We start from the raw sequence: 48,286 nt of genomic DNA on the forward strand, positions 1-48,286 counted from the left end.
ATGCTGCAATCGCATTTGCCAACTCCTCATTTGAAATAAAAATCTTTATACCTAGGACAATAAAGCTACCACTACTATTCATATTTGGTTCTGAATAATAAAACTCTGTACCCAGTCCTTTTTGTTTCAATATCTCCATTGAGATTTGACGTTGGCGAAATCTAGCGTATTTCTTTTGAATGTTTAATGCCTCGTTGCGGACTACTTTCTTACAAAAACTGTCAAACGCGTGTCGAATGTGGGTTTCCCCTGAGTCGCCCATAAATTTTCCTCCTCAAAGAATTCATTCAACTCGTTTTACTTCTATCCCTTTCCATTATTACTACAATTTGGGAGTGAGCATTTTTCGAAAAAACTAAATTTTTTTCAAAAATAAAAAAGGCATACAGACAGAAATTGTCTATACGCCTCACAAACAGTTAAAGCTAATATCTTATCTTGCTTTTCATAAATTTGTTATATATATAAGACGCAAATTTCAAGTAGAACTTAGCCACTTATTGAAATTCACTAGTTATTCTATTTAAAACACTATCTAGCATCGCTTGAAAATGAGCTCGGGCATGGCACTGCGCATAGTAGATTGGGCAGAAGTACTGAGATTAACTCCAAAGAACTGTCCAAAGACCATCATGCCAAGGAGGCTCATCATCAAGCTCATGCGGCAGTGAGCGCAAGTTTCGACATCTCTTCAAGTAAACACTCACGGGGAGAGTGGCGTAGCCTAATATTTTTCTTGGTAACGTGTTCATTCAGTCTTGGACACGCCGTATCAATGATAGGGATACATGTTCCATACGTGTTCCCTTCGGGATAAAGCGCCGAAGCATTCCCGTTTATCCGCCATATCTGGTCGTTTCTCGATCAGATCGCCAAAAATTTTTTTGTTTCGTCTGTTTCGCGATTTGTTGGTTTTCCGCCGAATCTTGAGATGCTGGTCAATATTTTTTGTTTCCATTAAGCCAAGATCAATATAGTTGTACAGCGTTGTCGTGCAAGGAATCTCTTCATGGGGAAATAAGTTCAGTTTTTTTGCACGTCCCACATGGACATCGGGTGAATACTTTTCTTTCTTCATCTGATGATCAGCATACGCCATGAAGTCTGGGACTGAAACCCATTTTGGTTGTTTGCGACAGTTTACTTGAGCTCTTTCATAAGAATCCTGACCAGCATCGGCGGAATAAACGAAGGGCTCATAGCCATAGGTTTTTCCTTTTTGCACTTGACGTTTAATTTGACGGACCGTACCGTTTTTTACTTCAGTATGAATTGTTTGAGGAGCCGGTCGAGTAATTTTGCGATTGCACGATTGGATAGCGGTCGGTCACATTATTTCCAAGCTTCAATTTTTTTCATTCCTGATACTTAAGGTGTTTGCCTTTGCGTAAATATGTGAAATCCTCAGGACAATTCATCCTTTATTGATTGTGTGGGAACTTCAATAATACATGAAATTGGGTAATGATGTTTTTTATTTTATGAAGTGGCTAAGTTTATTATAAAATCTACCTTTTTAATAATTCTTCTCGATATTCTTCAATTAAAAAAATATCTCTGAATCCTTAACCAATCATAAATATCACATGTCGATGAACTACTCGAAATAAATCATTTGCAGTTACTTTCGACCATTTTTGGCTTTCTCCCATTGGACGGCTCGGATAGAATTTTCCTTTACAACGCAACGGAATGAGTTTTTCATTGTGACACCCTTCGCAAACGAGTAAACGATACCTTTTTCGAAGATCTCCACAATCACGGAATTTTTTTACTTCCTTCTTAATAATTGGACGAATTCGTCGCCCATACCGTTCTAAAAAACGATGCCAATTTTGATGTTCATCAAAAAAAATGGCTTGAAGAAGATTCTTTTTCATTGGCTTCTTTTACCGAGAAATCAGACAAATGAAAAGGGATAAGAACCTTGTCGCATAGGCTTTCTTATCCTTTCAAAAAGATATACTTCCTTTAATGTTAACAAAAAAAGAAGAACCGAAGTCCTTCTTAATTATAAGGAAATTGCTAAACAACACTAGTTGACAAAGAGCCATTTGATTTTGCACAACTCATCAGTCCTTATTGACAAAGAAAAGAGATCTTTCCAATTAGATTGATTAAGCTCTTCTTTTGTATTTCAACAAGTAAATCGCACCTGCAGTAACGATCAACAGTAACCCAATCATCGAAATGAACCAGTCAGAAGTTTCTCCGGTTTGTGGAAATCGACCTGAACTACTTGGTTTATTGTCAGATCCTGATTTGTTGCCACCAGGGCCAGGTTTCTTCTCTTTTGTTGGTAATAGTGTATTTCTTGCAACAAAAGTAGTGGTTTTTCCGATCTTTTGAATATTGGAAACATAACCTTTCACTTGTAATTCTTCAATGGTGTAGTTGATTTCTTTCCCGTTATTATAAACATCCAAGTCTTCAAAGCTTCCTTGCCAGTTTGATTTGGCACTCAATTTCAATGTCTTACCTGTTTCTTTGCCATCTGCCAGAAGTTTGAAAGTAATGCTGTCTGGGCGAACTCCCGTTTTATCATCATCATCTTTCCAAACTTTCGTGACATTGACATTTTCTTTACCAGGTGTATGACTATTGGTAATATCAAAGCCTTTGATAGAAGAAGAGTAATCCTCTACCTTATCTTCGGCAACACTATATTGGATTTTTTCTCCATTTTCAAATTTTGGCATGTTCTTGAATTCATATTTCCAGTCATTGTCTGCAGTGACCTTAACTGTCTTCACAACTTCTGTACCTTTCAACAAATGAACAGTGATGACATCTGGACGTTTACCATCTTGATTATCATTGTCATCCCAAATCTTCGTGCCAGAAATATCAACTGTTACTGGGGTGTGGCTGTTAGTAATAACAAAACCTTTGCTAGCATCACCACTGATCACTGATTCATAACCTTCAACAGCTAATTCTTGCACTTCATAAGTGACTTTCTTACCTGCTTTGTATTCATCAAGATCAGCAAAGCTTGCTTGCCAATGATTCGCTGCATTCAATGTTTTCACTTGATCAGTTACTACACCATCAGCAACTAAGACAACTTTAATTTGATCTGGACGGACTCCATCTTGATTATCAGCATCATCCCAGGCTTTGACCACATTGACACTGGTCTTTCCAGGTGTATGCGTATTGGTCACATCAAATTCTTCAACTTCAGATGAATATTCTGGTACAGAAACTTCTTGAATCGTATACCTGATTTCATTACCAGATTTATATTTATCCAAACCAGTGAATTCATAGGTCCAATTGGTTTCTGCGGTCACTTCTTTACTATCTACTTCTTTACCATCTGCTAACAAACGAACTGTGATCGCCTTTGGGCGTTTGCCATCTTGATTATCATTGTCTTCCCAAGTCTTCGTGCCAGAAATATCAACTGTTGCTGGGGTGTGGCTGTTAGTCAATGTATAACCGTCTTTGGCATTTCCAGTAACTTCTACTTTGTAGCCATTTGTTTCGCCAACTTCTTTGACCGTATAGTCAATCGTTTGACCCTTATCTTTCAAGTCAAGATCTTTCCAAGTCGTGGTCCATTCGTTGGCTGCATTCAATTCGACTTCTTCGCCGACCTTTTTATCCCCCGCATAAAGTTGAACTTTAATACTTTCTGGGCGAACACCGTCTTGGTTATCTTTGTCATCCCAAGCTTTCTTGACACTCACTTCAGTTTTTTTTGGTGCATAGCTGTTGGTGATCTTAAAGCCGCCTGTCATCGTTCCAGTAACATCGCTCTTATAATTTTTGTCTGGATCGACTTCTTTAACTGTGTATTTGATTTCTTCTTTGCTGCTTGCATCAGTTTTTCTTAGTTTTTTAAATGATGCTTTCCAATCATTTTCGGTATTTAATTCTACGGTTTTTCCACTAGCTTTGCCATCAGCGTGAAGTTCCACAGTCACTTTAACTGGACGGATACCATCTTGGTTATCCTTGTCATTCCAAACTTTTTCGATTGGAATATCGACAAATTGAGTAGCTTCGTTTTCTACATCAGCAATGGCATCTTTCAGTTTAATTTGACCATCTTTGTTGACTACTTCAAAATCAATGGTTTTATCCGATTTTTCATAGCCATCTGGTGCAGAAAGTTCAACTAGTTGATATTCCCCTACCGGAAGTCCTTTGACGGTTACTTTCCCATTTTCATCTGACGTTAAAGCTGTTTTGGTATCCGCTGAAATTTCGCCGCGTTCGGCCCACTTCACGGTCTTATCCGCTTTGAGTCCGTTATAATAGCGACTATCTTCATTCTTGATCGCAAAGACAGCACCGGCTAAAGCTTTTCCTTTTATATCTACTTTATTAAAGGAGATTTCTGGAACAGCATTTTCAACCTTTAGAGTCGCGACTTCTTGTCCTTCTTTATCTGCTTCTAATTTAATTTTTTTGCCATTTTTCAGCTCATCACTGATCGTATATCCAGCAGGAGCTTTTGTTTCAACCAGCAAATAATTCGTTGCACGCAAGTTCCCAAATTTCAATTCGCCCTTTTTATTTGTTACACCCGAACGAACGATTTGTTGCTTCTTACCATCCTTGTCTACCGACCAAAGTTCTAATTCGGCACCTTTTAAAGGAGTCTTATTATCATCAGCGTCGACTTTGACAATATTGACAGAGGATTTTGATCCTTCTCCGGTTCCGATAGAAACAACAACTTTCGTACTTTCTTCTGTGTTGCCCTCTACTTCTTTTTGTCCGTCACCTTTGATCGAGATCTTATTGGTCAAGGTATTTTCGCCGTTATTTTCTGGCATGATCAAGGCTTTGTATTCCATGATATAAGCTTTATCAATCGTCCCGTTCATCTTAATGGTAGCCACTTGTTGGCCAATCTCATTATTTGTTTCAATATCTACAGTATAATCTTTGCCTTTTCCCAATACCACACTGGCATCTTTGGTGATATTGCCAGCTTGATCGACTTTCGTTCCATAAATTGCAAAGGAATCTTCCGCCAACACTTGGTTGATCGAAGGAGTGTCGGTAATCACTACATTACTCATGGTTGATTGCGATGGATTGATGGTCACTGCCCAAGTTACATAATTGGCATTGTTTGGATCTTGTTTCCCAGACTTATCAGCAAAGACATTGCCGTGTTTCACGTTGACTGTTGCGGTAACGTCTTTTTGATAGGTAGCCCCGTTTTTATAGGTCGCTGTATTTTTATATTGTGACTGATCGATTACCTTTCCTTCTAAAGATGTTTCAAAAACGAGATCGTAGGCTTTATTGCCATCCGGTAATTTTGCCGTGACTGTTTTTGATGCGGAATCGTAAGCAATATCTGCATTTGTCACTTCAGCACCACGACTAACATTTCCGTTGGCAATGATCTTCACTTCATACAATTTTGCCGACCCGTCCACATAGTCCTGATTACCGATAATCGGATCAGTGATCATTGCACCTTTCAAAGCATCTTGAGTATAGTTGACTTTTGTCGTCCAAGTAATGTGCTTATTTTGTGCATTATAAGCCCCACCCTTAGTTGCATCGGCCTTATATTCATTTTTGATGTTTGGTTTATGTTCTGTCGTATTGGTATGGTTATCGCCACTGTGATCTTGCCAATGGGAGCTAGCACCGTTGCTTAAATCCCCTTCACGACGAGCAAAATCAGTCGTATAAGTTAAAACATAGGTCTTATCCGTGTCTTTTTTCAAATCACCCAAAAATTCCACTTTGAATTTTTGACCGTCCATTGTTACTTTGTAATCAATATCTTTGACTAAAGTTTTACCCCCTTGTTCCTTTAAAACAATGGAGTCTGGGTCTAAAGTGAGATTTTTAGAAAGGGTATCTTCCAGGTACCAGTTAGCCATTTCGTATTTGAATTTGTTGATGGTGATCGTCCAATTGATCTTCCGCTTGTCATAATCAATATTGGCTTCTTTGACTAAGCCATCTGTATTAATTGTACCTTCGCTGCCAGTTTCATAACCAGTATCGGTTTTTACGGAATTAGTTAATTTCGCTTCATCGCCTTTTACATCATCATCGATTATTTTATTGAATTTCGTCTTATAATCGATATTGACTGCTTCATCGATTCCGTTGGTAAAGTTGACTTTCATTGATTGACCATCAAAAATCACCGTATAATCTTTGCCTTTTTCCAAGGTCTTTCCAGAAACTGTTTTGACCACAATGGAATCTTGAATGAATTCTAGATTTTTATTGCCTAAAGTATCTGTTACATGTGAGTTGGCAGGCAAGTTTTTATTGCCATAGTTGTATTTGATTTGCCATTTATAGACAGTTCCGTAATTGTCATCGTCTGTTTTGCCAAAAGTCTTGTCGATCAACTTACCATAGGTCATCGTCGTTTCGGCTTTAGCACTTTGTTCGTCAGTGTTATCATCCTTTAATGTGGCCGTATTATTAAATTTAACATCGCCGCCTGCTGCTGGAATAGCAGAATCTTTCACCGTTGTTTCATAAACGAGTTGGAAAGAATCATTGGTTTTGGCATAGTCGTTGATAAATTTGATGACATTTCCATCTTTGGTATAATCTTTTCCTTCGATTAGAGGATGGTCTTTATCAACACTTACGACCTTACCGTTTTTATCAACGGTTTGACGATACACCTTAACTCCTGTTAAATTTAGGCCCTCAGGCATCGGATCTGTGACCGTTGCATTATTTAAGGTTTCCAAATTCGTATTGATGGAAACTTCCCAAGTGACTTTACTTTCTTTGACATTATTGGTTGCTGCCTTGCTGATGGATTGACCACCTTCAGGCTTGACAACGACATTAAACTCTTTGTCGCCCCCGTCAACTGGGAAAATGATGGTTGTACTTCCTGCATTCTCATCAGTATCCAAATATTGCATATAGGAGATTGTTCCTTTGATGTCGTGTTCGGATTCCACTTTATCATTAAACGTTAAACGCAGGGTACCGTCGTCTTTGATTTCATAAGTGCCATAATCACCAAGACTTCCGGAAACATTAGAGAATTGAATTCCTTCCGGTAATTTTGTTTCATAATAATCACCGGCATGCAGGCCATTTTCATCGCCTGTTAAAAGATATTCAGGAATGGTCCAGTTATAAAGCAATTCGATCATGGCATCTGGATTGATGACTTGCCCCTCTTCAACAGATTTATCATCGATCTTTAAATCAACACCGGTAATAAGGCTATCCCCATCATGGAGTAAATCATTGATCTTGCGAGGTTCTGCTTGTGCAGAAGCTTTCTTCCCTTCAGGAGCTACAGTGGAATCTGCCGTTTCACTTTCAGTTGTGGTTCTCACTTCACTCGTTGAACTTTCTGAGGTAGTGCTTGTCTGGTCAGACTCTCCATTGTCTCCAGCAGTTATTTCTTTTGTTGTCGTTGCTTTCGTTTCACTTTCGCGTACTTGACCAGGAACTAAAATTTCCTGAGTTCCGTTGACACCAGTCACAGTGAAAGTTTGATCATCTTTACCTACTTTAGTAACACTTAGTTTCAAAGTAAAGGCTCGATTAGTCGTTGCGGCTGTTTTTACTTCTATTTTATTATCTATTGTAGTAACTGTAACTCCTTCTATTTTTTCTGTATCTTTTTCTATTTGTACCGGTAAGTTGGTGTTGAAGACATAAGTTTGCTCAGTATCTGTTGTATTATGCAACAATAACATAACATTAATTTTTGCTGAATCTTCCTCGTTATCAATCAGCTTCACCTCCTGTATATCAGCACTATTCTTATCTTCCCGGGTATCGATTGTTTCTGCAACCGATATGACTGGTGAAAATACTGATTGTAATAGCAATACAATTAACATAATCACAGGCATTACTCTTTTCAACCCTTCAAACTGATCAATCTTTTTCCTATTCATCTTAACCCCTCCATCGTTGAATTTGCTCTACTTTGTTATAATTATAAACAATAAGAACCTATATAACAATACATTGAATTAAAATTGGATAAACAGAATTTTGCAGTAGTAGGTGCCGATCCAAGGATAGTAAACCATGTTGCTGAAAGGTTTGGCCGAGAAGGTTATATATTTCGAATAAAATGAATAATACAGCTCTGAACAATTACTAATGGAAAGATAGTTTTTGTCCCTTCTTCGAGGTCAGAAACCCTGTCCATCGAAATGAAAAAGACATCTTCAACACCACGTACTTCCAGTTCAGCAAATACTTGTATCCAGAGATTTTTAGATTCTAATTGATTTAATCATAACACTAAAATTTCCTGATTTTCCTTGAAATCATATCCAAAGATAGTGTATACAGCATATTCTTTGGCTTCATAATTTTCTCGCAAAGTAACATACCATACAATCAACGAATGCTAGTGTTACCGAATTTTACATAGTCCATCTTTTTCCCTCCAGTAGTATTAATTTAACAAAACATTTCGTTTCTTATTAATGCAGCTTGAAAAGTACTTCAAAATAAAAGGCGTATCGATTTTTCCTTAATCAAGGATATCAGTAGAAGCCGCAATAGCTGCTTGCGCTTCGAATTGTTTGATTCGCTCATCTAAGACTTTGATTGTGTCAGTTAAAGCTTAAAGCTTGTGAGCCTATAACCAAGCGCATTGGTGCAGGATTTACATCAGCACTTTCAATGATACGGGTAGCCATTTTTTCGGGATCACCAGCAGCCAAGCCATTGTCTGGATTTAACATCGTTAAAAAGGCATACGCGGGATTTCCATTATATTCGGACATCAAATTTGCTACTTGAGCACTGCCATAGCGAAATTGCGTTCGTGCGCCACTAGGTTCCACGATCGTCATAACAATGGTGATAGGTTTCCACCTTGCGGCGTACCTTCCTCCGAAGGATGAACCAAGCCATTTTCCATAATTCCACTCATGAGATAACGACGTATCAAGCACAAGACCTGTTTATCTTGAACTTTCTTTTCGATAAGGTACATCAGTTTATCGTGATTAACGGTGTCAAAATAAGCTTTCATATCAATGTCTACAACGTATCTGTAACCTTGCTCGTAATACGACTTGGCCTGTATGATTGCCATCTGCGCACTACGTTTTGGACGAAACCCAAAACTATTCTCGGAGAACTCAGTTTCAAATATTGGTTGTAAGACTTGATTGATTGCTTGTTGAAGCATACGGTCGATGACCGTGGGAATCCCCAATTTCCGCTTACCACCATTTGGTTTGGGTATTTCTACCCGCCGTACTGGTGAGGGTTTATATGAACCCTCGCGAAGTTGATTCAGGAGTTCCTCACGATTCTCCTTCAAGTAGGGAAGCAGTTGGTCGTACGTCATACCGTCCACTCCCGCTGCTCCCTTATTTCTGACCACTTGAAGGTAAGCTCGATTGAGATTATCCCTTGACAGGATTCTCTCAAACAGAGTTGATACACCATCTTGGTCTGTTTGTTCACCGCAAGAAGTGCTACGCACTTCGTCATATCTTTCGTGTTCCACACTATCCTTTTGACGATAGTCAGATCGTTCTGTTTTCTGCGATTGTCGCACTTCTCACACCTCCTAAGTTTCTCAAGATTATTATTGTTCAGTCCTTCGTAGCCTGTCAGATGGCTACTACTATGACCTCGGCTGACTTCTTACGATTCATCCTGATGTCACCATTAAGATTGTGCTGGCTCGTTATCATTCAACTTACACGACACCCTCGTAAGACCTCCCCCGGTAAGAGCAATAACTTTCCTCCCATATAACTGCTGGATTTACTGTATAGGTTTCAGGCAGTATTAGACTTCGCCTTGTCTTGCAGACTTATCCGACCTAATTCTGCCTTATATCCAGTTTCTGTTCGTCAGTTCAGGAGTTTGCGTCCGGCTTCCTTCAGCTACAACCTCGCGATTGCCACCTTGCCTTTCACTAACAGTTCCTACTGCCAAGCCTGTAACGGACTTTCACCGCCAAGTTATTGCCCATGCAGGGCGCACCAAAAAACAGGGCCTTTCATCACGAAAGACCCTGTTTAGTATTATCTTGAATATTTTTCTTTAACATTCTAGCAAATTCTTTTACATAATAGTTGGTACCTTCTTTTTTCCAAAACGCACAGTATTTTCGGATAATCGGTTTACCAGCTTTTTGAACAGGAATTCTAGTCGTCGCTGAAAGTGGTGATGGTTGAGAACCAATTTTTTCAAGTGGTAAAAATCCACGATTACTAGCAACCATCAGACGAGCTTCTTCCAGATTTCCAGCATAAATGAACTGATTTGAAAATCCTAAGGTATCCTTATAAAAAGCTTCTTCATGCTCCAATTGATCTTTCGAAGTTATCAAGATACAAGGAATTTCTGAAAGATCTTCTACATTTATTACTTCTTGTTTACTTAAAGGATTACGCCGCAAAATCTCAATAAACGTTGTTGGCTGAATGAGTTCAAGATTGACATAGTCTTTTGAAAAAGCCCTTCTTTGATTACTCAAAACCAAATGAACTGTTTGTTGGAGCAACTCTTGATAAAGTTCCTCATGTGTCCCATGGATCAAATCAATCACTACTTCAGGATAACTCTCTGAAAATTCGGTAATCGCTTGATGTAAAACAGGTCCTCCATAAACTTGTAAATAGCCAATTCTAAGATGAGCATCATCGCTTCCAATTCTTTGGGTTTCCAAAATAATTCGATCAATTCGACTCAATATTTGCCGGCTCTCTTGATAGAAATATTCCCCAGATGAAGTTAAACGAAACTTTCGATGCTGTCTAATAAATAATTCAGTGCCCAATTCTGTTTCTAATGATTGAATTTGTTGAGAGATTGCAGATTGTGAGATAAATTCCTGTTCAGCTGCTTCTGTAAAGCTATTATTCTCAACCACCGAAACAAAATAACGCATTTGTCGTAATAACATTGTTTCACCTCCCTAGGGAAAGATTTAAGTAGTATCTGTGCAATAGATAATTATTTTTTTATTAGATAAAATTCTACTGTTGATAAAATTTTAAAAAAACTGTTGTTTCATATTTCAAGGACTTTATCGAAATTGTTAATACAACTACTTCTTTATTATGCCTCAACTACGACATATTGTACAAGTTTACAATAATTGGTTACCTATATACTTTTTGAACTCATCTTAGAACGTTATTCGCAATTGGTAATCTTCCAGTTTTCTCCTTTAGATAACAATAAGTTATATTGAAAATCATGAGTCACCTTTTCAACATCATCGAGATATTTCACTATGACTTTTACTCGAACCGAATCCTTTGTTTCAAAATAAATAGGATTAGTTATTTCTACAAATTGAAGATTTGTATTAATCGGTTGAATCACATTATTTTCAACATAATACTCAAGTTCTTTTTCCGATGCTGTTGGATAAAGCTTGAAAAATGTCTCTAAAAATTCAGTGATCTCTTCTGTGGTTTTGGCATCAATTTCCGAATCACTTTCTACTTGTTTTGCCTCATATTTTGCCTTATCAGGTTTTGCAACCATTGTCGGCAAACTAGTTACAATATGATTCCCTTTTTCATCTTCAAAAATTGTCACTCGATATGCAGAGGAAATTGATTGTGTCTTTTTCCCTTCTGTAATCTTTTGCTCCACTAAAAACGAAACAACAAATTCTACTGAATTCTTTTCAACATCTAGAATTTTTACAGATTTAACTTCAGAACTAGTGGGAATATCCGCTCGAACCATATCTTGACTCAAAGCGAGACCTTCTTCTGTAAGGTACTGTCCAAGAGTATTCATTCTCTTTTCAACTACTTCCTTGTTATTCTTCCACGAAAAGTATTCTTTCGCAAAATCCTCCGTAAAACTTTCAACCCCAGAAGTATTCACCACCTTCTCTTTCACTACCACTTTTTCATGAGTCGTATGCTGATCAATGGCGGTGAAATTTTTGTAGATGCCAAAAGCAAGACTACAAGACAATAAAAGCCAAAGGGCAAGCACCATTTTTCGATGCTTGCCCACTGAAATGACTCGTTCTTTCTTCTTTTTTGGGATCTTTTCCTTTTGGTTTCGTTCAATTTTTATCTTCATGTTCATTCCTCTTTTCTCTTATTTGTAGCGGCCAGCTCCGATAAGATGCTGCTGCCAATAGCTTTCTGTTAGATCTGTCCAGCCCACTGGATTTCCTGCATGAAACATGCGATTCTCTCCTGCATAAATCCCCACATGAGTCACATAAGTACCGGCATCATAGGTTGAATGAAAGAAAATCAAATCACCTGGTTTGGCATCTTTTAAATCAATATGAGTCATGGCATCATATTGATCCTGAGCCACCCGAGGAAGTTTCAAACCAACTTTGGCATAACACCATTGGGTCAAGCCACTACAATCAAAACCCGTTTCGGGACTTGAGCCACCAAATACATAGGCCGTTCCTTCATACTTAAACGCCTCGTCAAAAATTCCTTGGACTGTTTTATCATCAAACTGTGTGGTGATCAGATATTGTTTCACCAATAAGCAATAAAACATATTGCCATAGTTATACCGCCACCCACCATTCTCCTTGATTGCGATGGGATTAGGATAATCGACTTTTTGACCACCTGATTTTTCCTTTGAAAAAGATTCTGCTAAAGCAAAACTGTGCTTCTTTCCGTTTTCCGAGACATAATCCAAATACCCGCCACCATAGTTATAGGCCTGAATAATGCTATCTTGATCACAACCTAGTTCTTTGGAACGCTTAACCAAAGACGCAAAATAGAGGCATCCTTGTTTGATGGATGCCTCGGTATTTAACGAATTCGGTGGTAAGCCGGCTGACTCCGAACTTTGCATAACGTCTTCCATTGTGCCACCAGATTCCACTTGAATAATCGCCAAAAGAATCGGAACATACTCTGTTATATCCGATTCTTTGGCATACTTTTCCACCATTGCCCGGTGTTTCAAAACTTCTTCTGCGACACTACTACCTCCAGGAGAAGTTCCAGTACTCCCACTTCCTTCACTGTCTTCCCCAAAAAACAAACCCACACACATCAAAATTCCCATAAATGAGATGGTCAGGAAGGTTAATGAAATGACACCCAATTTTTTCAAGTTCATTTTTTCTCACCTGACCTTGGTTTTGAACGAGGGTTCATTCTTTTTTGTATTTTTTGATTGGTCCGCTTTGGAAGAGTAGACCTCTGTTTCACTTGTTGAAAAGAATTTTTCTTTCCTGAGGATTGGTTTATTCCTTTTGAAATGATTTCTTGACCAGCTAGTTTTCGTTTGATTTCAGGATTCAGATTTGCTCTCATAATCCGCTTTGGTGCTTCTTTTTTCTGCGTCATATCTTTCTGAGGTTGAGCTGCTTTATCTATTGGAATATTCGCCCTTCTTTTTCCCTGACGATTTGTAGCTTCACTCAGTATCTTGCGTTTTTCGTCCATTTTCGCATTTCTTCGTTGTCGTTGTTTTTCTCGCAACTCCGCTCGATTTGCTTTTTCTTGGACAAGTCCACGCTTGAATTCTTCTGGTGCTTTTTTCGTCTTTTCGATTCCTTTATGGAGGTTATATTTCAAGTTGGTCGGCGTATTCCGTACTTGATCCTTTACTTGTTTAGTCTTATCTTTCACTAAAGCTTGGGTATCCAGAACTTTGCCGACTTTTCTCCCGGCTAAATTCATTCGAGACTGGTTCTTATTATTTGAAATTGGCTTTTCCTTATTCGAGACAGGCGGTACCTCTTGATCGTTAGGTAATCGTGAGTTCTTTCGTAGAGAAGAATCGGATGGCTTAAATTTGGATTTTGATTGTTCCTTTGCGAGCTTATTTCCAACTGTTGCACCACCACCAAAAGCTAAAGTTCGCCCCACATTTCGATTGAGTTGTCGCAATTTACGGTTCATCAACATTTGCGGTCTTCGCATGACGCGTCTACCCATTGACTGGCTATCATTACTTTGGAGATTGAACATGCTCATAATGTCACCCAATTTGAAATAGATGCCGGCAAAGGTCACAATTTGCAGAAAAGCTACCATAAAAAAGGGATAGGTGGCGGAAATATTGAAAAACATGGTAGAGATACTAAATGCAGTCGTGATTACCAAAGTAACTCCCGCTCGCATCATAATTGTATTAAACAAACGAATAATCGCCTTCTTGCCCAAACTCTCATAAGTCGGCAACATGGACAATAAGAAACTAATTGGCAGAAACATCGCAAAAATAATGAAGAGAATTTGCGAGAACAACATAATCCCAGTCAGAAGAAAGACAAAGAAGGAAATCCCAATATTGAACAATACCAAAAAGACCACGGTCCCTAAACGGTTCATGGTCTTGGTAATACTTAGATTCGCATTGTCATTGTCTTCAATCTCAGCTTTAACCGCTTCTTCTCGATCCTTCCCTTTATTTTCATCCGGACTGACAGATAGTATGTTGTTGACCCGCTCTTCCCCAATTTCTTCTATATTTGAATCATCAAACTGCAAGAGTAACCAAGGTTGTTGGACTTGAATGGAAAACAAGCTATCCCGAATCAAATCCACACTATCTTTTCCCTGGCTTTCAGAATTCGGTACGACGATCTTAGTCCCGAGACTAAGTGCCGCCTCACTGACATCTGAACTAAAGTCATTGATTTTTGTAATATAGGTAGGCGCATACGCAATGAAGGAACCTGAAAGCAGAAAGATCATCACAAAATTAATCACTGCCCGAACTGCTTTAGTGGTTTCTCGTTTTAATAATCCGGTATACGCCACATAAACTCCTAGAGCTAAAATCATTAATAATAGAAACCCAAAGTAAAATCCCGATGTCTGTAGTCCATTTTCGGTAATACCGGCTAGGGTTTGGATATTTTTTCCAATACTTTCAGCCGTATCCGAAATGAAGTCCAGCTTATATGCTTCTTGAACTACATAACCTGTAGCATTCGATAAATACAAACTTACGGACCAAATAAAATTGGTAATGGCATAAAGACCATACATTACGCTCTTCCCTAGGCCATCACCCCAATTCCAAGGGAGCCAATCCCAAGAGCTATCCACAAAGAAATCTAGTTGATAGTTACCAAGTGAATATTGGGAATAAAGATTTCCGGATTCAACTGTATCATCAACCAGACCCGTTGCCTCGGCCACCGTTCCAATCAGACTGAGAAGAAGTAGCATGGTACAGAGACTGATTGCGATTATCCCCACAATCCGAAAAAGTTTCTTTTTCATACCCTCACCCCATCCTCTCTTGAGCCGGCGGACGGGTATCAAAGGCATAGAAGAGTTCTTCAAAGACTGGATGAACTTGGACCACACCTACTCGACCATACAAATCTTGCATCAAGCATTGACCGTTTTCCAAATCTCGTAGACGTTTTTGATTGCTTTCATCTTCTTGATCTAAGCCAAAGAATTCCAAAGTTTTCTTGATTTCATGAATATCGGTACTTCGAAACGCAAATTTCAACCCGATATTATTTTTCAAGCGTTCATCCAGTAAGTCATCACTGTTTTGTGTGACAAAGTAAACACCGGCATTCATGGCCCGACCAGCACGCACTAATTTATTCGATAACGTTTTTCCTTGCGCTACTTGAAGAAAACTCCACGCCTCATCCAGGTCCACAATCTTGAAAATTTCTCGATTACTATGGATAAAGTCCAAGGCAAAAGTGGAAATGACGATTAGCATAGAAACACTAAGCAATTCCATGGTGGTATATTCTTCAAAAGTGGTTTCTGCATCTGGTAAAACCAAATCCGCTACTTGAATGATATTTAACTGCCTATCTAAACTAATCGACTGGGTAATCGAACCATCTGAGAAAAGCAAATGGGCAAAATCATAATCGGTAAAAGACTCGATATGATCGGCAATATTTTCCGCAACTGGTGAGCCTTCATTTCGAAGTTCATTAATGACTTGTAGCAATCCTCGTTGCTCACTTTGGGTAACGGTCCGAATGGCCTTACGCAACACTGGAAACTTCTCCCCATCTCGACTAGAAATTCCTGTTAAAAAGGTCAGAATATCAATTGCTAAACTTTCTGAGTCTTTCTTTTTCTTCATGATGACATAGGGATCAAGTAAGCCTTGATTTTTTGGCTTACTGGTCAAGTTGAGAATATTAATTTCATCTGCAATTTCTAGCAAGGTTTCTTTCCAACCACCTCGTTCTCCTTTTGGATCGACAATCACAGCTTGCCCACCAAAAAGGACAGCATAGTAGACTAAAAGATTGTTACTAAAAGATTTTCCGCCGCCAAGAGAACCAAGGAACGCAGCTGCCAAAGCATTGGTAACTGAACCTTTTACCCCTTGTGAGGCCAATGCTGGTTTCAGGTAGACATTTCGCCCCGTATCTACGTTATAGCCAAAGTAAATTCCTTCCAATTCTCCTAGCATCTGTGTAGCCCCAAAACCAAGCCCCGCCAAAAAGTCAGACGTCACATACTGGATATAGTCGTTCATGTAGCGTTTGCTTGAAGGTAAGAATTCTTCATGTAGCCCTATCATATCGCCAAAGGGCCGGACTAGTTTTACATTGGTATCATCATAAAAGTCAAGCACTTCATCACAGCGGCGTTTTAGTTCATCTACTGATTCGGCACTTACTCGAACCACATAACTCAGTTTGTACATGGATTCTTTCGACTGATCCAAGGTGGTTTCCAATTCGTCCACAGAATCCAACGCATCTAAAACATTAGAATTTGTTTCATTGTCGGATTGATAGGCGTGATTGTCTAAATCTTTTAGTTCCTTTTTCTTATTGCGAACGGTGGCTAATGCCTTCTTGTTCGTCACAATCTCTACATTCATACTTGTGTCGATTGGGAATGTAAATTGTTGTTGCTGGTAATAGAAAAGTTCTGAGGAAGGAAACTCCATTTCCCCTACAATCGTATTGATTGTCAGATACGCTACATACGATTCATGATTTTCGTGTTCTATCCGTAAGTAACGAGGCTTTTCTTCAATCAAGCAACGACTGGGACGTAGAAGGTCATAACGTTTCACCAGCGTTTCGGATTTTAGCTTTTTCTTTGGTAGCTGAAATTCATATTCTTCAAACGGTATCCCTTTTTCACCATAGATATGTTCAATCAAATACGTCAGATCACTGGGAGTGACTCGTCTGACTTTAAATCTTCGAGTCAATTTATTTTCCATTAGTTTTTCAAGCTTGGTATATCGGCGAATTTCTTCATTAGATAAGGAAACAAAATCACCCATTAGATGATGATTCACTCCATAGACAAATTCTTGAAGCCCAGAAAAGAAAGATTTCTTGAGACTTTTTAGATTGACTTCTTCATCTGTGGCAATCAGTTTGAAGCCAATAAAAAAGCGATAATCAATCTGACTATCGCCAATCATGGATACTAATGCATCTGTCTGTAAATCAATTCGTTGTTTCGCGACTTCTTTGAGTCTACCGGTAATTTCCTTTTTCGATCGCTCTTGTGTGGCACGAATACTACTTTCCGTGGCAATTTGTAAGGCGTGAATCTTGCCTTCACGATTTTGTGCAATCAATTGGCGAAAGTTATCATGTACTTGATACTTCTGTTCAGGTGACAAAAAGGAGTAATTGTAAGGTATTAACTCATAGTAGGCAAAACATTCTCCCTCTTGATTAAAGACAAGATTATTTTCAATATACTTAATCGGGTACATAGTTCACACTCCTTACAAGAGTAATGGGTTCATCCCATCGTTTCTTCTGTTCTTTGACTTTCTTTCCTGCAAAAGTGACCTTAAATCGCAAGTGATAACTGATAAAGGATCGTAAAAATCCCAATGGTTTCTTACCGTCAAACGTTTTTTGCGACATGAACCAAGTAACCGCCACCGGTATACCTAAGTATTTTAAAAATGTCCCCTCTATCATAGACAGCGGAGGCATATGGGCAAATACGATGACAAACAGCAAGGATAAAACAAACCAAGCCATCTGGTTAAAAGTCACAGGAAAAGGCAGTTGAAAGTCATTAATCGCATAAATGACCTTTTCAACTGCCCAAATACTGGTATAGCTTTTTATTTTTTTCATATTCAATTGGCTCACTTTCTAATATAATATAAACATCATGCTTAATTTTTTAAGGAGGTACATATGCAAAACTTAGTAACAATGGCAAGTGGAACACTTAACGAAGCTTACTCGGGAACTGAGATTGCAACTTTATTTGCTGAATATGGAGCAGAATTTAACGCTTCTGTTCCCTTTGTCTCAACTCCCTTTCCGAACTTTACTTCTAAGGCTACCGCGATTCAAAATAATTTACAAGCTTTCACAGAAGAACAGCAATTTAAAATTATAAAAGATCTTTGTGAAAGAGTGCTTACTCAAAATCCAGCAAATAAAGACGTTGCTAAGGTTTTAAAACTGTTACTAAAAAATTATGGTTCAGTTTATTCTAGTGATAAAATAGATAGAAATATCATCAATGAAACTAACACTTGGTTGGCTGCTTCCTCAAGAGCAAAAGAAGAGTTTGAAAAGGCCATACAGTCATACGACAACAGCATCTATAACCGTTACACTTTAGATAGTATCAGGCTGGCCTTTGAGTTTTTTATGCAGGATATTTTAAAAAACTCAAAGTCTTTAGAAAACCAGCCTATCGATGGGGAACTTCTACCCTTATTGAGAAAAAAAGGCCTTCCAAAAGAAATAATCAATTTGGTCCGTTCAATTATCAAAGGACTTATAAGCTATCAAAATGAAAATGTTAAGCATAGTCAGACATTTACTGATCTAGAAGTAGAATTTGTTATTGAACAAACTAGCATTCTTATGAAGTTATTCGCAAAAATTGAAAAGATAGAAAAAGAGAGTTGATTTTTATCAACTCTCTTTTTCATCACTACACCTTTTTCTCTTTTTATACTTTCGAAATAGATACTCACATAGAATCATCGCTGAATTCGCAGTAAGGATAGCTTCCTCTTCATTAATTGCAATCCTCTTAGAGCCCTGAGCATGGGCATCTCCTTGACTATTTCTCATCTCAAGAATTTTATCTGACAATGTATTTAGAGCCCCAACTAAAGCTTTTATTCTCTTATCCATATCTTTGTCAATTTTTATATTTAGCCTCTCAAAGACTTCATTTCTTAAATCTTTAGATCTTACAATATTATTATCAATCTTTTTTCCCTTTGTGTTTTCGATGATATATTTCAAGACTTCATCAATCATAGTATTTGATTTTGTCAAAACAGAATCGAAATCTTCATTTTGGATGTCCTTACTTATACGAGTTGGAAGTTGTTGAATATACTCTAAACTGACTTCCTTTGAAAATTTAGTTCCATTAATTAATCTTACGCTATCCTTCTTCTGATATGCCTCTTCAATCAATAGGGTTACAATTGGATTCATTTTAGGCGGTTTATAATCGCTTGGATTTTCAAATTGGCGGATGGCGGTGATTTGCTTCATAGTTTCGTTTAATGAATATATTAATTTGAACTTTATGTGATCACTAATATCCTCTAAGACAAGAAATTCTTTGAAGGAATTTCCTTTAGAGCCACCAAATCTTTCTTGAATTCCAAATCCAACTATTTTCTTAGTGTATAGGTCCCATTCGAGGTTACTGAACTCCAATATATATCCAGGAGAGCCGTCTGAAAAATAATTTGCAAGCTGTTTAGCCTCATCAATATTCACCACTTCCACTCCTTTGAAATACTACTCGATATTTTCTATTGTAGTATCTTTAAGGGCAGTATTCAATATACTCTTACTCACATAGCTCAAAGACCCCACGACTCGTAACCAAATAATTGCCTCCAATCTCCAAATCTCGACCACACGCATCAAAATCAATATACGTCTTCAAATGTTCCGGTACTTCTCCAAAATCACCAGCTTCCACAATCAAGTAATACGCTACATCACTCATATCATTACAATCGGGATAACAAATAATATCATCCACATGCTCCACCATCTCCTCAAAAGAATTGAAAAAAGCGTGCTGAATCTCTAAAGCAACCTCGCCAATCGGCGTTCCTTCTAATTCCTCTGCTAAACCACATAACCGATTAATTTCCTCGATTGGTGTATACTCATCAATCTCAAAAGGCAGTTCATAATCATGAATCGCATATTCTTCATATTCGTCAATTAATCCAATCCGTTCTTTCACTTCATCAAAATCGATAGGTGGGGTAAACCACGCCCCCACCAATTCACCTTCATTGTATTTTCCAAGGTTCGCAATATAAACACGCATCTGTTCCATCGTGAATCCCCCTTACGCACCGATAATTCGGTTAAACAAATTAAGCAAGACATCCTTCACACCAGAAGCATTAAAGACCAGACCTACCGCAATCAAGGCAATCACCAAGAAGCCAATCAGTTTGGAAAACTCACGTTTAAATCCTAAAAACAAACCAATGACCACAATCGCTAGTAATACTAAAGATTGAGCATTGGTTAAAAACCATTGATATAAATTTTGTCCGAAATTCATCTTGTCACTTTCCTTTCTTTTCCATTGCTCGATCCGCTGCTGCACTTGCGTTCATCAAGCACATCACAGTAACACCAAGTAGACTGCCACCAAATACCAATAACATATCTTTTACAATTCCCATCAAAATTCCTCTTTTCATATAATCAAGTCTTCAATTGCCATACTTTGTTGCTCCAAAATCTTTTTATGCCGGTCTGATAACCGCGCATTCTGTACCATATCCTGGATATACGCTGTTTGATTCAATCGATCCAACTCCTTAGCCATTTTCCACGTAGGGGCGACTTGGCGTCCAAGCCAATTCAAGGTTCGTTCTATAGTATAAGGTTTCGGTTCAGAAGTTAATTGAATTTCCTTCCGATTCCGTCCAATAAAGCGCCCCCATTGTTCATTCAAGGGCCAGTTGGTTCGCCGTTTTCCTTCCACCTTATCCGCAAATCGCAAGTAACGATTGATAATGGAAAACGTGGTGCTCTCAATGCTACGACCTTTTAACAAATCTTGAATCGCATGATAAGCACGGTCATTTTTCAGTCGAATCTCAAAACGATTTTTCGTCTCAGTCTGGTCTAATGGAATCCCTAACTTGATATATTGTTCATAATCTTTTTCGTACAGGCAGAAATAAACCTCACTTTTGAGGCTACCGATATATAAAGTATTTCCCATGCCATCCTTTTCATCAGCTTTCAACAGTTCCCCGGAACGGTAACTTTTAAAGGTACGGAACAAGGAGATACATTCTTCCTTCTGACATTTTTTCGTTAACTCAGGTATATCCAATAGCCCCACTCGATCATTGATTGCCAAGTCCAAGCGTTTCATTACGCCACCAGCTTTTAGACAATTCTCGAAAAAGTCGTACCAACTACGCTTTTGGGCGAGTAAAAAAGTTTCAAATTGCCGACAACCACGACCCTTTAATTCTAAAAGAACACCTTTATCTTCTTCATGAGACAACATCACCACTATATCTCCCATGACGTATTGTTCTTGATAGGAGTAAAAGGCGTAATCTTCATGGAGCATATACTCAAATTTTAAATGGAGAATTTCTTGAATAATTTTCCGTACATCCGTTGTGGGGAAACGAATCCTTACATAGTCAAACAGTAACGTCAAAGGCAAATCGGGATTGAAACTTTCCAGTTGGTCAAAAATTTTTCTCATGGTCTTTGCGGATGGTGTTACGCCACCGTTTTCTATCTGATTTAAATAGGGACGACTAAGCCCGCAAGCCGTAGCCAATTTATTTTGCGAAACACCATATTCGTTGCGTCGGTCTTTTAATAACCGGTAATCTAAATTCCGTTGTGCCAAGTTCTCGCCTCCAAATTCAAGGTGTTAACTTTTTCAAATGAGTTAACACCTATACAAATTACTTACTATCCTTGATACAACAAGCATTCTTAATGATTGCTTGCTTATTTTTTGTGTTTTTGTACCCCCCTGTTAGATACGGGGGGTGAGACATCATGACCGGCTGCCGCCGTCCATGAACAGGCACAGCACCACGGAGGATTTCTGCTTCGCAAATCCCCCGCGGTCAGCGCCTATCAGTTGGTTTATTTACCTGTTACTCCGAGGTAATCCCCTCAATTTCTAGTTCTGCTTTTATCTCGAACAAGTATTGACGGATATCCGGTTCTTTCGCAAGGTCCGCAATCCGTTCAAGTTCCGTGATTACTTGATTTAGTTCAATTCGAGTATCGGTTTCCTCATCCATTACATATGAATCACCAGGGACCTTCACCCCATTTTTTCGAATATCAAAATTGAGCCGGTACAGTTCTTCTTCCAATTCCAGATCTGACTGAATCTTGCCAATCACCCAGTAGATTTCTCCAATCAACTCATCATAAATCATCTATTTTTACCTCCTTTAATCTTCTGGCAACATCAAAAATGACCGGAACTGTTACTGAGTTTCCGGCCTGCTTATACAACTGACTATCTGAATTAACTTGAGAAGCTCGGTCAAAAGCCCAATTGGGAAAGCCTTGAAGTCGCCAGCACTCTCTAGGTGTTAGCTTCCGAATCTGATACTGATCCGTGACAACTGCTTGTTGGTCACCTGTTAGTAAAGTATGCACACTTTGTTTTCCCAGACGGCCTCGACGACTTGTGGAATTAGGAAAAGCCAAGTTCACACTGTCCCCTGGCTTCACCTCTTGATATTCTGTTTCATTTTTTCGAATCATAATTTTCGTTCCCCCTTGTTTCGTTGACAAAGTGGGGGCAGTGCCAGTTACCTCATAAACTCGATTGCCTTGTTCAAAATTTCCCGGTAACATACCCGCTACAGAAATCCCATCCTTTACCGGCAATGCGATTTTGATTCCTTCATCACCGGTTAAGGTTGGGGCAACCCCATCTGAACCATAGACTTGGCCACCCATTCCTCGATTGGAAGGATTGATATTTAACAAGTTTCGGATGTTTTGATCAGATGTTGGAGACGATCCAATGATAGGAAATACTTGTTCGGTACGTGCGTCTCGAGAATGTCCGATAAGGAAGACCCGCTCACGGCTTTGGGGAACGTAGGCCTTTGAGTTAAGCACTTGCCATTCCACATCATACCCCAATCCATCCAACGTTCGGAGGATCGTCTCGAACGTAGCCCCTCCTTCGTGATTGAGCAATCCCCGGACGTTCTCAAGGAATAAAAGCTTAGGTTGGAGAAGAGTGGCGAACCGAGCGATTTCAAAGAATAAAGTACCTCGAGTATCGGAAAATCCTTGCCGCTTTCCCGCAATTGAAAAAGCTTGGCACGGAAATCCGCCGCAAAGGATATCCACTGATCCGAGGGATTGAACAAACTCGTCTGATACACTTGTGATGTCATGCATTTCCACCTCCTTCCTTGTATCATGGATTGCCTTATAACTCCTCCGAGCAAATTTATCAATTTCACAAAAGCCGATACACTGGTGACCCGCTTGTTCCATACCTAAGCGAAAGCCACCAATCCCAGCGAATAAATCTAAAAATGTCATAAATCACCTCAATAAAAAAAGCCGAGGATTATTGATATCCCCAGGCTACATACTATTATTTTCTCTTTCCATATGAACGGTTAATCCAGCAATGTTGCTAATTTCCTTTAAGAAATCATACCCTTTTGGTACAAGTGGCGTATAAAATTCGCTAATCACACTCCCTCCTGTATCTACATAACCTCGTCCTTTGATACGTTTCATAAAGAAATTTTTATCAACCTCACCAAACATCATGGAATACCCGAGTTCACTCATACGGCCCAAAGCCACACGAAAATTAAACTGATCGCGAATCCCATCTCCTAAATATTTCGCATCTGGTCTTTGACAAGCCAAAATCAGGAAGAAACCAGACTGACGGCCTAACATCACAATTTGTTTGAGTCTATTCAAAATCACCGCACTTTCTTTCGTCGTTAACATCTCCATATAAGCCACGTATTCATCAAAGATTAAAAAGTTGGGCGGAAGTCCGAGATACGCATAATTTTCTCCTGTTTTGTAGTTGGGCATTTCTTTCATTGCCTTGCTACGGTCCATCATGCGTTCATAAAAATCTTCCACACATGCAGAAATTTCTTCTTTTTGGAAGTATACGTGAGGTATCACCGTACCTAAATCGGCAAGGTCTGCATTTTTGGGATCAAGAACATAAAGCTCGGCATCTGACTTCAAGAGAGCTTGGATAATGGTGAGCAAAAAGTAAGTCTTTCCACCACCTGTACCGCCTGCAATTAACATATGAGGCAAGGAATCATAGGCCCATACTAGATTTTTCATCAATTGCAGAGCTCCGTTTTTTGCTACTACTTCATCTATCCCAATTCGATTGGCAATCATATCGTAAAACAAGGTGTATTCCACATAGGAGTCTTTGAGTTCCTTTTCAACTAACTCACAATACAGTCCGCTTTCTAACTTCTTTTCCAACTTTAAAAGCTGATCTTGATATTTTCCCAGTGAAATTTGAACGCGAATGGAAAGTAAGCCATCTTTCATTCGATAATAAATTTTGGGGAAGTAACTGATAGTCTCTCTAGTTTTACTACTATTCAAATCTTTGAAAAAACCTTCACTTTGCGTCTGTTTTACTTCATACCAATGGTTTTCTAGAATCATCCGAGCTAGCTTTTGTCGATGCCACAAGCTGCGCCAATGATCTTGAAAAAAATGAATATAAAGTAACATCATGCTTCCTGAAAAAGCGAGACTTCCAAGCAGACATACTAAATCTTTTATAGACCAAACAATTTTAATAGTGGAAAGCGATACCTTAGAAATATCAATTTGTCTAAGCTCTTGAAAATAAAAGACACTCATCCAACCGATGAACAAAGCAATTAACCAGCCAAGAACAAAGTGATAAACCAAGTGCTGATCTCCTGCACGTATGCGATGCCCGTTGTACATTTTGATGGTTTCCACCTCCAATCAAAAATTGCCCAATAGAATTTATCAGGCAATTTCAAAAAGTTATGCTAGTCATTTACTGACACGGGAAGTTGTTTCGTTTCTATCACTTGTGTTAAAAAACCTTCAATGGCATCCGGCATCTCCACACCGATTTCTTCCAAGACAGATTCCGCCTGCCGACATAAGTTTTCATTTACTTCGACAACCATAAAGAACGACTCTTCTTCCTCTAACCAATTCAGTACATCAAAGTCTTCTTCGGCATCGTTACCTACTCCCAGTAACCCTTGATGCATAATCAGAAACATTTTTTCATCATAGGTTAATGCTTTAGTGAGTTGTTCCTCAGTTAACTCACCTTTGCCATATTGATCGAGACAGTCTAAAATATGTTCCACATTAATTTCCATTCTTTTCACCTATTTCTTTCCATCATTTTGGTTCGTAGGATTTCCTTGATTCGGTTGTCGTTTCAAGACTAAATCATCTGCCTTGATAAACCAATTAACAGTGGTCCCTTCTCGAAAAACATAATTGGCGACTGTATCCACGATAGGATTGACCAGCTCTACCTCTGCATCATAAGCAAACTCGCGTAAGGGTACATTTGATGGGATACTAACTTGAATCATTCGACCTTGCGCGGAGGATTTCAAATTATAGGTCCGTTCTTTTACCTCATTACTAACCGTTCCATCCTCATTTTGTTTCCGTACTTCTCGACGTAATGCGGAAAAGCGCAACTTCCCAAACGTTAATCCTGAATCTACGACAATACCTTCTGTTAATCTCATCTTCTTTTCCTCCTATGCTTTCACTAAATCATCGACATACAACACGTAATCAGTAAACCCACGATTCTCAATCTCATACCCTTTGGCAACCAAGTGGGGATTCACGGCTTTTAGCGGTTGGTCTTGATCAAAATCCTTTTCACCGGCTTCCGCAGCTACCACCACCTCAATATCATCGGCTCGCTGTTTACTGGAATACAAATGGTAACTACGACCAATTACTGTAGTATTCCGACCATATCCTTCTGTTAAAACTTCGCCTTCTCCGGCATAACTGATCTTTCCAAAGGTTTCGGTCATATCTGGCACAACAAATTTCAATTCCATATTCTTTTCCTCTTTTCATTGTTAGTTTTGGATACAAAAATAGCGCGACCACTTTTTTTAGGAGGCGGTCGCGCACGTCGGTTCTTCTTATTTACTTGTTTCACCTCATCACCTTAGTTCCGGCGATTCCATAAATAATAGCCAGCCGTCGCAAAGATTAAAGTAAAACCAATGAACAGTAACACACTGGAATTTTTCTCCCCAGTTTGTGGGAATTTCTTCACTGTAGGGCTAGATTCTTGAGAGTCACTTGGAATAGTTGGTGTTTCCGGTTGTTCTGGCGTACTTGGTGTAGTTGGCACTTCTTTTGGTGTTAAGGTTTGAGATTTTTCTTTTAGATCCTCATTGTGTTTTCCATTCACGTTTCCATCTTTGTCGTAGTTAATTTCTTTAAAGGTAAAACTTGTGCCTTCTGGATATTTACTTGTGTCCACTTTTTCTGCAAGTACGGTTTTGGTAAATTCTTTGTCATTCACTTCGTAATCAATTTTGCCAGATTTCCAAATCTCTTTGTTCGTACCATCCGGTAATAAGGCGTACAGAATTGTTTCGAAAGCTTCTTTTGAGCCATCTAGTACATCATGAGTAATCGATACATCATCAAACATATCTACCACGTCACCATGAGTAAAGGTCTGAGAACCGTCTTCTAAGTGGGCTTTGGTTTGGATGGAAACATGACGTTCCACTGCACAATTGACAGTTTGGGCTTGATTATTCAAGCTAGCATCCTTCGCTACTGGCTCGTCACCTGCTTCAAAGGCTTCCTTGTTTTCATACACATAGTTGAATAAGACGATGGTTTTATCCAAAACTTGTTCGGCGGTTAATTTATGCAGAATTTCCCAAGTTCCTGTTTTCTCTTTGTTCGCCAAGGTGGCCGTCGTTTCGGCAATCACGACTGGTTTGGCTTTTTCATCTTTTTCTTGAGCAGCTTTTGTCGCCTCCACATCAATGGCTTGCGCTACGATATACCAGTCTTCTTTAATTTCATGCAAGTTATAGCTCAACTTATCAACTAGCTCGGTAGAATCAAGGGTAGTCATTTCTTTGTCCCCGTCTTTCCAGGTCGCAAGAGAAGTTAGACTATCTTCTTCCTCAGGCAAATCATAGAGCATTAAACGATTCAAACTAACGGAGAATTCTTTGCTCGTCAGCTTCTCGTAAGGAACGGTCACCGTTTTAATTGGTTGTTTTTGACCTTGTTCGGTAATGGTAAACATGTATTCACTCTTGGTGTAATCCTCTTTATTTTCCTTAAAAGTAGAACGAATTTCTAATGGTGTAATCTTTTGAAATCCTTCTGGGGCTTCTACTTCTTCAAGTAAATAATCCCCATAAGGAAGATTTTCAAACTTGCCATAGCCATCAAAACCTAGTTGCTCGTTATAAGCTGTGGTCGCTTCATCTTCAGCGCCTGTGATTTCATTGGTTCCTTCCAATGGCGATACTTTAAAGGTTAAGTCATTAAACCCAGTTTCGGCAGTGCCCGCAGCTGATCCAGCAAATTTGAAGAAATCAAAGACAAAACGAATCACTTGTTCTTTTGCCGTAACATCTCGAGTAATCACAGCATTTTTTTCGCTATCATCCACCTTTTTGATGGATACAGGATACTTCGTTTCATCCAAGGTATACCCTTCAGGTGCTTTGGTTTCTTGCCAGTAGTACTCGTTGATGGCTAAGTGTTTAACGGCAGCTTGATTCTTTTCATCTAAAGTCAAAGTCACCGTTTCATCAGAAGCCTTCGTTCCTTTCACTAATTCTGGTTTAAAAGCCTCACCCCATTTAACCGCTTGACCATCTTTTGCAGTAAAGAGAGTATATTCAGCTCCTTTAAACTCCGCTTTCCCTTGAGTCTCATTACCGGTATCTTTGTCTTCTTTCGTCAAAGTGGTTTCACCAGTAATTTCCTGGTTTTGCCCTTTTACGTTACTGGTCACAAGGGCTACCGTTTGATTGGCATACTCCAATTCAACTTTTACTGGTTTGAAAGTATTCACGAAGCCATTAGCTGCTTTGGTTTCTGTCACATAATAGGTTCCCAATTCCAACGCGTCAGCAATCTCTTTTGGTGTTTCCGCATGACCCTTTTCATCCGTGGTCATTTCTTGAATAATTTCACCAGTTGGACTGTCTTTGCGAATGGCAAACGTATTGCCAGCTAAAGAATAATTGTCGTTCCAAAGATCATTCCCTGTTTCAACTCCCGTTTTATCCAGAATGATTTGACCTTTTTCTCGCGTATTTTTTGAAGTCACAGAAATGGTTTCACCTGCTTTAATCATGGCAGTCATAGGTGTGGTATCAATCGTATAAGGCGCCGGCACCGATTTTTCAGTAATGGTTACTTTTGTTCCGTGAGGAATCCCATCTAAGGTAGCAATGCCTTCTTTGTCAGTAGTCACGTCTTTTGCAGGCAAAGTTTTTCCAAATTCTAAATGGAAAATCGTTCCTGGTACAACATCACCTGATTCTTTATCGACTTTTTTAATCTTTAAAGAACCCTTAGTTTCCACATCAATTTTGATCGTGTAAGTGTTCGGTTTATCAATTGCCCCGGCCATCAAGGTCTGTTGTCCAGCCATCTTGTAAGCTACCGGTGTTCCAGTTCCAGCAGATTTCTTAAGCGTCAACACACCGCTTTCTTTTGAATTGGTATTAGGTGTGATAACCAATTGATTGCCATTGACACGATAATCAATATTTGCGGTGTTTTCCACAACATCATCGAACTCTGACAAATTCAAATTATTCGTGTCCGTTACAGTAGTTGATTGACCTAACACTGTTTTAGCCGTGCTATTATGGAAGCTTGGTTTCTTCTGATAATCGGCAATGGCTTGATTAATTTTTGCCTCAATAGCTGGGATATTTACGGCACTGCCATCTGGATGCTTCATAGAGTGAAGCGTATACCCATTGACCTCCTGCCAGATCATCTTTTGAGCAACCATTTGTGTATCAATATCTGTACCGGCGTTTTTCCATAACACTGAAACTAATTTGGCTTTCTCCGACATATCAGGCAATGGATTTTTCTCATAACCTGGCGTGAACTCATTGTAAATTGGCACTCCCGGTTCGATACAGAAAATATCTTGTTTCTCCCCATTATAGATAGCATAGTGAGGAACAGTTACCTCAGATAATGTTCGACCATCACTGAACGTCCCTTCGACCGAATATAAGTGCGACAAATCGCAGTGCACAGTCACTGTTTGCGGATGAGTAATTTCATCAGCAAAGGCAATCGTAGGACCAATCGCTCCGCCAATTGTTTGACCCAACAGAGCTAAAGTCGCAAATAATCGCCAATTTTTAAATCTCAGCTTTTTCATAAAATAAAATCTCCTTTCGTTTTTGAGAAATAAAAAAAGACGTTCAAATTTTTAGTTTTGAACGTCTAATCTCTCGTATTACTATTTAGTTTTCTTTGTTTGAGATAAGTTATTTCTTTGTTTATAGATTTTGATTCTTCGATAATCAAATCCTATTTCTGCCATCAATTCCTCCCAATTTTTATTTGTTCTTTTCATAATTGTATCAACTGACGGAAGTTTCGAGGATTGGACAAGTTTCCGAAATTTTGTCATTGATAAATCATCCTGTAATTTTAGTCGGATTATTTCATTTCTTAGTTCAAGCATCAGTTCAAAATCAGTAAGTGAAGGTTTCTCTATTTTCTTTCTGAATAGAGGTTTTACATCTCCAAGCCTCTTTTTCAATGTACTTAATGAAGGAACATCTTTTCCCACTGATTTTTGTTCATATTTACGCTGAGAAGTTATTTTCTCAGCCACAATAAAGGACTCTACTATTTCCAATAATTTTTTTTCTGATATTTTTGACCATTTCCCATATTCTGTATTCTCCAGACCAACACTAACCAATAAATTTTCCCATGATCCATATTTTTGATTAATAAACCACATACTTGGTGCAGAATTTGGATTCTCTGATAATTTTTTCTGGTACTGACGACTAGATTTTATTCCGTGTTTTTCGATGAATTGATTGATTAGCAAAATTAGCTTGAGATCACTCAAATTTTTCCATACGATTCGTCCATCATCTTGCTTCACGATAAAAACTCCTAAGAATTATTTAGATAGAAACCTATCACATCAACTTTTTAGTAGAAAAGTACATGTTTTGTCTTTTTTGAAAAAAGTCAACCTTTTTAGTAACTCGGGTTCAAAAGTTGCTAAATTCGGTAAATGTTTTGGTATTTTTCGTATTAAATTTGCAGTCAGACTGACTACTAAATTTTGCCCTATTTTGACGACACTGATAGTCAATATCGGACAATCTAGGACATTTTAGGGGAATATGAGTGAAAAATGGTCCAAAACAGCCAAAAATGGCATAAAACTGTGATAGAGAAAAAAGAAAAAGCCCTTGATATACAAGGACTTTTCACAAATTTCAGATTTCCAAGGAAGTTTTCCGTGTTTATCTTCTAATTTCTTTGATACGAGCTGCTTTTCCGTGTAATGCACGTAGGTAGTAAAGTTTTGCACGACGCACTTTACCGTAACGGACTACTTCGATTTTCGCAACACGTGGAGTGTGTAGTGGATAAGTACGTTCCACACCAACACCATTAGAGATTTTACGTACAGTGTAAGTTTCGCTGATACCAGCTCCACGACGTTTGATTACCACGCCTTCGAATAACTGAATACGTTCGCGAGTTCCTTCGACAACTTTCGCGTGAACGCGAACAGTGTCCCCAGGGCGGAATGCTGGGATGTCAGTACGTAATTGTTCTTGAGTTAGTTCTTGAATCAATGGATTCATTTTTATCATTCTCCTTATTCCAAACATTCTTAGGACGGCTGTCCCAGCGGAATATCGTATAATAGATGAGCCTTACACTCACCTGAATATTCTAACAGAGGAAGAACTATCTGTAAAGATAAAATTCTTGTCAGAAACGGCTTATTTTAACTTGCGGCGAGTCTTGATAAATTTATCAGCGGCCAAATCAAATGACTCCTCACTAACATCCATGTCTAACTTGCGCGTAAGGAGTTCCGTTTTTGTAACATTCACCAAGTAACTGCTGCCGCTTTCTTTCACTAAATAGTATTTAGTCGCATCGCGCCAATGATCTTCTACTTCATGTATTCCCGGAAGCAACAAGAAATCGACAACTTTTTCCTTCTTCGTCAGCTTCTTTTGGCGATATAATTCACGAATAGATTGAGCATTCGGATAATTTTCTAAAACTACCTGATCTTCTCGTAAGGCATTTCCCTTTGGCATTGGATAGTTTTCTAAATCAATTGGTTGCTTCATCACATGATTCGCAGCGGGTTCTTCCCCGCTAACTAAATAATCAATACTCACGTTAAAAAGCTGCGCGAGGTTTTTTAAATTTTCAATATCTGGAATACCACGATTGGTTTCCCATTTTGCGATGGCCTGTCGCGATACCGCTAATTTCTCAGCCAGTGCTTTTTGCGATAAATTTTGTTCGGCTCTCAATTTTCGAATTTTTTCTCCACTAAGCATCTTCTTTCCTCCGTCTCGTTTTCTGATTCCATCATACAATTAATTCCATGATCTAGGGAAGAAACACTTTGTAGCAGCCAGATTACGTAGCGTAACATACTCCTTTTCTTAGTAAAAACACTACCTTGTTGAAGCCACAAAAAAAGGAAGCCCCAGTTATGGACCTCCTACAGTTTATTTTTCTTCTTGTTTGATCTCCGCTAGAAATTTTTCCATTTCTGGTGTCAAATCCAATTTTTCCAGCATATCCGGTCGACGTAAATATGTCCGTCGTAAAGATTCCTTCAATTGCCATTCTTCGATCAAACGGTGATTGCCGTTCATCAAAACCTCCGGTACACCCATCCCCTCAAATTCTGCGGGTCTTGTGTACTGCGGATGTTCCAACAATCCCGTAGAATGGGAATCGGTTTTAGCTGATGTTTGGTTTCCTAATACATCTGGCAATAGACGAACCGTCGCATCAATCATGACCATCGCGCCAAGTTCTCCGCCAGTCAAGACATAATCACCTAGGGATACTTCATCCGTCACTAATGAACGAATTCGTTCATCGTAGCCCTCGTAATGTCCGCAGATGAAGACTAGCTGTTCTTCTTGCGAGAATTCTTCCGCCATCTTTTGATTGAAAGGTTTCCCCGCTGGATCAAGCAGGATTACGCGTTTTTTTTGATCATTGGTTTCTGCTTCGATGGCCTTCAGATTATCGTAGATCGGCTGAACTTTCAGCAGCATCCCTGCCCCGCCGCCATAAGGATAATCATCCACTTGTTTATGCTTATTATCAGAGTATTGGCGAAAATCATGGACATTGATTTCCAGTAAATCCTTCTCAACGGCTTTTCCGATAATCGATTCACCTAAGGGCTCCTCGATCATTCTAGGAAAAAGCGTCAATACATCAATTCGCATCGTCCAACAACCCTTCCGGAATTTCAACATGAACGATACCTTCTGTTAAATCGATATCCTTAACGACAGATTCGATGTAAGGAATCAACGCATCCTTTTGACCTTTGCGTTTCACGACCCAGACATCATTAGCTCCCGGAGATAAAATCTCGGTGATTTTCCCTATTTCTTTATCGTCTTCATCAACAACTGTCAAACCGATGATCTCATGGTAATAATACTCGTGCTCATCTAATTCACCCATTTGTTTTTCCGAAATCTTCAGGATGCCATCGCGAAAAGGCTCAACCTGATTAATATTCGGATAACCTTCAAAGCTCAACAAATCAAAATTTTTATGTCTGCGGTAACTTGCGATCGTCAAAGGCAGCGTCTCTTGATTCTCACGAAATAAGAAAAGCTGCTCTCCAACTCGATAACGTTCTTCAGTGAAATCAGTACTTGAAATGACACGAACTTCACCGCGAATTCCGTGGGTATTAACGATCTTTCCGACTTTATAATAATTCGTCACGTATTTTCCTCTTTCTGCTTAAGCTATTTTGCCATTGAGACAGCCATTTTTAAACTGCTCATTGAATCGGCATTCATAATTGTATAAACGGTTTGATTGTTCTGCCAAACCACACTATTTGATTGATAATCCCCAGGTGCTACTCGTAAAGAAATTTGTCCAGCATCATGAGGGACCGGCAAGAACGCTCCTTCTAGGTATTCAACGGTTTGTTTCGCTAATGGAACGGGATCTTCTTGCTCAAGATTGTTTGCTCGCACAGCCAGACTCCAGTTGCCTTCTTTCCATGTGATGAAACTTGAACCCGCACCGGCATTGCGATAGCCAGTGATCGAATGTCCTAGATCCACCTGCTGCCCATTCGGGTCATAGGTTTGCCCAACTTCATTCTGAGCGGTTTCTTTTGAATCAAAAGACTTCCGTTGAAATTGTGCAACAGAAGTTTGACCATCTAAAGCTGGGTCATTGAACGGTGTATCTTCGTTTACCACATAGTAATTGACCGTCAATGTTCCCTGTTCTTCAGAAGACTTGATACCAATTTGTTTTCCTCCACTGATAGTGGCCGGATCCGGAAACTTATCGTTTGGATAGTTGGCTTGCAATTCCTCCATTGCCGACATTGCATGATTGCCGTGGGATGAATTTGTTTTTGATGAACTTGTTTGTGTCTTAGAGTTTGATGCAGTATCCGAATTTGTACTTGAACGACTAGTTGAGCTATTTTTTTTCGACGTTGACGTGCTGGTTTTCGCAGTTGCGGCCGCCGTCGATTTCGTAGTGCTATCTTTTGAATCATTATTTCCAGAGTTACAGGCTGAAAGGACAAACAACGCGCTAAACAACAACAAATATTTTTTCATGATGGAACACCTCCACCTTCAGTTTACCGTATTTTTAACGAAAAAACACTCGAATCAAACCGACTCGAGTGTTCTCACTTTATTTACCATCCACGATGTTAAGACGAACTTTTTTCGGTCCATTTGTCCGAACACTATACACGATCGTGCGGATCGCTTTCGCTACCCGGCCTTGTTTTCCGATGATTCTGCCGATATCTTCAGGAGCAACCGTTAAGTTGTACTCGAAGAAATCTTTAGACTCCTCAATCTCTAACTTCACTTCATCAGGCTTTGTCACCAAAGGGGTAACAATCGTCAACACAAGGTTAGTTAAATCTTGCATAATTGATCACCTTATTTCTTAGCGAATTTAGCGTCGTGGTGTTTTTGCATGATGCCTTCTTTAGAAAGGATGTTACGAACTGTATCAGAAGGTTGTGCACCTTTTTGTAACCAGTTTAAAACATCTTCTTCTTTTAATACTACTTCTGCTGGGTTTTTCAAAGGATTGTAAGTACCCACAGTTTCGATAAAACGTCCATCACGAGGAGAACGAGAATCAGCAACAACGATACGGTAGAAAGGTTTCTTTTTAGAACCCATACGTTTCAAGCGAATTTTAACTGCCATTGTATAACTACACCTCCATATAATTAATCACAAGATGTAGTCTAACACGCTTTTGGTTAGCTGTAAAGAGTTTTTTCTTTACAGCTCAATTTTTCTGTCAAAGCATATCTTTTGCACCTTTTACTTATTTTTTGTAAGATGTATTCATAAGATAACGAAAGTAATATAACTGAATCGGAGGAATTATGATGACAAAAACAATTGGTATTTTAGTAGGAAGTCTGCGTAAAGATTCTTACAACAAAATTGTAGCTAAACAATTTGCAGAATTACTACCTGAAGGATTTGACGCAAAATTTATTAAAATTGATGATCTCCCATTTTATAATGAGGATCTTGAAGTGGAAGGTTCTGTACCTGAAGCTTGGACACGTTTCCGTAAAGACATCAGCGAAGTCGACGGTTTGTACTTTGTTACACCTGAATACAACCGTTCAATCCCAGCAGCCTTAAAAAATGCGTTAGATGTCGGCTCTCGTCCAATGGGCAGCAGTGTTTGGGGCGGCAAGCCTGGTTTAGTAGTTACTGTCTCTCCTGGTGGTCCTGGTGGATTCGGTGCTAACCACATCTTACGTCAATCACTAGTATTCTTAGACGTTCCTACTTTGCAACAACCTGAAGCTTATATTGGCGGTATTATGAATTTAGTCGACAATGATGGTCACATCGCTGATGGCACAGTAGACTTCTTCAAGTTGATTACTGACAAATATATCGAATTCTTCAATAAATTAACCAAATAGTTTTAAAAGATAAACTGTAGGCATGTCCATTCATTTTGGACAGTCTGCAGTTTTTTTATTTACTTCATTTCCCTAAATCTACCTGCTATACTTAATTAAGATACTAGATTGGAGGAAATTATTTGACTGTCAACATTAGACTTGAAGAAGAAAAAGATCATCGCATCGTTGAAGAAATCACTCGAGATGCCTTTTGGAATTTATATTTACCCGGAGCCGAGGAGCACTATCTGGCACACACACTTCGTAAACATCCCGATTTCATACCAGAACTTACATTTGTGATTGAACTGAATGGAAAAGTTATTGGCAGTATCTTCTATAGTAAAGCGAAAATAGTTGCTGCCGATGGGACAGAATATCCGGTGATTTCGTTTGGTCCTGTAAGTATCGCTCCAGAATATCATCGTCAAGGCTACGGGAGACAACTAATCGAATACTCCATCACTGAAGCAAAACGCTTGGGCTATGATGCCATCGTAATCGGCGGCTTTCCCTATCATTACCACACCTATGGCTTCATTGGAACAAAGAAGTACAATATCTCTATGCCAGACGGAAAATTCTATACGGGAATCATGGCGCTGCCGCTAAAAGCCGGTGCACTTGATAACGTTAGCGGAAAGATTATCTTTTCTCCAGGTATGTATCCAGATCCTGATGGTCTAGAAGCCTTTGATCAGACTTTTCCAGAAAAAGAGAAGAAAGTCCTGCCCTGTCAAGCAAAGTTTGAAGCTGCGGCCAGCGAGCTTGATGAAAATGAGTATTAAAAAAAGCCAGATACTGGCTTTTTTATTTTTTCAAGTGAATCTGTGCAAATTGACCAAACTGTTCTGTTTCCAGCAATTGAAATTTCTGTTGATTTGTCTGTGGTAAAAATAGCGGTACGCCCTCACCTATTAATATTGGTACAATTTGAATCCACCACTCATCGATCAGACCTGCCTCTATAACTGGTCGTAACAATGCACCACCACCAACAACCCAGACGGTTTTATCAGAAGGCAGCTTTTCAATAAATTCCACTGGATCACCATTGACCACCTGCATATTTTCATCGACTTCGATCGCCGAATGACTAAATATGAAATTCTCTTTCTCAGGATAAATGATTTCTAGCTCCGCATCCCGTTTCACGGCATCATATGTCCGACGCCCCATTATCGTGTAATCAATTGTTTGATAAAATGTGTCATAAGGGACAAGTTCCCCTCCTTCTTGCTGATACAACCAATCCAAACGATCCGCTTTATCTGCCAAATACCCATCCAAACTAATCGCTCCGTAAAAGACTGCTCTTGCCATCAAATCCCCCTCTTTCTGTTCTATGATTCTATCAATCATGGCCAGCTTTACCAACATATTTGCACAAAAAAGCCTCCTACTTTGAAAATAGGAAGCTCGTCTTATTATAAGTTGATATCCATTTTGTAAGTCAATTTCGACAATCCGATGCTGTCTTTAACCAATTGACCAATATATTTCAACGCTTTTGCTTTCATGTCATCCACGATTTCATGATTGCGTTTGGTCAAATATTCCGTCAATGCATCGCCTTGCAAAGCCTTAGCCTTTTCGTCCGTTTCATTAACTAAGCGGATCAGGTTTTCACGACAATCCTTGACAAAATCAACATCCGATTCGATTAGCTCACTATAATGCCCTTCTACTAGTGCGGTGATCGTACGATACATCCAGTACCCATCTTCCAAGTTCCAATCCAATGACGTATCATTGAAACTTGGATCAGAATCTGTCGCATTCCCATAAAATGGCAGATGTGGATTAAAAGCCGGTACTCCTAGGCAGACCCACATAATAGTCGAAAGTTCTTCCGGCACATGATTACGGACTTGCATAATATGAGAATCCTGAGTCCGATTTAATGCGATTGGACGATACAAATGTCTTTCACGTTCTGTTCCTTTACCATAAGGATCGTAGACTGTTTCATTATAATGTGATCCTAAAATATAGGCCACATCTTCTAGACTGATTTTCCGGCTGGCTTTACGTAAAAATGGCAAATCTGAAGAAACCGGACTTTGATCACTCTCAGGATTCAAATAGCGTTGGCCAAACCAAACGCGCGGCGTGTTGTAATAACGATCCTTTTCTGTGTCCGTTCCGAAAATATGACGGAAATTGAAGCCTTCATGATCCGGATTCAAATGATGTTTTTCGACAAATTCTTGAATGCCCTCTGACCACATGAAGTTTTCTGAGTCATTAAAATCAATTTCTTCTTGAGCGACTTGATTAGCAATAACAGCATAATGGTCCGCTGGAATTCGTTGCGCAACCCAATGATGACCAGTCACGATCTCCATGTACCAAACGTCATCCTTATCACTAAAAACGACTCCGTTGCCTTCTGGTGAACCATATTTCCGAATGATCTCACCCAAATATTCCACCCCATGACGCGCCGAGTTAATATAAGGCAATACAGCCACGACCATTGAGTCCTCTGCAATCCCGTTTTTCACTAATGGATCGTAAGCTAAAACATGTTCATTAGCATAGACACTCTCAGTAGCGCTGATTCCGACGTTCTTTTCATTGAAGCCGCTGCCGCCGAAAATTCCTTCTTTTTCAACATTTACATTAGGGACCATTTGATAACGATAAGCTTTTTCCGGATAATTGAAAGTAAAACCGTTCTTGTTGGAAACATACTTGCCAGTTTGATGCTCATTGCGTGGAATCACCTGAATTTTTTGCGGTGTATCTGCCACAAACATATCATTATTCCGAGCCATCATCGTTGATCCATCCATTGACGCTTTCTTACCTACTAAAATCGTTGTACAAGCCATTGCTATTGCCTCCCATTTCATTCTAAAGAAATAATTTACGAATCCCACTCCATTATTCTACTGAAGTAAAAAGATGAACTGAAACCCCATTTTTCTTACAACACAACTATAACGCTGCTGGAAGGAAAAAGCGGAAAAAAAGAAAATACTTATTTTTGTATTAGTTCTTTATAACGAAAACATTCAGTCTCATGATCATTCACAATACCAACAGCTTGTAAGAAGGCATAAATCGTTGTACTGCCTACGAATTTGAAACCGCGCTTTTTCAAATCTTTAGCGATTTTATCCGATAATTCGGTCTTAGCAGGAATTTCCGAAGCGATATCAATTTTATTATCAATCACTTGGTGATCGGTAAAGCCCCACAAGTAATCAGAAAAACTCAATCCTTCAGACTGCATTTCCAAAATTTTCTGTGCGTTGATGATCGCCGCTTCAATTTTCCGACGATTCCTAATGATCCCGGCGTCTTGCATCAAGGCTTCCACTTTTGCCTCATCAAAACTCGCAACTTTTTCAAGTTCAAATTGTTCGTACGCTTGATCAAAATTGTCCATCTTATTCAAAATAGTTTGCCAGCTTAAGCCGGCTTGGTTCATATCCAAAACCAGTTTTCGGAAAAGGCGCTGACTATCATATTCTGGCACACCCCACACCGTATCGTGATACTCTTGCATATTTTCATTATTTCCTGCCCATTGACATCGATACATTTTCATCACTCCTATTTCTTTAATTTCAAAAAACGAACATACGCTCCCCTTCAGTATATCAGATAATGAAAAAAAGTCATTGCCTAACTCAAGTGTACTATGTATACTAGTACACATAAATACAACTCGTTAAAAGGTGGTGTCAAAATGGTTCGCATCGATAAAAATAGTAGTCGTGCGTATTACGAACAACTGGTGTTAGGAATTAAAGAAGATATTTTGCATGGCATTTTACAGCCTGGAGACAAAATTCCTTCTGTTCGAGAAATGGCTAAGCAGTTATTGATGAACCCGAATACCATTAGTAAGGCCTATAAGGTACTTGAGACTGAGAAAGTTTTGGTTACAGTCAAAGGCAAAGGCACCTTTGTTCGGGCGATTGAAGAAAATCCCAGAGACGAGCTCCGCGTTCAGGAACTCAAAAAAGATCTCAATGAATTAGTAATTGAAGCACGCCATTTACAAATTTCCCAAGAGGAATTGTTGGCATGGATACAAGAAGCGGAAAAAAGTTTAGGAGGTCAGCCATCTTGATTGTCAAAAATTTAAGTAAAACAATTGATCAGCTCTCTGTCCTTAATGACATTGAGTTTGAATTAACTAAAAATGAAGTCGTTGGTCTGGTTGGACGCAACGGTTCTGGAAAAACCAGCTTATTACGTGTGCTTGCTGGACACTATTTACCGGATAGCGGGGATATCTTAATTGGGGAAGAATCGGTTTTTAAGAATCCTGAGGTCAAACAAGCTATCTTCTTTATTGACGAAAAAGACAATTTTTTACGGTCTTATTCCCTTATAAAAATAGCTAAGTTCTATCAATTAGCTTATTCAAAATTTGATCAATCATTATTTATGGATTTAGTCGGAAAGCACGAATTTTCATTAAATAAAAGCTATCGTCAACTCTCCAAAGGGCAACAGGCATTATTTCAACTCATTTTGGCAATCAGTTCTAACGCCGAATACTTGTTGCTAGATGAACCCTTTGACGGTTTGGATGTCATTATCAAAAAAGAAATGATTGGTTTGCTCATGGAGCATTTAAGTGAACACTCACGGACAGCACTGATCTCTTCCCATAACCTACCCGAATTGGAAAATCTGGTTGACCGTGTATTATTGCTAAAAGACCAAACGATCATTAAAGACTATCGTTTGGAAGAAATGCGGGAAAAAGCCAAAAAACTTCAGCTTGTCTTCAAAACAAAAAAAGTCCCTGCTGTCGTAAAAGAAAATTCTAAAATGCTCGACTTTCAAGGTCGTGTGGTCACTGTCGTCTTTGAGCATTTTACGGATGAACTCGAAACGCTGATCAAGGAATTTGATCCACTCGTTTACGAAGAACTTCCTCTATCCTTAGAAGATCTCTTCGAAGCAAACTTAAAGCTGCATAGAAAGGGGCCCTTAAAATGATTCGATCGATTTATTTTGAACGCTATAAAAAAGTCCTGATTGCTGCCTGCTTACTAGTGATCGGCATCTGTACCTTCACAGCAATCCTTCAAAATAATCAGTGGAAAAGTGTTTATAATGATCCGGAATTAAAAACACAGTACGACGCGAATCCTGATGAACACAATTATTATGACGAAAAACAAATGAACAGTGTGCCTTATAAATCATACAAAGACTTTCGTGATGCGACGCTGTTTTTTTACGGCTCGTTTTCTCTGGAAGATTCAGGACCTAATCTCAAAACTATGGCAAAAGCGGAAAACTATTCAAACAAAATTCCTTATAGTCCAAAATCCGGTGGAATCTTTATAAGAATTGCCTTGCTCTTTGTCGTCCCATTAGCCGGGTTTCTGCTCTTTTTTATCGATCAAAAAACAGGATTCAATCAATTTCTGTTCTCGCTAGGCATTTCGCGAAAAGAATTATTTAAGAAAAAAATTACCTATGTAGCACTGCCTTTTTTACTTTCGATCTTAATCGGGCAATCACTCTATGCTCTGCTGATTCACTCGTTGATACCCGCATACTATATGAATGCTACATTAGGGCAACTATTCACTTCCGTCATCAGTAACTTCTGCCTGCTGTTCTTTATGTTTTCTAGCAGCGCCTTTATAGGATCAATGGTTGGAAATAGTCTTTTTGGTTCCTTGACTTGGGCCGTTTATTGGTGGCTGATGATTATTTTCCCTGCTAGTCTTTACCGTTTTGGGAATATACTGCATACAGCAAAGCTGATACCTAAGAATCAATTTCCAGAGACACTCTTTGTCTACTTCGTTGGGAAAATGGGCGGTTTTTGGTGGGTGAATCTACTGTTCGTATTTTTGAGTTTACTGTTTGCTTTCTGGGCGTATAAGAAATACCAGACGCTCTCATTAGAAAATGATAATGCGTATTTACTTCATAAGGAATCTCGTTGGCCGATTTGGACAATCATGACGCTCTTCACTTCGTTCATTCTTAATACGTATTTCTTTGACTCATGGTCCTACTTTTTACAAAAAAGATTATATGAACATAGTGCTGATTCAATTAGCGGTCCTATTTTCTCAAACATACTGATTACATTGGTTGTTGGATGTATCTGCTTACTAATCGTATTTTATCGAGAGATTACCCTAAGCTTATCAAGTAGATTGAACAAACTAAATCATCGAACGGAGTGATTCTTTGACTTCATTAGATATTCTATTTCCTATCTACCGTATTTCCTGTATCTTTTTACCATGCTTGATCTACCAATATTTCGTGCTTAGAAAAAAGCAGGAGAAAATAGTATTTTCATCCATGGTATGGCGTTGAATTTTCTTGCTTTATCTCTATTTAGTCATTGATATCACTGGTGTTGGGACACTGGAGGATCTTTTGAGCTATCCAGAATTGATTCGTCCTGAAGAAATCAATCTGGTTCCCTTTCAATCAGGTGTTGGTTTGTTGAACATTCTTAATATCATCATGTTTGCGCCATTAGGTTTTTTATTGCCATTAATTTGGAAACAGTGTCGGAAATGGTCGCCTACCGTATTGCTGGGCTTCGAGTTTTCACTGATGATCGAACTTCTCCAATTATTTAATCGGCGAGCAACTGATATTGATGATCTACTGATGAATACCCTTGGCGCACTAGTCGGGTTTCTGATTTGGCAGTTTAGTCAGAAGTTTGTCCATAAAGTTCCTAAAGAAATTCAATTATTTCCTCTGCGAGAACCGCAAATCTACTTATTTCTGAGTCTCGCTGGTGTCTTTTTCCTTTATCATTGGCGATTTTTTCTATAAAAATAGCGCCTGTCTCAGTTTTCGAGACAGGCGCTGCTTTTTTTATTTGCGTTTCTTTTTCTTCTTCTTGTTTTTCTTGACCATACGGTTCATGGCCATCTTGCCCATTTTCCCTTTAATGCCTGAACCAAACATTTGGTCCATACCTGCAGGCATGCTGCCTTTACTCATTTGCTGCATCATCTTGCGTGATTCTTTGAATTGTTTGATCATGCGATTGACTTCTACAACGGAGTTTCCTGATCCGGCAGCGATCCGACGACGACGGCTAGGGTTCAGCAAATCAGGATTTTCCCGTTCTGCTAACGTCATTGAATAAACCATAGCCTTTTTACGTTCTACGTCTTTAGGATCAACTTTGACATTTTCAATCCCCGGCATTTGGCTCATACCAGGAATCATTTTAAGAATATCTTCGATTGGGCCCATTCCCATAACTTGATCCAATTGTTCGATAAAGTCATTGAAGTCAAAACTATTTTCCTTCATTTTGCGGGCAAGTTCTTCCGCTTTTTTCTCATCGTAATCTTGTTGAGCCTTTTCAATCAGGGTCAACATGTCACCCATACCCAAGATTCGACTAGACATCCGATCTGGATGGAAGATTTCTAGGTCTGTTAGTTTTTCACCAGAACCGATAAATTTGATTGGTGCACCCGTTACGGCACGAATCGAAAGCGCCGCACCACCACGTGTATCTCCATCAAGTTTAGTAATAACAACCCCGGTAATTCCTAGCTGTTCATTAAAGCTTTGTGCCACGTTGACAGCGTCTTGCCCCGTCATGGCATCCACAACTAATAGAATTTCATTTGGTTGTGCAATTTCTTTTATTTGTTTCAATTCGTCCATTAACGTTTCATCAATATGTAAACGACCAGCCGTATCAATCAAAACATAATCATTTTTATTTTCGCGAGCTTGCTCCATCCCTTGACGGACAATTTCCACTGGACTAACATCTGTCCCCATATCAAAAACAGGTACATTTAATTGTTGTCCCAAAACTTTTAATTGATCGATCGCCGCCGGACGATACACGTCACCTGCGATCATTAAAGGACGCGCCTTTTCATTTTTGATCAACTGATTAGCGAGTTTGCCGGCAAAGGTTGTTTTACCAGCCCCTTGCAACCCGGCCATCATGATAACAGTCGGAATCTTTGGTGATTTTTCAAGGCCAACCGCCTCAGACCCTAACGTTTTCGTTAATTCCTCATCAACGATTTTAACGATCTGTTGCGCAGGAGATAAGCTTTCTAAAACTTCTGTTCCTAAGGCCCGTGTTCGTACTTCTTTGGTAAATTGCTTCACCACTTGCAAGTTTACATCGGCTTCAAGTAATGCCAGACGTATTTCTCGCATCATTTCGGTAACGTCCGCTTCCGTGACCTTTCCTTTTTTACGTAATTTCCCCATCGCAGCCTGTAGACGCTGCGTTAAACTTTCAAATGCCATTGATTACTTTCCTTTCTCCTATTAAGGTATAATTTTTTCCTTGGAAAAAATTCTTATGTTCGAGCCGTATATCATTCCACTATTATTGGTTCACTGAATGAGCTTCGAAAAGTGAAATTGATATTCCTTTTATTCGTCTAAATCTTGCAAGCCTTGGATCGCAGTGGCTAAAAACTCATCCTTTGGATAATGATCAGTCACATATGCCTCAAGTTTGTCCAACTGTTCTTCCCTTACGATGTAATCTGAGAGCAGATGCAGCTTTCGCTCATAATCTTCCAAGATTTTTTCTGTTCTTTTGATATTATCATAAACTGCTTGGCGGCTCACCTGATATTCCTCAGCAATTTCACCTAAAGAAAAATCATCAGCATAATACAGCTCCATGTAATTCATTTGTTTTTCAGTTAATAGCGTCGCATAGAATTCAAACAACGCGTTCATTCGATTCGTTTTTTCGATCTCCATTTACGTCATCCTCATTTCTTGCCAATTCTCTTCGGAATAAACCGGTAACCCCTGCTGGATAAAATAAGCTGTCGCCACACCTACCCCAGTCATTCGAGTACCAGAAAAACTGCCATCATAGATCAACCCGCTACCGCATGAAGGACTTCTTTCCTTTAAGACTAAACCCGTGATCTGCAACTGCTTGAGTTCATCGAAAGCTTTGATGGCTCCCTGCTTAAAAGCTTCGGTTAAATCATTGCCCTCTTTATCTACAACTTTCGCTCGGCCTTGCCACACATCGAAACCATCTCCGCCTTGTATCTCAGCAGGTGAGCGCGGTGTTGGCAATCCGCCTAAAACCTCTGGACAAATCATGATTGCTTGATCTGCTTCAACTAAATTTTTCAGCGCCGCGATCTCATTTGATCCGCCATCATAACGGCAAGCTGTGCCCCCTAAACAAGCACTGATTCCAAGCATCGTTATTTCTCCCATCAAATTAATAGAAAATAGGTGACAAAACTGCCTTCCCATTATACCATTTATTCAGGTATTGAAATAGTCTTTCACAAATGAAAAGTTTTTAAAAAAGGAGACACTTATGAAACGTGTATTAGTCGTAGACGATGAGCTTTCGATCGTAAAATTATTAAGCTTCAATTTAGAAAAGGAAGGCTACGCTGTCACCACCGCCGAGGATGGAAAAGAAGGCTATGAGCTGGCCTTGAATGACAAATTTGATTTCATTATTTTGGATGTAATGCTGCCATCGATGGATGGTTTAGAAATTGCAAAGAAATTGCGTCAAGAAAAGGTGGATACTCCAATTTTGATGCTCACTGCTAAAGACGATGCAATTGACCGCATTTTAGGCCTAGAGATCGGTGCCGATGATTACTTGACTAAACCATTTTCTCCAAGAGAAGTTTTAGCGCGTATGAAAGCAATTTTCCGTCGCGTCGAACCACGACAAGAAGTTATCGAACACGAATTTTTGACTGCCGGCGAGATTAAAGCGGATCTATCCAATTATCAAGTGACTGTTCGCGATCAAAAAATTGAGCTGACACCTAAAGAATTTGAACTGCTGGTCTATTTCATGAAACGTAAAGAACGTGTGATTGATCGTGACACCTTGCTTGACCGCATTTGGCAATATGATTTTTCAGGACAAAGCCGAATCGTGGATGTCCATGTTTCTCATCTGCGCGAAAAAATCGAAGTTGATCCCAAGCATCCGCAATACTTGCAAACCGTACGGGGCTTTGGCTATAAATTTCAGGTGCCCGCACAATGAAACGCAAACACTTAGATTATTTTATTCCCTTTATTCTCGTCTGTCTGCTCTTTTTCGGCAGTTGGAAATTGGCCAACCACTTTTACACCAAAGAGTTGTTGGAACAGCAGGAAGAGTTCTTGACTAGTAACGGTGAATTGATGATCCATCGACTAGATTTGAAACAACTCGACTCAAATGAAAATAAAACCGCGATCGATGAATTCGCACAAGAAGCACACGATCGAATTACGCTGTTAGATGCAAAAGGAAAGATCATTTTTGATAACACGGACGCCGGTCTTTCAGGTAGTCGGGAAAATCGTCCCGAAGTGAAAATTGTTCTAAACAGCAATACAGTGGGCTCTTCGGTTCGCTATAGTACGACACTAAAAACAGAGTTGCTTTACACTGCACAGCCGATCCGTTCCGGTGATGAAACGATCGGCATCTTGCGTGTCGCAAAAAAAACCTCGGCTTTTCAACCGAAGACACGAAATTTCCAGCGAACGATTTTCATTATTTTGTTTTTCTTTTATGCCTTTATCTATTTGATTATCTGTTACCTGACCTATCAACGTAACCGACCGATCGAAACTGTCCTGCCTGTTCTACAGCGCATGCTGAAGGAACCTGAAAAAAGTAATTATATTATGCAAAACTCACCACAATGGCAGGAACTTTATATCACCGTCAATCAAATCAGTGAACAGTTGAATGAAACATATGCCGCTTATACTTCTACGGAAGAGCAATTTTCTACACTCTTTCATGAATTAACGATTGGTGTATTCATCATCGATACTGATGGTCGCTTTATTATGATTAATCCAGCGATGGAAGAATTGCTGCAAATCGGCGGAGCCGCTCAGCATTATTATTGGCAGGTTATTGAAGACAATAGATTCATTCAGTTAATTCAACAAATCTTAGTGGATAAGGATCAAGTCCATCAGGAAATTTCAACAAAACTGCCGAGCTCGATGAACCTAGACATTCGTTTACGTTACATCGAAAACGAGATCAAAGGGGATCAGATCATGGGTACTGTCTACGATCTGACGCATGTTCGCCGTTTAGAAAAAATTCAGCGGGATTTTGTCGGTAATGTCTCCCACGAATTAAAAACACCAGTCACTTCTTTGTTGGGATTTACAGAGACACTGCTAGATGGAGCCAAAGACGATCCAGCATTGACGGCAGAATTTCTAACTATTATGCAAAATGACGCGAAACGTTTGCAGCGGTTGATTCAAGATATTATTGAATTATCAAAGGACAGCAATGATTTAGCTGAAGATCGGCAAACAATCGAGATCAATTATTTCTTGCATCAACAAGTCGACTTGTATCAACATCTATTAAAGAAAAAACAAATTACTGTTACGATTGAAGGTGCAGAAAACTGTTTTTATCAAACGCGTTTGACCTTCTTCCAACCGATCATCAAAAATCTTTTGGAGAATGCGATTCAATATTCGCCAGAAGAAAGCCAAATTGAGTTAAGCTACCGCATGACAGATCAATTGGAAATTGCTGTCACCGATCATGGCATCGGTATGTCAAAAGACGATCAAAAACGAATCTTCGAACGCTTTTATCGTGTTGACAAGGCTCGTGCCCGCCACTCTGGGGGAACCGGCTTAGGTCTTGCGATTGTCAAAGAATACAGCGAAATTCTCGGCGGAACAATCGACGTTGAGAGCCATCCAAAACTCGGCTCAACATTTACGCTTAAATTACCAAACAAATAAGGATCGCGGAATAATCCACGATCCTTTTTTTATTTAGGGAAGCTGCTCTACTCTTCATTCACTCCTACGAAGAAATTATTTCACTGTGCCGTCAGAAGAACGTTCTACCTTCATCGAAGTAATTGGCAAATAACCCAATTCTTTGACTGGACCAGATTGAATGTCGTCACTTGTCATGTATTTTAAGAAATCGGCTAAAGCCTTTTCCGGTTTGCCATTCGTATACATGTGTTCATATGACCAGATGGTCCATTTGTTAGTAGTAATATTTTTGTCGTTGGCTGTTACACCATCTAATTGTAAAGCTTGCAAGCTGTCATCAACATAAGACAAAGCAAGGTAGCTGATCGCACCTGGCGTTTGCGCCACGATTTTTTTCACCGTTCCCGATGAATCCTGTTCTTGTGACTGAATCGGTTCTTTGCCGTCTAATCCCCATTTTTCAAAGGTAGCACGTGTTCCGCTGCCTGAAGCACGATTGACTACTTGAATGGCTTCGTCTTTCCCGCCAAGTTCATTCCAGTTTTTGATTTTACCAGTGAAAATATCGATCAATTGCTGCTTCGTAATATCTTTTACGCCAACATCTTTATTGACTACGGGAACAAAACCAACGACGGCTACTTTATGATCAACTAATTTGCTTGCATCAACGCCGTCCTTTTCTTCAGCAAAAACATCTGAATTGCCGATTTCAACAGAACCGCTTTCGACTTGACTCAATCCTGTACCGCTACCGCCGCCTTGAACAGAAATCTGAACATTCGGATGATCTTGCGTATAGCTTTCCTGCGCTGCATCAACTAAAGGCTGTAAGGCTGTTGAACCCACCGCCGTAATTTTTGCTGTATCTTCCTTCGCTGAACTTGAATCTTTTGTTGCGCTCCCACTCCCGCAACCAGCCAAGAGAATTCCTGAAAATGCTAATGCCAAAATAATTTTCTTCATCATGTACACTCCTTATTCTCGATAATGAACTTTATAAGAAAACGGATGCCGTATTTCTTATTTTTTAGTACATCGTTACTTTACCAATGAAACGTAAATATCCTATTGAAGTCATGTAAATGATCCGTAAAGAACTGTAAACATTTGGTAAAGACAAAATTTCTTACTTATAATTAGTTTTGGTGTACAATACCCTTGTAATGAAAATTATGAATGAGAGAAGCGATAAAAATGTTAGTAATTACCTATGAATTAAATCACTCAGAAAAAGAAAAATCCTATGCGAGCGCTAATGATTTTGTAGCTGCACAATTAAAGGAAGTACCCGATCTGCCTGATTATTATCATGTAACTAAGGCAACAGTCGATGGCAATCCAATTGATTTAGAGGATAAAACTATCAGCGGCTTATTCAACTACCTAAATAAATAAAAAGAAACGATCAAATCTTGAACCGACCCCCAAAAGTTAGACCAAAAATCTAACTTTTTGGAGGTCGGTATTTTTAT

Annotated in this window: 47 protein-coding genes and 3 pseudogenes (1 of these 50 running past the window's edge); 10 read left to right on the plus strand and 40 right to left on the minus strand. The window is 39.2% G+C overall.

Features of this window, described 5'->3' with window-relative positions; genetic code table 11:
* From PGP85_RS15400 to PGP85_RS15460, 13 genes and pseudogenes are all read right to left on the minus strand, one after another.
* Positions 1-262 carry the 5' portion of a sigma-70 RNA polymerase sigma factor region 4 domain-containing protein gene (locus tag PGP85_RS15400; RefSeq protein WP_061724774.1) on the minus strand. It extends 167 nt beyond the left edge of the window, so 262 of the gene's 429 nt are visible here — the first part of the coding sequence; the start codon lies at positions 260-262; its stop codon lies beyond the left edge, outside the window.
* A gap of 395 nt (positions 263-657) precedes the next feature.
* Positions 658-1,418: pseudogene (locus PGP85_RS21380) on the minus strand (transposase).
* A 150-nt stretch (positions 1,419-1,568) separates the two neighbouring features.
* Positions 1,569-1,880, minus strand: a pseudogene (locus PGP85_RS15410) (transposase zinc-binding domain-containing protein); the annotation flags it as partial.
* Between the two features lie 237 nt (positions 1,881-2,117).
* Positions 2,118-7,874 (minus strand): Cna B-type domain-containing protein, encoded by a 5,757-nt coding sequence (locus PGP85_RS15415; RefSeq protein ID WP_097646351.1) that lies wholly within the window; start codon positions 7,872-7,874, stop codon positions 2,118-2,120.
* 170 nt (positions 7,875-8,044) lie between these two features.
* Positions 8,045-8,336: pseudogene (locus tag PGP85_RS15420) on the minus strand (transposase); the annotation flags it as partial.
* Positions 8,337-8,546: 210 nt separating this feature from the next.
* Positions 8,547-8,789, minus strand: a complete 243-nt coding sequence (locus PGP85_RS15425; RefSeq protein WP_198491779.1) for a Rossmann-fold NAD(P)-binding domain-containing protein — start codon at positions 8,787-8,789, stop codon at positions 8,547-8,549.
* On the minus strand, positions 8,786-9,505 hold the full coding sequence (locus PGP85_RS15430; RefSeq protein ID WP_077949807.1) for a reverse transcriptase domain-containing protein: 720 nt from the start codon (positions 9,503-9,505) through the stop codon (positions 8,786-8,788). The genes PGP85_RS15425 and PGP85_RS15430 overlap by 4 nt, the downstream gene beginning before the upstream one ends.
* 453 nt (positions 9,506-9,958) lie before the next feature.
* The gene (locus tag PGP85_RS15435; protein WP_061724776.1) at positions 9,959-10,864 is read right to left on the minus strand and encodes a LysR family transcriptional regulator; all 906 of its coding nucleotides are present in this window, start codon (positions 10,862-10,864) and stop codon (positions 9,959-9,961) included.
* Positions 10,865-11,097: 233 nt separating this feature from the next.
* A complete protein-coding gene (locus PGP85_RS15440; protein WP_061724777.1) occupies positions 11,098-12,009 on the minus strand; it encodes a conjugal transfer protein in 912 nt (303 codons plus the stop codon).
* Between the two features lie 18 nt (positions 12,010-12,027).
* The gene (locus PGP85_RS15445; protein WP_097529481.1) at positions 12,028-13,032 is read right to left on the minus strand and encodes a bifunctional lytic transglycosylase/C40 family peptidase; all 1,005 of its coding nucleotides are present in this window, start codon (positions 13,030-13,032) and stop codon (positions 12,028-12,030) included.
* Positions 13,029-15,152: an FUSC family protein gene (locus tag PGP85_RS15450; protein WP_097529480.1), complete on the minus strand. Its 2,124-nt coding sequence runs from the start codon at positions 15,150-15,152 to the stop codon at positions 13,029-13,031. The genes PGP85_RS15445 and PGP85_RS15450 overlap by 4 nt, the downstream gene beginning before the upstream one ends.
* 4 nt (positions 15,153-15,156) lie before the next feature.
* On the minus strand, positions 15,157-17,604 hold the full coding sequence (gene tcpF, locus PGP85_RS15455) for a conjugal transfer ATPase TcpF (RefSeq protein WP_097529479.1): 2,448 nt from the start codon (positions 17,602-17,604) through the stop codon (positions 15,157-15,159).
* Positions 17,591-17,980, minus strand: a complete 390-nt coding sequence (locus PGP85_RS15460) for a conjugal transfer protein (protein ID WP_061724781.1) — start codon at positions 17,978-17,980, stop codon at positions 17,591-17,593. The genes tcpF and PGP85_RS15460 overlap by 14 nt, the downstream gene beginning before the upstream one ends.
* 63 nt (positions 17,981-18,043) lie before the next feature.
* On the opposite strand from PGP85_RS15460, the gene PGP85_RS15465 reads away from it, so the two are divergent.
* Complete coding sequence (locus tag PGP85_RS15465) at positions 18,044-18,772, plus strand: hypothetical protein (protein WP_061724782.1); 729 nt, start codon at positions 18,044-18,046, stop codon at positions 18,770-18,772.
* A 6-nt stretch (positions 18,773-18,778) separates the two neighbouring features.
* Here PGP85_RS15465 and PGP85_RS15470 read toward each other — a convergent pair whose 3' ends face one another.
* The 20 genes from PGP85_RS15470 to rpsP form a co-directional block, all read right to left on the minus strand.
* A complete protein-coding gene (locus PGP85_RS15470) occupies positions 18,779-19,615 on the minus strand; it encodes an abortive infection family protein (RefSeq protein WP_167630708.1) in 837 nt (278 codons plus the stop codon).
* Between the two features lie 64 nt (positions 19,616-19,679).
* Positions 19,680-20,183 carry an antirestriction protein ArdA gene (locus PGP85_RS15475; RefSeq protein ID WP_069017679.1) on the minus strand — a complete coding sequence of 168 codons (504 nt, stop codon included), beginning with the start codon at positions 20,181-20,183 and terminating at the stop codon, positions 19,680-19,682.
* Between the two features lie 12 nt (positions 20,184-20,195).
* Positions 20,196-20,417 carry a hypothetical protein gene (locus PGP85_RS15480; protein ID WP_061724786.1) on the minus strand — a complete coding sequence of 74 codons (222 nt, stop codon included), beginning with the start codon at positions 20,415-20,417 and terminating at the stop codon, positions 20,196-20,198.
* 4 nt (positions 20,418-20,421) lie between these two features.
* On the minus strand, positions 20,422-20,559 hold the full coding sequence (locus tag PGP85_RS15485) for a DUF3789 domain-containing protein (protein ID WP_086269450.1): 138 nt from the start codon (positions 20,557-20,559) through the stop codon (positions 20,422-20,424).
* Entirely contained in the window at positions 20,556-21,740 is a 1,185-nt protein-coding gene (mobT, locus tag PGP85_RS15490) for a MobT family relaxase (protein ID WP_061724787.1), read from the minus strand. The genes PGP85_RS15485 and mobT overlap by 4 nt, the downstream gene beginning before the upstream one ends.
* A gap of 256 nt (positions 21,741-21,996) precedes the next feature.
* Positions 21,997-22,287: a hypothetical protein gene (locus tag PGP85_RS15495; RefSeq protein WP_061724789.1), complete on the minus strand. Its 291-nt coding sequence runs from the start codon at positions 22,285-22,287 to the stop codon at positions 21,997-21,999.
* Positions 22,277-23,419 carry a DNA cytosine methyltransferase gene (locus PGP85_RS15500; protein WP_069017683.1) on the minus strand — a complete coding sequence of 381 codons (1,143 nt, stop codon included), beginning with the start codon at positions 23,417-23,419 and terminating at the stop codon, positions 22,277-22,279. The genes PGP85_RS15495 and PGP85_RS15500 overlap by 11 nt, the downstream gene beginning before the upstream one ends.
* 45 nt (positions 23,420-23,464) lie before the next feature.
* Positions 23,465-24,832: an FtsK/SpoIIIE domain-containing protein gene (locus tag PGP85_RS15505; protein WP_061724791.1), complete on the minus strand. Its 1,368-nt coding sequence runs from the start codon at positions 24,830-24,832 to the stop codon at positions 23,465-23,467.
* Between the two features lie 68 nt (positions 24,833-24,900).
* Positions 24,901-25,254 (minus strand): type II toxin-antitoxin system RelB/DinJ family antitoxin, encoded by a 354-nt coding sequence (locus tag PGP85_RS15510; RefSeq protein WP_097529477.1) that lies wholly within the window; start codon positions 25,252-25,254, stop codon positions 24,901-24,903.
* Entirely contained in the window at positions 25,255-25,629 is a 375-nt protein-coding gene (locus PGP85_RS15515) for a YdcP family protein (RefSeq protein WP_010708788.1), read from the minus strand. It abuts the gene before it with no gap.
* A 12-nt stretch (positions 25,630-25,641) separates the two neighbouring features.
* Positions 25,642-25,956: a YdcP family protein gene (locus PGP85_RS15520; RefSeq protein ID WP_010708789.1), complete on the minus strand. Its 315-nt coding sequence runs from the start codon at positions 25,954-25,956 to the stop codon at positions 25,642-25,644.
* Between the two features lie 113 nt (positions 25,957-26,069).
* Positions 26,070-29,297, minus strand: coding sequence for a fibrinogen-binding MSCRAMM adhesin Fss3 (fss3, locus tag PGP85_RS15525; RefSeq protein ID WP_198491776.1), 3,228 nt, complete (start codon positions 29,295-29,297; stop codon positions 26,070-26,072).
* An 81-nt stretch (positions 29,298-29,378) separates the two neighbouring features.
* Complete coding sequence (locus PGP85_RS15530; RefSeq protein ID WP_061724797.1) at positions 29,379-30,041, minus strand: hypothetical protein; 663 nt, start codon at positions 30,039-30,041, stop codon at positions 29,379-29,381.
* Positions 30,042-30,411: 370 nt separating this feature from the next.
* A complete protein-coding gene (gene rplS / locus PGP85_RS15535) occupies positions 30,412-30,759 on the minus strand; it encodes a 50S ribosomal protein L19 (RefSeq protein ID WP_010740291.1) in 348 nt (115 codons plus the stop codon).
* Positions 30,760-30,900: 141 nt separating this feature from the next.
* A complete protein-coding gene (locus PGP85_RS15540) occupies positions 30,901-31,476 on the minus strand; it encodes a helix-turn-helix domain-containing protein (RefSeq protein ID WP_270328369.1) in 576 nt (191 codons plus the stop codon).
* A gap of 174 nt (positions 31,477-31,650) precedes the next feature.
* Positions 31,651-32,388 carry a tRNA (guanosine(37)-N1)-methyltransferase TrmD gene (trmD, locus tag PGP85_RS15545; protein WP_251866566.1) on the minus strand — a complete coding sequence of 246 codons (738 nt, stop codon included), beginning with the start codon at positions 32,386-32,388 and terminating at the stop codon, positions 31,651-31,653.
* Entirely contained in the window at positions 32,378-32,902 is a 525-nt protein-coding gene (gene rimM, locus PGP85_RS15550; protein WP_010740294.1) for a ribosome maturation factor RimM, read from the minus strand. The genes trmD and rimM overlap by 11 nt, the downstream gene beginning before the upstream one ends.
* A gap of 23 nt (positions 32,903-32,925) precedes the next feature.
* Positions 32,926-33,765, minus strand: coding sequence for a membrane lipoprotein lipid attachment site-containing protein (locus PGP85_RS15555; RefSeq protein WP_270328370.1), 840 nt, complete (start codon positions 33,763-33,765; stop codon positions 32,926-32,928).
* 79 nt (positions 33,766-33,844) lie between these two features.
* The gene (locus tag PGP85_RS15560; RefSeq protein ID WP_010740296.1) at positions 33,845-34,090 is read right to left on the minus strand and encodes a KH domain-containing protein; all 246 of its coding nucleotides are present in this window, start codon (positions 34,088-34,090) and stop codon (positions 33,845-33,847) included.
* Between the two features lie 11 nt (positions 34,091-34,101).
* Positions 34,102-34,377 carry a 30S ribosomal protein S16 gene (gene rpsP, locus PGP85_RS15565; RefSeq protein WP_010740297.1) on the minus strand — a complete coding sequence of 92 codons (276 nt, stop codon included), beginning with the start codon at positions 34,375-34,377 and terminating at the stop codon, positions 34,102-34,104.
* Positions 34,378-34,565: 188 nt separating this feature from the next.
* Here rpsP and PGP85_RS15570 point away from each other — a divergent pair, with 188 nt between their 5' ends.
* Both PGP85_RS15570 and PGP85_RS15575 read left to right on the plus strand, forming a co-directional pair.
* A complete protein-coding gene (locus PGP85_RS15570; protein ID WP_010740298.1) occupies positions 34,566-35,120 on the plus strand; it encodes an NADPH-dependent FMN reductase in 555 nt (184 codons plus the stop codon).
* A 122-nt stretch (positions 35,121-35,242) separates the two neighbouring features.
* Entirely contained in the window at positions 35,243-35,890 is a 648-nt protein-coding gene (locus PGP85_RS15575) for a GNAT family N-acetyltransferase (protein ID WP_010740299.1), read from the plus strand.
* Positions 35,891-35,912: 22 nt separating this feature from the next.
* Here the strand turns inward: PGP85_RS15575 and PGP85_RS15580 are convergent, their stop codons facing one another.
* The 3 genes from PGP85_RS15580 to PGP85_RS15590 form a co-directional block, all read right to left on the minus strand.
* Entirely contained in the window at positions 35,913-36,425 is a 513-nt protein-coding gene (locus PGP85_RS15580; protein ID WP_010740300.1) for a dihydrofolate reductase family protein, read from the minus strand.
* Positions 36,426-36,529: 104 nt separating this feature from the next.
* Positions 36,530-37,939, minus strand: coding sequence for a C69 family dipeptidase (locus PGP85_RS15585; protein WP_270328371.1), 1,410 nt, complete (start codon positions 37,937-37,939; stop codon positions 36,530-36,532).
* Between the two features lie 149 nt (positions 37,940-38,088).
* Positions 38,089-38,655, minus strand: coding sequence for a DNA-3-methyladenine glycosylase I (locus tag PGP85_RS15590; protein WP_251866525.1), 567 nt, complete (start codon positions 38,653-38,655; stop codon positions 38,089-38,091).
* A gap of 147 nt (positions 38,656-38,802) precedes the next feature.
* Between PGP85_RS15590 and PGP85_RS15595 the strand changes: the two genes are divergently transcribed.
* The 4 genes from PGP85_RS15595 to PGP85_RS15610 all read left to right on the plus strand — a co-directional run bounded on the left by PGP85_RS15595 (position 38,803) and on the right by PGP85_RS15610 (position 41,891).
* Positions 38,803-39,189: a GntR family transcriptional regulator gene (locus PGP85_RS15595; protein ID WP_270328372.1), complete on the plus strand. Its 387-nt coding sequence runs from the start codon at positions 38,803-38,805 to the stop codon at positions 39,187-39,189.
* Positions 39,186-40,070: an ATP-binding cassette domain-containing protein gene (locus tag PGP85_RS15600; protein WP_270328373.1), complete on the plus strand. Its 885-nt coding sequence runs from the start codon at positions 39,186-39,188 to the stop codon at positions 40,068-40,070. The genes PGP85_RS15595 and PGP85_RS15600 overlap by 4 nt, the downstream gene beginning before the upstream one ends.
* Positions 40,067-41,281 (plus strand): ABC transporter permease, encoded by a 1,215-nt coding sequence (locus tag PGP85_RS15605; RefSeq protein ID WP_270328374.1) that lies wholly within the window; start codon positions 40,067-40,069, stop codon positions 41,279-41,281. The genes PGP85_RS15600 and PGP85_RS15605 overlap by 4 nt, the downstream gene beginning before the upstream one ends.
* 142 nt (positions 41,282-41,423) lie before the next feature.
* Positions 41,424-41,891, plus strand: coding sequence for a VanZ family protein (locus tag PGP85_RS15610; RefSeq protein WP_270328375.1), 468 nt, complete (start codon positions 41,424-41,426; stop codon positions 41,889-41,891).
* Between the two features lie 42 nt (positions 41,892-41,933).
* On the opposite strand, the gene ffh is transcribed toward PGP85_RS15610, so the two are convergent.
* The 3 genes from ffh to PGP85_RS15625 all read right to left on the minus strand — a co-directional run bounded on the left by ffh (position 41,934) and on the right by PGP85_RS15625 (position 44,279).
* Positions 41,934-43,349 carry a signal recognition particle protein gene (ffh, locus tag PGP85_RS15615; RefSeq protein ID WP_010740307.1) on the minus strand — a complete coding sequence of 472 codons (1,416 nt, stop codon included), beginning with the start codon at positions 43,347-43,349 and terminating at the stop codon, positions 41,934-41,936.
* A gap of 129 nt (positions 43,350-43,478) precedes the next feature.
* A complete protein-coding gene (locus PGP85_RS15620; RefSeq protein ID WP_010740308.1) occupies positions 43,479-43,817 on the minus strand; it encodes a putative DNA-binding protein in 339 nt (112 codons plus the stop codon).
* Positions 43,818-44,279 (minus strand): DUF523 domain-containing protein, encoded by a 462-nt coding sequence (locus PGP85_RS15625; RefSeq protein ID WP_010740309.1) that lies wholly within the window; start codon positions 44,277-44,279, stop codon positions 43,818-43,820. It abuts the gene before it with no gap.
* A gap of 121 nt (positions 44,280-44,400) precedes the next feature.
* Here PGP85_RS15625 and PGP85_RS15630 point away from each other — a divergent pair, with 121 nt between their 5' ends.
* Together PGP85_RS15630 and PGP85_RS15635 are read left to right on the plus strand one after the other, a co-directional pair.
* Positions 44,401-45,096, plus strand: a complete 696-nt coding sequence (locus tag PGP85_RS15630) for a response regulator transcription factor (protein WP_010740310.1) — start codon at positions 44,401-44,403, stop codon at positions 45,094-45,096.
* The gene (locus tag PGP85_RS15635; RefSeq protein WP_010740311.1) at positions 45,093-46,829 is read left to right on the plus strand and encodes a sensor histidine kinase; all 1,737 of its coding nucleotides are present in this window, start codon (positions 45,093-45,095) and stop codon (positions 46,827-46,829) included. Before PGP85_RS15630 ends, PGP85_RS15635 begins: the two co-directional genes overlap by 4 nt.
* Positions 46,830-46,904: 75 nt before the next feature.
* On the opposite strand, the gene PGP85_RS15640 is transcribed toward PGP85_RS15635, so the two are convergent.
* Positions 46,905-47,777, minus strand: coding sequence for a phosphate ABC transporter substrate-binding protein PstS family protein (locus tag PGP85_RS15640; RefSeq protein WP_270328376.1), 873 nt, complete (start codon positions 47,775-47,777; stop codon positions 46,905-46,907).
* Between the two features lie 231 nt (positions 47,778-48,008).
* Between PGP85_RS15640 and PGP85_RS15645 the strand changes: the two genes are divergently transcribed.
* Positions 48,009-48,209, plus strand: coding sequence for a hypothetical protein (locus tag PGP85_RS15645; protein WP_010740313.1), 201 nt, complete (start codon positions 48,009-48,011; stop codon positions 48,207-48,209).
* Positions 48,210-48,286 lie beyond the last annotated feature (77 nt).

Origin of the sequence: Enterococcus malodoratus, assembly GCF_027659535.1 — a bacterium.
Classification (GTDB): domain Bacteria; phylum Bacillota; class Bacilli; order Lactobacillales; family Enterococcaceae; genus Enterococcus_A; species Enterococcus_A malodoratus.

Coding starts and splice junctions, on each gene's coding strand:
- PGP85_RS15415 (WP_097646351.1), bottom strand. CDS start 7,874: ATGAATAGGAAAAAGATTGATCAGTTTGAAGGGTTGAAAAGAGTAATG.
- PGP85_RS15425 (WP_198491779.1), bottom strand. CDS start 8,789: ATGACGATCGTGGAACCTAGTGGCGCACGAACGCAATTTCGCTATGGC.
- PGP85_RS15435 (WP_061724776.1), bottom strand. CDS start 10,864: ATGTTATTACGACAAATGCGTTATTTTGTTTCGGTGGTTGAGAATAAT.
- PGP85_RS15440 (WP_061724777.1), bottom strand. CDS start 12,009: ATGAAGATAAAAATTGAACGAAACCAAAAGGAAAAGATCCCAAAAAAG.
- PGP85_RS15445 (WP_097529481.1), bottom strand. CDS start 13,032: ATGAACTTGAAAAAATTGGGTGTCATTTCATTAACCTTCCTGACCATC.
- PGP85_RS15450 (WP_097529480.1), bottom strand. CDS start 15,152: ATGAAAAAGAAACTTTTTCGGATTGTGGGGATAATCGCAATCAGTCTC.
- tcpF (WP_097529479.1), bottom strand. CDS start 17,604: ATGTACCCGATTAAGTATATTGAAAATAATCTTGTCTTTAATCAAGAG.
- PGP85_RS15460 (WP_061724781.1), bottom strand. CDS start 17,980: ATGAAAAAAATAAAAAGCTATACCAGTATTTGGGCAGTTGAAAAGGTC.
- PGP85_RS15465 (WP_061724782.1), top strand. CDS start 18,044: ATGCAAAACTTAGTAACAATGGCAAGTGGAACACTTAACGAAGCTTAC.
- PGP85_RS15475 (WP_069017679.1), bottom strand. CDS start 20,183: ATGGAACAGATGCGTGTTTATATTGCGAACCTTGGAAAATACAATGAA.
- PGP85_RS15480 (WP_061724786.1), bottom strand. CDS start 20,417: ATGAATTTCGGACAAAATTTATATCAATGGTTTTTAACCAATGCTCAA.
- PGP85_RS15485 (WP_086269450.1), bottom strand. CDS start 20,559: ATGAAAAGAGGAATTTTGATGGGAATTGTAAAAGATATGTTATTGGTA.
- PGP85_RS15495 (WP_061724789.1), bottom strand. CDS start 22,287: ATGATTTATGATGAGTTGATTGGAGAAATCTACTGGGTGATTGGCAAG.
- PGP85_RS15500 (WP_069017683.1), bottom strand. CDS start 23,419: ATGACATTTTTAGATTTATTCGCTGGGATTGGTGGCTTTCGCTTAGGT.
- PGP85_RS15505 (WP_061724791.1), bottom strand. CDS start 24,832: ATGTACAACGGGCATCGCATACGTGCAGGAGATCAGCACTTGGTTTAT.
- PGP85_RS15515 (WP_010708788.1), bottom strand. CDS start 25,629: ATGAGATTAACAGAAGGTATTGTCGTAGATTCAGGATTAACGTTTGGG.
- PGP85_RS15520 (WP_010708789.1), bottom strand. CDS start 25,956: ATGGAATTGAAATTTGTTGTGCCAGATATGACCGAAACCTTTGGAAAG.
- fss3 (WP_198491776.1), bottom strand. CDS start 29,297: ATGAAAAAGCTGAGATTTAAAAATTGGCGATTATTTGCGACTTTAGCT.
- rplS (WP_010740291.1), bottom strand. CDS start 30,759: ATGAATCCATTGATTCAAGAACTAACTCAAGAACAATTACGTACTGAC.
- PGP85_RS15540 (WP_270328369.1), bottom strand. CDS start 31,476: ATGCTTAGTGGAGAAAAAATTCGAAAATTGAGAGCCGAACAAAATTTA.
- trmD (WP_251866566.1), bottom strand. CDS start 32,388: ATGCGAATTGATGTATTGACGCTTTTTCCTAGAATGATCGAGGAGCCC.
- PGP85_RS15555 (WP_270328370.1), bottom strand. CDS start 33,765: ATGAAAAAATATTTGTTGTTGTTTAGCGCGTTGTTTGTCCTTTCAGCC.
- PGP85_RS15560 (WP_010740296.1), bottom strand. CDS start 34,090: ATGCAAGATTTAACTAACCTTGTGTTGACGATTGTTACCCCTTTGGTG.
- rpsP (WP_010740297.1), bottom strand. CDS start 34,377: ATGGCAGTTAAAATTCGCTTGAAACGTATGGGTTCTAAAAAGAAACCT.
- PGP85_RS15570 (WP_010740298.1), top strand. CDS start 34,566: ATGACAAAAACAATTGGTATTTTAGTAGGAAGTCTGCGTAAAGATTCT.
- PGP85_RS15580 (WP_010740300.1), bottom strand. CDS start 36,425: ATGGCAAGAGCAGTCTTTTACGGAGCGATTAGTTTGGATGGGTATTTG.
- PGP85_RS15585 (WP_270328371.1), bottom strand. CDS start 37,939: ATGGCTTGTACAACGATTTTAGTAGGTAAGAAAGCGTCAATGGATGGA.
- PGP85_RS15590 (WP_251866525.1), bottom strand. CDS start 38,655: ATGTATCGATGTCAATGGGCAGGAAATAATGAAAATATGCAAGAGTAT.
- PGP85_RS15595 (WP_270328372.1), top strand. CDS start 38,803: ATGGTTCGCATCGATAAAAATAGTAGTCGTGCGTATTACGAACAACTG.
- PGP85_RS15605 (WP_270328374.1), top strand. CDS start 40,067: ATGATTCGATCGATTTATTTTGAACGCTATAAAAAAGTCCTGATTGCT.
- ffh (WP_010740307.1), bottom strand. CDS start 43,349: ATGGCATTTGAAAGTTTAACGCAGCGTCTACAGGCTGCGATGGGGAAA.
- PGP85_RS15620 (WP_010740308.1), bottom strand. CDS start 43,817: ATGGAGATCGAAAAAACGAATCGAATGAACGCGTTGTTTGAATTCTAT.
- PGP85_RS15625 (WP_010740309.1), bottom strand. CDS start 44,279: ATGCTTGGAATCAGTGCTTGTTTAGGGGGCACAGCTTGCCGTTATGAT.
- PGP85_RS15630 (WP_010740310.1), top strand. CDS start 44,401: ATGAAACGTGTATTAGTCGTAGACGATGAGCTTTCGATCGTAAAATTA.
- PGP85_RS15635 (WP_010740311.1), top strand. CDS start 45,093: ATGAAACGCAAACACTTAGATTATTTTATTCCCTTTATTCTCGTCTGT.
- PGP85_RS15640 (WP_270328376.1), bottom strand. CDS start 47,777: ATGAAGAAAATTATTTTGGCATTAGCATTTTCAGGAATTCTCTTGGCT.
- PGP85_RS15645 (WP_010740313.1), top strand. CDS start 48,009: ATGTTAGTAATTACCTATGAATTAAATCACTCAGAAAAAGAAAAATCC.